We start from the raw sequence: 48,854 nt of genomic DNA, 5'->3' as shown, positions 1-48,854 counted from the left end.
CGCCAACGCCGACCGCATCACCATCACCGCGAAAACCGAACTGGTGATCCAGGGCGGCGGCAGCGCCACCACTTACAACGCCGGCGGCATCACCCACGCCACCAGCGGCCCGTACACCGCGCACGCGGCGAACTTCGCCTACACCGGGGCGAAAAGTCTCGCCGGGGTATTCCCGGAACCACCGAAACCGGGCAAGGGCAACCTGGAATTGTTCAACCAATACGCCGGGCGTCAGGGCATCAAAGAGGGCGATTACGAAGTCATCGACGCCCTGGGCAAAAGCATCAAGGGCAAGCTCGACGGCAAGGGTTTCGCCAGCGTCGCCGGCGCTGCACCGGGGCCGGCGCGTGTGCTGTTCGGCAAGGATCCGGCAGACACCTGGAGCGATGGCAGTTACATCGGCAAGCCGGAATGGCCGTTGAATCCACCGGGGGCCGAAGACGTGCCGAGTCAGGTGCAAGCCATGGTCGCGCAGGTCTTGCCGAGCAAGAGCTGGGAGATGTTGGAGAAAGGCAAGGACATGGCGCAAACAGGGATGAGCGCAGTGCAGTCCGCGCAAGGTGCGATGCAAGCAGCGCAGCAGGTGAAGGGTGTGGTGCAGGGCGGTGTGGCCGGATTGCCGAAATTGGCGAGTGCGGCGTTGCCGAGTGCGTCGGGGATTTTGGGGGCGGCGGGTAAGGCGGGCAAGTTGCCGAGCCTGCCTGCACCGAGTCTGCCAAAACCTTCCTTGAAAACCCCGGGCCTGTTGGCGGGTGAGATGCTGTCATGACGACTGAAGTAGCTGCTGTAAAACGTGAACCTCAGGTTGCCATCGTTCCACTGAATGCCATTGACGTTCAGGACGTCGCCAGCAGTGCGGCAACCTTTGATGCCTGGCTGCAATCGGCCAGCGGTGGTGTGGTCACCCTCGACCGGATCAAGAACGTCGCCGGCGCGTTGCCGGTTGTGGGCAACATCATGGCACTGGTCGATGCGTTGGGTGACATTGTCACTTTGTCGAATGCGCAGAAACGTGACCTGCTGGCGTGGGCCAGTCTCGGCATCAATCTGATCGGTGTACTGCCGTTGCCACCTGCGATGGCGGCTGCACGCATGACCCTGCGTCCGACGCTGTTTCTGGTGCGTCAGGAGATGAAAGCCAGCAGCAGGATGTTGCTCAGCACCTCGGTGATCGAAGTGCTGGTCGGCCACTTGAACGAGTCCATCATCGGCACCCTCGATGACTTCGTTGAACAGGCCAAAGGCAAGCTGCCGGGGATTTTGGCGGACGCTGGCAAGCTAGGTGAGGATGTCATCAACGAGATCGCCAAAGGTCTCGATACGGTGGCCAATGGCAAGCTGGATGCCAAGGGGGATGCGCAGGCTGCCGGTCAACAGATCAGTGCCGCCGGCGATCAGTTACTCAATGATCCACTTGCGGCGATTGGCAATATTTTCGGTGCCGCCTCCAGCGCCTACAAAGCGGCAGGCAAAGGATTGGCCAATAGCGCGGCGGATCATCTGCTGCCTGACGAGATCAAGCAAAGGGTTGCCAGCGAGACAGCGAAGCTGCGGGCGATGGGGCCGGAGTTACGTACACAATTGAGCAAATTGGACGATGAATCGGTCCAGAACTCGATTGGCTGGTTGCTGCTGATTTTATCCAGTGCGGTCACTCTTTGGCGTAAGCGCAATGCTCATGGGCAGAGCGCTGGAGTCAAGCCGGACCAGACCAGTCAAGCCAAGCCAAGCGGACGGCTTCGGAGGGCGGACTGGGCGCCGTAGGTCTCCAGGCTCCGGCCGCTCAAGCGGCTAATCCGAGAAAGAACGGCCCCTGTCCGGGCACCTGTCGTAGCATCAACTTTGCCCTGGGTTCGGAAAGCCTCCGCCACACCGATTTCAGCCTGCCCGGCCCCTTCCCGATCGAATGGACGCGCACTTACAACTCCCGCCTCGACGCCTACGATCAGAGTGAACTCGGCGCTCGCTGGATCAACGAATTCACCACACGTTTTGACTGCGTGGACGATGGCCTGACGTTCTACGGCGCTGACGGCCGCGACCACAGCTATCCACTGCCAAAAGTCGGCCTGTTCCACTACGACGCCATCGAAAACATCACCCTGGTCCGCAACAGCGAAGATCAGCTGTTGCTGTGCCGTGGTTTCGAGCGTAAGGAAACCTACGTCCGCCGTGGCCAGCGCTATGTGCTGAGCAACATTTCTCTGCGCAACGGCGCCGGAGTGATGCTGCATTACGAGCATCGTCACGGCGAACACTCGCGGCTCTCGGATCTGATCACCTATCAGGAAAACGACTTCACCAAAGTCCATTTGCACCTAGGCACGATGATCGACGATCTCGGTCGGTTTATCGGTCTTTGGGAAATCGTCGACGGCGAACCGTTGCGACAGCTTTGTGCGTACCAATACGATGCCTATGGCGACCTGATTCAGGCGCAGGACGAGAACGGTGCAGTCTGGTCGTATCAGTTCCAGCATCACCTGATCACCCGCTACACCGACCGCACCGGGCGCGGCATGAATCTGCAGTGGGACGGTTCAAGCGCCAAGGCCAAAGCCGTGCGCGAATGGGCCGACGACGGCAGCTTCGACACGCGTCTGGAATGGGACGAAAACATCCGTCTGACCTACGTCACCGATGCCCTTGGCAACGAGACCTGGCACTACTACGACATCCTTGGCTACACCTACCGTATTCGCTACGCCGACGAGCGTTCGGAATGGTTCTTCCGCGACGAGGCGAAGAACATCGTGCGCCGCGTCAATGCCGACGGCAGCACCGATCGCTACAGCTACGATGAACGCAGCAACCTGCTCGAACACATCCGCGCCGATCACACGGTGGTGCATTACGCCTACGATGATCAGGATCTGCTGATCAAGATCAGCGACGCCGAGGGCGGTCAGTGGCAGCGCGCCTATGACGACCAAGGCAACTTGGTCGAAGCGCTCGATCCACTGGGCAACAAAACCGAATACGCCTACAACAAATCCGGCCTGCCCACCGCGATCAAGGACGCCAACGGCAACGAAAAAACCCTCGACTACAACGACGCCGGGCAACTGGTCGAGTACGTCGATTGCTCGGGCAAAACCAGCGCGTGGGAATACAACGAACTGGGGCAGATGATCTGCTTCACCGACGCTGCCGGACACACCACCGAGTATGAATACAAGGCCGGCCAACTGGTGCTGATCAAGCACCCGGACAAGACCGAAGAGCGCTTTGAGCGCGACGCCGAAGGTCGTTTATTGGCGTACGCCGACGGTCTCGATCGTTGCACCACCTGGAGCTACAGCGCGGCCGGTTTGATCACCGAGCGTGTCGATGCCGCGGAACAAACACTGCGCTATCGTCGGGACCGTCTCGGACGGCTAACGGCCCTGGAAAACGAAAACGAACAACGCGCGCTCTTTCACTACGATCCGGTCGGACGTCTGCTGGAAGAACGCCGCTTTGACGGGCGCAGCACTCGTTATCAGTACGACCCACTGACCGGTCGCCTGGCCCAATCGATCAATGGCCAACGTGTCATCTCGTTGAGCTTCGACCCGATGGGCCGTTTGACCGAACGTCGCGCGACCTTGGGCGACCAGTCGCAAAGCGAAACCTTTGCCTACGATGGCAACGGCAACATGGTGCTGGCCGACAACGCCGACAGCCGCCTGCAATGGTTTTATGATCCGGCAGGAAATATTCTGCGTGAGCACCAACACTATCTGGGGTTGGACAGCCCGGTGGTCGCGGTCTGGCGGCACGAATACGACGTACTAAACCAGTGTATTGCCACGACCCGTCCAGACGGCCACCGTGTCAGTTGGTTGACTTACGGCAGTGGACACTTGCTAGGTCTACGACTGGACAATCATGAACTGGTTGGCTACGAGCGCGACGACATGCACCGCGAAATCGCCCGCCATCAAGGCAACCACCTGGTGCAAACCCAAAGCTGGGATCCGGTTGGTCGCTTGCAGGAGCAATTGCTGGGACGCAGCGACGACAAATCCATGCTGCTCAAACGCGAATACACCTACGACGCGGCCGGCCAACTGACTAACATCAACGACAGCCGCCGTGGCCCGCTCGCCTATCGCTACGATCCCGTTGGCCGACTGCTCAGCGCCGTGACGCGTCAAGGCGTGGAAACCTTTGCCTTCGACCCGGCCGGCAACCTGCTCGACGACAAGGCGACAGAAATTCGCCGACCACTGGATCAGACGCCACAGCGCAGCAAACTCGTCGATAACCTGCTGCGCGAATACACCGGCACCCACTACGACTACGACGAACGCGGCAACCAGATCCAGCGCTGGCACAACGGCCAACGCAGCGATCTACAGTGGGATTTGTTTGATCGACTGGTGCATTTCGAAGACCCGCGCCTGAGCGTGGATTTCGCCTACGATGCACTGGGACGCCGCCTGCACAAAAACTCGCGCGCGCACTACAAACAGCGTCCGGAAGCAGGCTCTCTCTGGAACAGAAACGAGCACGCGCGCAAACAGCGCGAACTCGGCTGCGGCTTCACCTTGTACGGTTGGGATGGCGACAACCTCGCTTGGGAAAGCAACCCGGCGCAAAGCGAAGGCGAGCCGGGTCGCACGGTTCATTATGTCTTCGAGCCAGACACCTTCGTCCCGATCGCTCAGGCTGTACGGCATGCGCCAATCGATCTGATCGGTTTGCCGGATTACAGCGGTGAATATAGCCTTGATGAAGATCCGGTGTGGAATCACAAGGTAACGGCATTACCGTTTGATGCGTTGGCGTGGTACCAGTGTGATCACCTCGGCACGCCGCAGGAGCTGACCGACTCCCAAGGCAACATGGCCTGGACCGCGCAGTACAAGGCGTGGGGGCAGATGACGGAGCAGCGCTCGGAGTGGGCGCGGCAGCATGGTGTGATGAACCCAATTCGGTTCCAGGGGCAGTATCACGATCATGAGACAGGGCTACATTACAATAGATATCGTTATTACGATCCTTCGGTCGGACGTTTTATAAATCAAGATCCGATCGGTCTCGCAGGGGGATTGAACGCCTACGAATATGCACCAAATCCGGTGCAATGGATCGACCCGTTAGGTCTAGCGCGTATTCCGAAGTCGGTGAAAACGAAGGTAGCTATCGAGAACAAGCAATTTCACGGAGTGGAATCATGTGAGAAGTGCTTGATCACAGTAGTTCCTGGTCAAAAGAGCCAGAGGGGTGTAACTCCGCCACCGAATGAACGACAATTCGATCATATTCAACCTGATTCATTGGGAGGCGCAAACGATGAGGGTAATACCCAGATTCTATGTCGCCGTTGTAATCGTGAAGCTTCTGATTCAATCAAGCCGGATTACAAAATAATCAACCGTCTAGGCGGCTCCCCACCTTGAGCGTATAAAGTATGAAAGATATTTTTCACAAGATTGTCTTTGAGTTAACGCCTGACGAGGATGATTATCCTCCTGTATCTGCTGAGTCGATTTGGGGTATCTATGCCGGTGATGGCACCTATACCTTAGACAATACTCCCTATTACGTTTATGGCGTGAGTAAGGGAGATTCCGTGCAGGTAAAGTCCAGTGGCGATGAGATGATAGCTGTGCGTGTCGCAAAACAGGGTGGCCATTCGACTGTCAGAGTTTTTGCCAGTGATACTGAAGAGAAAAGTAAAATAATCGCTGATCTTCATCAGTTCGGTGCCTCGTGCTCAGTTAGTCAGGAAATGTCGCTGTTTACAGTGGATATTCCCTCAGATTGTGATTTTTTCGCAATCGACAGATATTTGTCCAATATTGCTGATGGGGAAAATATTGCATATGAGGATGCTTGTCTGCAGCACTCAGATATTGAGTCATCTCGTCTAGGGGAGTGCCTGTCATTGGCTTCTTTACCACTACTAGCTCATTGATTGAGTAAGCCCTAAGGGGGGAGTGGAGACAGGCCGCGATCTGGAGTTTATTAATCGTAGTCTGTCCCTATTAATATCCTAACGATGTTACGCAGTCCTCATTGTTGGCTGTGCAGTCACATTGCCCTGTCTGCTCAAGAAAACAGGGTTGGCATGCATCGTCTTATTCAAAATGTATGGAAACCAAGCTAGGGATCTGATTAATGCAAAAGGCTGAAGCTGTTTATCCGGATCAGGCACAGACAAAAATCTGTAGCAAGTATGGAATGCCTGTGCAACCGCCCGAAGAGATGGTCGCGGTTGCTATTGATTCGCTTGGCCAGTCGCCGATATACGGCACAAGAGTGCAATTGCCCGAGGCCGGTAATATCAGTTGGTTCATCCACTGCGGTGAGTACTCGGCGGCGGATGATTTTTACAAGCCTGTCCATGTTCACCACCTAAGTGAAATGTTGCCTCATGTTGTGAATTATCTTTGTCTGCCCACTGGCGCAAAATTCATCATTGATACAGCCGGCTATGAAGACGTCTGGATGGCTGAGTAAGAAATATTGAAGCCGGTTCACCCCCGGTTTCGCATTTGATTGATCCCGTGGATCAATTGGAATATCAGCAGCTTGGTCAAAGGAGTGACAACATGAAAGACGCCATTCGCTTGGGCGACTCCACCACTCACGGTGGCAAGGTCCTCGAAGCTTTCTCCCAGACTGACCTCAACGGCAAGCCCATTGCCGGGGTCGGTCACAAAGTCAGTTGCCCGTTGTGCAAAGGAATATTCCCGATTGCCGAGGGCAGCAGCACTTACACCGTCGATGGCACGCCCATCGCGCTAGATGGCATGAAAACCGCCTGCGGCGCTGCGCTGATTGCCAGTGGCCCGAAAGGCGCGGTCGTCAGCTGAATGCTGCAATGCCGCTGATGGAGAGCCAGCGGCGTGGCGTTTGACCTGCACGGACAAACGCTTTCAATCACTTTCCTGAGAACGGACCTCTGACGGGTGAGAAACTGCAATGACCACTGAAACCGCTGTTGCGAAAAAACGTGAGCCGCAAGTAGCGGTCGTGCCGCTCAACACCATCGACATCAAAGACGTCGGGCGCGGGGCAGCGAAATTTGACGCCTGGCTGCAATCGATCAGCGGTGGCGTGGTCACCCTTGAACGCGTCAAGAACGTCGCTGGCGCGTTGCCGGTCGTGGGCAACATCATGGCCCTGGTGGATGCGCTCGGAGATATCGTCACGCTGGCCAAAAGCAAGCAGCGGCAAGTCCTCGACTGGGTCAGCCTGGGCATCAATCTGATCGGTGTGCTGCCGGCACCGCCGACCATGGCGTCGGCGCGCATGACCCTGCGTCCGACCTTGTCACTGGTCCGTCAGGAACTGCGCAACAGCGCAAAAATGTTGTTGGGTGACTCGCTGATAGAAGTCCTGATCGGACATTTGAATGCCACCATCGTCGGTACCATCGATGACTTCGTCGAACAGGCCAAACCCAAGCTGGCGAGCATTCTTGACGACGCAGGCGAGCTAGGTCAGAAAGCAGTAAACGAGATTGCCAAGGGCCTGGAAACCGTAGTCAACGGCAAGCTCGACGCAAAAGGCGACATGAAGGCCGCGAGTGCGAAGATGAGTGCGGCCAGTGGTCAATTACTGCACAACCCCAAGGCGGCCATTGGCAATATTTTCGGTGCCGCGTTCAGTGCCTACAAGGCTGCAGGAAAAGGTGTCGCCAACACCGCTGCGAAGAACCTGCTGCCCGACAGTGCCAAGGCATTGGTGTTGAGCAACACGTCAATGCTGCGCACCATGGGCACGGAACTGCGAACCCAGATGAAGAAACTGGGCGATCCCGGTGTCAAGCACTCCATCGGTTGGCTGCTGCAAATGCTCGCAGGTGCCGTGGTGACTTGGCGTAAGCGGCGTTCTCATGGTCAAGGCGCCAGTGTCAAACCCGGCACTACGTCCAAAGCTCAGCACAAGGCCGGTGAGGGCAGGCTGGAAGCCACCGCGCAACAAGCTCCAGCAACACACGCGCCCGCACCGAAGAAAAATTGCGCCTGTTCCACTACCGCTCACAGCATCAGTTTTGCGTTGGGTTCGGAGAGCTTCAGCCATACCGATTTCAGCCTGTCCGGGCCGTTCCCGATCGAGTGGACGCGTACCTATAATTCACGCCTTGGCGCCTACGATCAGAGCGAACTCGGTGCCCGCTGGATCAACGAGTTCAGCACACGGTTTGACTGCGTCGACGATGGCTTGACGTTCTACGACGTCGACGGCCGCAACCACAGCTATCCGTTGCCCGGAGTCGGACTGTTCCACTACGACGCCATCGAGAACATCACGCTGGTTCGTGCCAGTGAAGATCAACTATTGTTGTGCCGCGGTTTCGAACGCAAGGAAAGCTACGTGCGACGGGGCCAGCGCTATGTGCTGAGCAACATCTCGTTGCGTAGCGGCGCCGGAATCATGCTGCATTACGAGCATCGACTTGGCGAACAAGCGGTGCTCTCGGACCTGATCACCTATCAGGAAAACGACACCAGCAAGGTGCATCTGCACCTTGGCACGATGATCGATGATCACGGTCGGTTTATCGGCCTCTGGGAGATCGTTGATGGCGAGCCACTACGACAGCTTTGTGCTTACCATTACGATGCCTATGGCGATCTGATTCAGGCGCAGGACGAGAACGGCGCAGTCTGGTCGTATCAGTTCGAGCATCACCTGATCACCCGTTACACCGACCGCACCGGGCGCGGTATGAATCTGCAGTGGGATGGCCAGAGCGCCAAGGCCAAAGCCATCCGCGAATGGGCCGATGACGGCAGTTTCGACACGCGCCTGGAGTGGGACGAAAACATTCGTCTGACCTACGTCACCGATGCCCTCGGCAATGAGACGTGGCACTACTACGACATCCTTGGCTACACCTACCGCATTCGCTACCCGGATGAGCGCTCGGAGTGGTTCTTTCGCGATGAAGCAAAAAACGTGGTTCGCCATGTGAATGCCGACGGCAGTACCGATCGCTTCAGCTTTGACGAGCGCAGCAACTTGCTCGAGCACATTCGCGCCGATCACACGGTGATGCACTACGCCTACGACGATCAGGACATGCTGATCAAGATCAGCGATGCCGAGGGCGGTCAATGGCTGCGTGCCTATGACGACCAGGGCAACCTCGTTGAAAGTGTCGATCCACTGGGCAACAAGACCGAGTACGCCTACAGCAAGTCCGGTCAGCCCACGGTGATCAAGGATGCCAACGGCAACGAGAAGACCTTGGCCTACAACGACGCCGGCCAGTTGCTGGAATACGTTGATTGCTCCTGCAAGACCAGTGCCTGGGAATATAACGAACTGGGGCAAATTGTCTGCTTTACCGACGCCGCCGGGAACAGCACCGAGTACCAATACAAGGCTGGACACTTGGTGCTGATCAAGCACCCGGACAAGACCGAAGAGCGCTTTGAGCGCGATGCCGAAGGTCGATTGTTAACCCATGTCGATGGCCTGGATCGCTGCACCACATGGAGCTACAACGCGGCAGGGTTGATTGACGAACGCATTGATGCCAACGAAAAAGCTCTGCACTACCACTGGGATCGCCTCGGTCGTTTATTGGCCCTGGAAAACGAGAACGAACAACGGGCGCATTTTCACTACGATCCGGCAGGTCGCCTGCTGGACGAAACCGGCTTTGATGGCTGCATCACGAGCTATCAATACGATGCTGACACCGGTCGACTCGCCCAATCGATCAATGGCCAACGCGTCATCTCGCTGAGCTTCGACCCGATGGGCCGCTTGACTGAACGTCGCGCCACTCTGGGCGACCAGTCGCAAAGCGAGACCTTCGCCTACGATGGCAACGGCAACCTGGTGCTGGCCGACAACGCCGACAGCCGCCTGCAATGGTTCCACGACCCGGCCGGCAATCTGCTGCGCGAGCACCAGCATTACCTCGGCCTGGAAAAACCCACCGTCGCGATCTGGCAGCACGAGTACGACGTGCTCAACCAACGAGTTGCCACCGTGCGCCCCGACGGCCACCGCGTCAGCTGGTTGACTTACGGCAGCGGCCACCTGCTGGGCATGCGCTTGGATGAGCATGAACTGATCGGCTACGAGCGTGATGACCTGCACCGCGAAGTCGCCCGTCATCAAGGCAACCACCTGCTGCAAACCCAGAGCTGGGATCCGGCCGGCCGTTTGCAGGAACAGTTGCTGGGACGCAGCGACGACAAATCCACGCTGCTCAAACGCGAATACACATATGACGCTGCCGGCCAACTGACCGACATCAACGACAGCCGCCGCGGCCCGCTCGCCTATCGCTACGATCCGGTCGGCCGACTGCTCAGCGCCGCAACGCGTCAAGGCGTGGAAACCTTCGCCTTCGACCCGGCCGGCAACCTGCTCGACGACAAGGCAACAGAAATTCGCCGCCCGCTCGACCTGACACCACCACGCAGCAAACTGGTCGACAACCTGCTGCGCGAATACGCCGGCACGCATTACGACTACGACGAACGCGGCAACCAGATCCAGCGCTGGCACAACGGCCAACGCAGTGATCTGCAGTGGGATTTGTTTGATCGACTGGTGCATTTCGAAGACCCGCGCCTGAGCGTGGATTTCGCCTACGACGCACTGGGACGCCGCCTGCACAAAAACTCCCGCGCGCACTACAAACAGCGTCCAGAAGCAGGCTCTCTCTGGAACAGAAACGAACACGCGCGCAAACAGCGCGAACTCGGCTGCGGCTTTACCTTGTACGGTTGGGATGGCGACACCCTCGCCTTTGAAAGCAGCCCTGCACAAAGCGATGGTGAACCGGGTCGCACGGTTCACTACATCTTCGAACCGGGCTCCTTCGTCCCCGTCGCGCAAGCGGTGCGCCACGCTCCGATCAACCTGATAAACCAACCGCAATACACTGGTGAATACAGTCTCGATGAAGACCCATTGTGGAATCGCGAGGCTACGGCATTACCCTTTGATGCGTTGGCCTGGTATCAATGCGATCACCTGGGCACTCCGCAGGAATTGACGGACGCGCAAGGCGACATCGCCTGGACCGCGCAGTACAAGGCGTGGGGACAGGTCACAGAACAGCGCTCGGAATGGGCGCGGCAGCATGGCGTGATGAACCCGATACGGTTTCAGGGGCAGTATCACGATCATGAGACGGGGCTGCATTACAACCGGCATCGGTATTACGATCCGCGAACCGGACGTTTCATCAGTAAGGATCCAGTCAGCTATGCAGGTGGGTGGAACCTGTTTGCCTATGCTCCAAACCCTGTCGGATGGGTTGACCCTGAAGGCCTGACAGGCAAGACGCCAGCCAGTAGGCTTGCAGACAAGGCGCAGAAACTGCCAGCATCAAAACGTCCGAATACGGTGGCAGTGATAGTGACCAAAGACGGGCGAGTGGTCACAGGTCGAAACCAGGGTGGCGTTTCCAATCCTGAGGTCAATGAAGCACTTAAAGGTATCCCGCCCAATGAGTTTGATGCGCAATGTGCAGAGGTCAATGCAATCGCCAGGGCTAAAAATAAAGGCCTGGATCTGGACGGCGCTGAAATTTCAGTGGCCAATGTGAGGGGCAAAAGCAGCACCAGCGGTGTACATGGCACGGACAAACCGCCGTGCTCAGTGTGTAATCCCTTAGTGAAGAAGTTTAATTTGAATGTAGTCGGCGGCAGCGGCTGCGGAGGAAAGTAATGACGTCAGAGTTTTCACGTGAGCTCAAAACTCTCTCCCCGAGAAATTTACAACGCTATGCATCAAAGCTTTTAAGGGCTTATTGCGAAGCAAAGTCTATTCGACACGAGGCCATCGATGAATTGACGGCCCACCTGGATAGTTTTCCTGATGGCGGTGGCTTGGCTGACTGGGAGCAAAAGGGTGCGTTGTTGCCGCTCAATGGAAGAGGAGATGATATGCCGTCAGATCTTGAACAATCGATTCCCTCTCAAGATATTGACGATTTTCGTCATGTGGTGGATAGCGCAGTCGAGGTCGGAATTGTCGATATATATGGCGCTTCAACCGATTTGCCGGTCAAGTTCATAGAAAAAATTTCGTCGATTCTTCGCAAGAACAATATTGATCTCCCGCAACTGTAATTAAAGGGAGGGCAGTATCACTTCGCAGGGACACTTGAACTCCCGTTAACGCGCGAATGTGGCACGGTACTCAACTGCATTTTTTAAAGGAAAGATCAGGGGATGCGCCAGGGTTTGGCGAATGCCGGCCTGTAATCAACGCTGATCGCGAGCGTTGATCACGGCTTGAGCAACGCCAATGTCGCCATCGCCATTCGCGGGATTCCAGGCCCGCTCGGGCCGTGTCTCCACCGGCATGCGCACCTCTGCGGCCGGCTTCTCAAGCCAGCAACTGCGCAATCCATTCAACCTGGCACGTGATCTCTCGTACCTTCGCCTCGGGCACAGCCTGCTGCGCCCGGGCGAACTGGCTCAGGGTTTTCTGCTTTTCGCGCAGCTTGTGTTGCCACTTGGCCAGAAACTCCGGACTGCGTGCCTGCATCTGTAGCGGGCCGAAGTACAGTTCTTGATCGGTGTAGGCCACGGAGGCTGCGCGCTCGGCAACGATGATTTCATAGTGGAAGCGGTTCTCCCGCAGCAGTTCTTCGCTGAGGATCCGGTAACCGTTTTCCATCAGCCATTGGCGCAAGGGTTGTTCGCCGCCATTGGGTTGCAGGATCAGGCGCTCTTTGCCGCTCAAACGGGCTTTGCCGCTGTCGAGGATGTCGCGGATGGTCTCACCGCCCATGCCGCAGATCGTGATGGCGGTAATCCCGTCGTCAGGTTCGATGGCCGCCAGACCATCAGCCAGGCGCACACTGATGTGCTGCTGCAGATCATTCTCGCGCACGGTGCGTGCGGCCGCATGGAACGGCGTCGACGCGACTTCACCCGCCACGGCCGCTGCGATCAGGCCACGGCGCATCAGCGCCACCGGCAGATAGCCGTGATCCGAGCCGATATCGGCCAGCCGCGCGCCGGCCGGCACGTGTGCAGCCACGCGCTCAAGGCGCATGGACAATGTCTGTTCGTTCAACGGCAACCCCTTGATGGCAGGCAAAGGGGTGCGACTCTGGCGAGCAACGCCGGGCCTGTCAAATCCCGGCGACGGAATTCAATGGCCCATTGACCGCGCTGAACGGCCAATGGGCGCCGAGGCTTAGCCCGCCAACGTCGCGTTGTCGATCACGAAGCGATATTTCACGTCGCCCTTGAGCATGCGCTCGTAGGACTCGTTGATCTGGTCGGCGCGGATCAGTTCGATGTCGGAAACGATGCCGTGCTCGGCGCAGAAATCGAGCATTTCCTGAGTTTCCGCAATGCCGCCGATCATCGAACCGGCAATCGTGCGGCGCTTCATGATCAGGTTGAACACGTTCGGCGAAGGATGCGAGGTGGCCGGCGCACCGACCAGCGTCAAGGCGCCATCACGCTTGAGCAGCACCAGGAAAGCATCGAGATCGTGCGGCGCCGCGACGGTGTTGAGGATCAGGTCGAAACTCTTGGCGTGCGCGGCCATTTCTTCGGCATCGCGCGACACCACAACCTCATCGGCGCCCAGCGCCTTGGCTGCTTCACGCTTGGATTCAGAGGTGGTGAACGCAACAACGTGCGCGCCCAGAGCATGGGCCAGTTTAATGCCCATGTGACCGAGGCCACCGATGCCGACCACGCCGACTTTCTTGCCGGGGCCGGCGTTCCACTGACGCAGTGGCGAGTAGGTGGTGATGCCGGCACACAACAGTGGCGCGACGGCGGCCAGTTGCGCTTCGGGATGACGGATGCGCAGCACGTAGCGTTCATGCACGACGATGTTTTGCGAATAGCCACCCAGTGTCCAGCCCGGTGCATCCGGAGTCGGGAAGTTGTAGGTGCCGATCATGCCGTCGCAGTAGTTTTCCAGACCGCTTTCGCAGTCGTCGCAATGTTTGCAGCTGTCGACGATGCAACCGACGCCGACCAGATCACCGACCTTGTAGTCCGAAACATGGGCACCGACGGCCGACACGCGGCCGACGATTTCGTGCCCCGGTACACACGGGAATTGCGTGCCGGCCCATTCCGCGCGCACCTGGTGCAGGTCGGAATGGCAGATGCCACAGAAGGCGATATCGATCTGCACATCATGGGCGGCCGGCGCGCGGCGGTTGATCTGCATCGGCTCAAGGGGTTTGTCGCCAGCGTGGGCGCCGTAGGCTTGTACAAGCATGGAAACATCCTCAATCGGTTTGTCGTGGCGACATTCTTGCTGTTCTGCCGCACCGAGCAGTAGTGCATTCCTGTGCGATCCTTGCCTGATCCTGTGAGCGGTTGTGACATTGCGCGGACAGACGCTCGTGGTGTTTGCAGGTAATCTGCCGCTCTGACTAAAACAAAACAAAAGCGGAGTCATTGATGCAACCAATCCGTCTCGGTCTGGTGGGCTACGGCAAGATTGCCCAGGATCAACACGTCCCGGCAATCCTCGCCAATCCCGCCTTCCACTTGGTGTCCGTCGCCACCCAAGGCAAGCCCTGCGCGGGCGTTGAGAACTTCCAATCCTTGGGTGAGCTGCTGAAAAACGGCCCGCCGGTGGATGCAATTGCCTTCTGCACGCCGCCGCAAGGGCGCTTCGCGCTGGTGCAGCAAGCGTTGGCCGCCGGCAAACATGTGCTGGTGGAAAAGCCGCCGTGTGCCACGTTGGGTGAGGCATTGGCCTTGGTCGATCAGGCCGCAGAGCAGGGCGTCAGCGCGTTGTTTGCCTGGCATTCACGCTATGCGCCCGGGATCGAAGCCGCTCGCGACTGGCTCGCCTCGCGCACTTTGCAAAGCGTGCAGATCGACTGGAAAGAAGATGTACGCAAATGGCACCCCGGGCAGACCTGGATCTGGCAACCCGGCGGCCTCGGTGTGTTCGATCCGGGCATCAATGCCTTGTCGATCGTCACTCATTTGCTCAAGTTGCCACTGTTCGTCGAATCGGCTGAGCTGCGCGTACCGAACAACTGCCAGTCGCCGATTGCCGCGTCGATCAAAATGTCAGACGCCGGCCGCCTCGATGTGCGCGCGGAGTTTGATTTTGACCATGGCCATGATGAGCTGTGGAGTATCGAAGTTCGTTGTGCCGAGGGTGTTCTGCGTCTGGAAAACGGCGGGGCGTTGTTGAGCATTGACGGTGTGCGCCAGGCGGTGTCGGAGGAGGGTGAGTACGCAGCGGTGTATCGGCATTTTCAGCAGCTGATTGGCGACAAGGCCAGTGACTTGGATGTGCAGCCGTTGCGCTTGGTGGCAGACAGTTTTTTTGTGGGGAGTCGGGTGTTGGTTGAGGCGTTTTACGATTAGTGCGGTGGGCAACATATCCGGTCAATCGCTCTTTACTTGTTTTCCTTGCCGACGCTCTATTGAAGGCAGAACGGCGGGAACTGAAAAGCTCCCGCGGTCTGAATTTCTCTTCAGCGATTGGCTTCGGCCAGACCTGCCTCAATGAAACGTACTGAGCTCTCCATTGCCTGTTGACCTTCTGGCAGCATGGCAGAGTAGAAGTGCCAGGCGTGGAACATGGCAGGCCATACCTCGAGATTGACTCGGACACGGTTGTCCGCCAGGTGGGTGGCAAGCCGCATCGCGTCACTCAGCATCAATTCGTTCTCGCCAATCTGTACCAGAATAGGTGGGAGTCCAGTGACGTCCGCGAAAACTGGCGATGCCAGAGGATGGTTGGCGAGTGTCTCGCCAAGGAATGTTCTAGCAAGAATATCCAGAACAGGCTTGGAATTCAGCGGATCCAGGTCCTCGCGGTTGCTCATAGAGGCGCCGGTGTGTTCGAGGTTTGCCCAAGGCGAGATCGAAGAACCCACCGCAGGTAACGCAAGCCCTTTGGATTTGGCAGCCACCATCACGCTTACAACCATTGCGCCGCCAGCCGACTCGCCGGAAAACGCGATTTTTTCAGCCGGGATTTTCTGCTCAAGCAACCACTCGTAGGCGCGCAGTGTGTCGTCGATGGAGGCGGGGAATTTGTGCTCCGGGGCCAGGCGGTAGTCAGGCATGTATACACGAGCACCCAGCATCTTCGCGTAGTTGCCACCTATGCCGTGGTAGCCATCTGGACGGCCGACAATGTACGCGCCGCCATGGATGTACATCACAACTGCGTCGGTCTTGACTTCATCGGGTGTCACCAGGGTCCCTGGAACACCGCCCATGTCGACTGCTTCGAACCTGACGCCGGTGGGCGCTGGATTTTGCGCGAGCATTCTTGCGTAGGAGTCGCGGATATCGCTCATTTTCGTGGTGGTATCAATTCCTTTCAGCACAGGTACCAAATCGCTCAGGCTGTTGGCCCAGGTTTGAACGGCTGCTTTTACTTTCGTATTCATAGTGATCTCGCTTGAAGGAGGGCATTGGATTGGCTAATTGAGATACTATTCTCTTGATTGGGGAATAGGGTTCCCCATAGCAAGTGCCGTGGCGCCCGAACGTTGAGCGAGTGAGAAAGTATGGAAATTCATAACCTGAACGATATCGCGGCTTTCGTGGGGTCGGTAAATGCCGGAAGCTTTACCGCAGCTGCCAAGCAATTAGGTCTCACTCGTTCGGCAGTGGGTAAATCGATTGTCAGGCTGGAAGCCAGATTGCAAGTGCGGTTACTCAACCGCACAACCCGCAGTCTGAGCCTGACGGACGACGGGCAGGTACTCTACGAGCGCTGTGTTGGCATCCTTCAAGATCTTGACGATGTCGAGGATGCACTGGCGTTTCGTCGCTCGACACCCAGTGGGCGATTGCGTATGAGTTTGCCGGTCGCGCTGGGTAGGCTTCACGTTCTCCCCCACATCGAATGCTGTCTGAAGGACTGGCCTTCGCTAAGTGTCGACGTTACGTTTTCCGACCGACTGGTAGACCTCATTGATGAGGGGTTTGACCTGGCCATGCGTATTGGCCCGCCCAAAGAGGATTCTCGATTGCTGACACGCACCGTGGCGTACCAGCAGATGATCACCTGTGCTTCACCCCAATATCTGGCTGAGCATCCACGGCCGCAAACGCCCGAAGAACTGTCCACGCACGAATGTCTGCATTTCGTCAGCGGGGGACGATTACTTCCATGGAATTTTCGAGTAGACGGCCAAGCGGTTGCCTTCACTCAAGGTGGGCGGCTACAGATGGACAGCGCGGAAGCGCTGCACGAGTGCGCGATGGCGGGCTTGGGTATTGCGACACTGCCGTCGTACGTGGTGAGCCACCAACTACGCAGCGGTAAGCTTATTCAACTGCTCGAGGAATATGCTGAGGCAGCAGAACCCATCCGTATCATCTATCCCAGCAAGCGACACCTTTCTCCCAAGATCCGACTGTTCATCGATAAGCTCCTGGACGCGTGGTCGCCTTGCCCTCCGTGGGAACAATGTCCGGTTGATGATATTGGCGCTTTATGAAAAGGGCGGCTTATGCTCCCGGCGGAGCGGATAGTTGCAATGTCGTCAGGAGCGCTGAAAGAAGCATTGCAACCGATCACTCGGGTGCAGACGCTAAACTGCATCTGCACCCGCCGTTCAGAAACGATCGAGTCTGAAGCGTTCATCTGCCGTCAGATCTATAGCCTGATGCGTCGTTGCCGGCCGAGCCATACGCACCACCATCTCCGCCGTCACCGCCGCTTGCGTCAGCCCCAGATGCTGATGCCCAAAAGCGAGCAACACCTTACCTCCACAGACCCGATCAATCACCGGCAACGAATCCGGCAACGACGGTCGGAAACCCATCCACGGCGTCGCCGCTTCAGCACTCAGATCCTTGCGAAACAGACCCTGGCTCAACCGATGCAACTGCCACGCGCGTTCCATGCTCGGCGGTTTTTCCAGACCGGCGAACTCGACGGTGCCGGCCAGACGCAACCCTTTGGCCATCGGCGTCATGATGAACTTGCGTTCCAGCGAGGTCACGGGGAAGGGCAGTCGGTCGTGTTCCTGAGGCAGCATCAGGTGGTAACCGCGCTCGGTGTCCAGCGGTACTTTTTTGCCGGTGAGGGCGGCGGTGAGTTTCGCCGAATGTGCGCCACAGGCGATCAGCACGCGGCTGGCAGTCAGACCGCCATTGCCGGTGGTCAGCGTCACCCCGTGCTCTTGCACATAGCCACCCTGAACCTGCTGCTGTACGAAGCTCACGCCGCTGGCCTTGGCCGCTTCGACCAATTCACACACCACGCGATACGGGTCCATGAAGTGCCCTGTGCGTGGGAAGAACAAGCCGCCCTGAATCTGTTCGCTGAGTTGCGGCGCGGTTTCGCGTATGGCGCCGGACTGCCAGTAATCGACCGGCACCTGCTGCTGATGCAGGCGAGCCTGTAATGCCTGGATTGCCTGACGCGATTCGTGGCGTTCGAACACTAACAGCGAGCCATCGACCTTGAGCAGGTCAGGCCGCTGGATGTCGGCGAGCAAGCGCTGCCACGCATCAAGACTGCTTTCATTGAGCGCGCGCAAGCCTGCCACGGTGTTCTGAAAAGGCGCCGGGCGCAGATTCAGCAACAACCGAGTGAACCATGGCAAGGCGCGCGGCAGGTATTGCCAGTCCAGCCGCAACGGCCCCATCGGGTCCATCAACATGGCGGGCAGGCGCTTGAGGATGGACGCGTCGGCAATCGGAAACACCTGTTCGGTCGCCAGATGTCCGGCATTGCCGAACGAGGCGCCGTGGCCGGGTGGCTGCTGATCGATCACCACCACGCGCAATCCCTGGCGAGCCAGACGCAGTGCACAGGCGACGCCGATGATGCCGGCGCCGACCACAGCGATGTCGTGGGAAACGTTATTCGTCATGGCGCTGCGCTTCCCTTTGCCCATCGAGCAGACGGCGCAATTGCAGCGGATTACCTTGTTTCAATGCGTCAGGTAACAAGCTGTCGGGGAAGTCCTGATAGCACACCGGGCGCAGGAAACGCAGGATCGCCGCCGTACCGACGGATGTCGTGCGCGCGTCCGAGGTGGCCGGGAACGGCCCGCCATGCACCATTGCGTCACACACTTCGACCCCGGTTGGCCAGCCGTTGACCAGCAAGCGGCCGGCCTTGCGCTCCAGCGTCGGCAGCAAAGCACGCGCCTGTTGCAGGTCTTGGTCATCCAGATGCAATGTCGCGGTCAACTGACCCTCCAGATGCTCGGTCACCTGGCGGATTTCAGCTTCACTTTCGCATTGCACGATCAGCGCAGCTGCACCGAAGGCTTCGGCTTGCAGGCGGTGATCGGTAAGAAAGTCGGCGGTCTCGGTCACGAAAACACGGGCCTGACATTGGTTCGGGCCGTTGCCGCTCTGACCAGCACCCGCGATGTTCGCCCTGGCATTCTCGGCCAGCGCATTCACGGCCGATTCGTAAGCGCTGAAGATGTTCGGTGTCAGCATCGTCTGCGCCGGACTGCGTTGAATGATCTCGGCGGTTGCGGCGATAAACTTGTCCAGCGCCGGTCCTTTCAAGGCGATGACTAAACCCGGATTGGTGCAGAACTGGCCCGCACCCAGTGTCAGCGAGGCCACAAACCCTTCAGCCAACGCCTGCGTGCGATTGTCCAGCGCCGCCGGAAACAGCAGCACCGGATTGATCGAACTCATTTCCGCGTACACCGGAATCGGTTCGGGTCTGGCCTGCGCCGCTTGAATCAGCGCTAGGCCACCGCTGCGCGAACCGGTAAAACCCACCGCTTTGATCCGTGGATCTGTGACCAGTGCGATGCCCACTTCGCGGCCGGAACCGTACAGCAACGAGAACACGCCTTCCGGCAAACCACAGTTTTTTACCGCCCGAGCAACCGCGCGACCGATCAGTTCGCTGGTGCCGGGATGCGCGCTGTGCGCCTTGACGATCACCGGGCAACCGGCGGCCAATGCTGACGCGGTGTCACCGCCCGCCACCGAAAATGCCAGCGGAAAATTGCTCGCACCAAACACCGCGACCGGCCCCAGCGCGATCTGACGCTGACGCAGATCCGCGCGTGGCAACGGCTGGCGTTGCGGTTGTGCGCTGTCGACGCGTACATCCAGCCATTCACCGGCGCGGACCGTGCGGGCGAACATTCTTAATTGTTGGCAAGTGCGCCCGCGTTCACCTAGCAGGCGCGCACGCGGCAGGCCGGTTTCGGCGTGGGCGCGGTCGATCAGTTCATCGCCTAGGCCTTCGATTTCCATGGCAATGCTTTCGAGACATTCAGCGCGAACATTCAGCGCCGTCTCGCGATAAACATCGAACGCTGCCCAGGCCAGCGCACAGGCCTGTTCGACATGCTCGGCCGATCCACCGGCATACGCGGGCTCCAGCGTTTCATTGGTAGCCGGATTGATCCCGCGAATGGCGGCGCGATGGCCAGCAACCGTTTGCTGTCCGATCAGCATGTGGCCCGTCAGAGTCATGGTGTCTTCCTGATAAAGAGGGAAATGCCTGCCGCGTAGCGCAACGCATCGCGGCAGGTGAGGCTTGCGGTGTCAGGCGAAGTTCTGTTCCGCCGACCAGTTCTCGTACCAGTGACGGAACAGCGAATACTGTTTCTCGGCATAACGCCGCTGCGAATCGCTCAACGCATCGGTTTCGTTGAAGTGCAGGGTGTATTCCTTGTCGCCGTTGAGCACCATCAGGTGCTTGTAGTACAGCACCAGATCGCAGCCTTCATCGAACGACGACAGCACCGCCAGCGCCGATTCCAGCTCTCGCGCCTGACGACGGGCCTTGGCATCACCCTTGGCCGCCTGCTTGCTCAGCGCCACCAGTTGCAGCACCTCGCGGGGCAGGGCGTTGCCGATACCGGTGATCGCACCGGTGGCGTTGCAGTTGACGAAACCGTGCACCACTTGCGTGTCGACACCGACCATCAGGGTCACGTCATCGTCTTTGCTGGTGATGTTTTCGGCGGCGTAACGCAAGTCGGCACCACCACCGAATTCCTTGAAGCCGATCAGGTTCGGGTACTCGCGACGCAGTTCGAAGAACAGGTCGGCACGGGTGGCGAAGCCGTAGTAAGGGCTGTTGTAGATCACTGCCGGCAGGTTTGGCGCGGCTTGCAGAATCGCGGCGAAATGGGCCTTTTGCGCAGTGACCGAAGCGCCACGGGACAGCACGCGGGGGATTACCATCAGACCCTGCGCGCCGACTTTTGCCGCGTGGGCCGCGTGGGAAACCGCTTCACGAGAGTTGACTGCGCCGGTTCCGACAATGGTTGGAATCCCCGCGGCGACCAGACGCGCCACGCCTTCCTGACGTTCGGCTTCGGTCAGCAGCGGCCAGTCACCCATCGAGCCGCAATAGACTACGGCGCTCATGCCGATATCGATCAGCTCGCGACCTTTGGCCACCAGCGCATCGAAGTCCGGTTTGCGTTGGGCGGTGCACGGGGTCATCAGGGCCGGCATGCAACCGGTGAAGATGTTGTCGCTCATTGTTTTAACTCCTTGGCACATCATTCAATTTGAGGTGAAAAGTCAGCGCGGTGGCTCAGATGCCCCACGCGAACGGGTCGGCTTCGTCGATCAGCAAGGTGCTGTCGGCGGTCATGTAGGCGCGGCCAGTGATGAACGGGCGAATGCGTTCGCCGTCCCATTCGAAGCGACCTTCGAACTGGCTGCCGGTGATGCTCGCCTGCACCCACGTGGCCCCGGCTTGCAGTTTGTCGTCGGCCGCAAGGCAGGCGAGTTTGGCGCTGGTGCCGGTGCCACACGGTGAGCGGTCGTAGGCTTTGCCGGGGCAAATGACGAAGTTGCGGCTGTCGGCTTCGTTGTCATCGGCGAACAGTTCGATGTGATCGATGACGGCACCGTCCTCGCCGTAAATGCCTTGGTCTTCGAGGGCTTTGAGCATGGCCCAGGTGTACGCCGTGAGGTGTTCGACGTTGTCCATGGTCAGCGTCTGGCCGTGCTCGGAAACGAGGAAAAACCAGTTGCCGCCGTAGGCGATGTCGCCAAATACTCGCCCGAATCCCGGCACATCCACTGGCACCTGTTTGCGATGTCGATAGGCGGGTACGTTGCCCAAGGTGACGGTTCCGTCGTCATGCAGCGTGGCGCTGACCGGGCCGACTGGCGTGTCGATCTTGTGTACGCCCGGTTCGATTCGCCCCAGGTAATGCAACGAGTTGATCAGGCCGATGGTGCCGTGGCCGCACATGCCCAGATACCCGGCGTTGTTGAAGAAAATCACCCCACAGGTCGCGTCCGGCGAGACCGGCTCGCAATACAGCGCGCCGACCAGTACATCGTTGCCACGCGGCTCCAGCAGGCAGGCGCGGCGCCATTGATCATGCTCAGTGCGCAGGGCGTCTCGTTTTTCGGCGATGCTGTTGCCGGGCAGATCAGGGAAGCCGTTCATCACCAGACGCGTGGGTTCACCGCCGGTGTGGGAATCAATGACGTGTAGTTGTTTCATGAATAGATCCCGTTGGATGATTTCAGTAGGCGCCGGCAGGGCGCGCAGACACGCTCGAGGCCGGGGCGGCGACTTCGCTTTCTTCGTCGTCCTCTTCCAGACGCAGCAGGTGCGCCGGTACGCCGGTCGCCGCTCCCCAGTAGTAAATGCCAGTGGCACAGGCTGCGACGACGAGGGTGTCGTACGGATGGGCGAGGATGCCGAGACCGCCGAAGGTGCCGAGTTTCGACAACACGATGGTCACCGCATAGAAGGCGATCAGCCACGCCGAGGAACGCACTTGGCTGGCCAGATTGAGGTGAGCGGTCGGCACGAAGCGGCCGCACAGCAGATACACAACGAACATCAGGATTTGCAGACCGAGCAGCCACGACACGGTGTTCCAGCCCGACCAGTAGACGATGAGCGCGGCGATGATGAACGACACCGGCCCGAGCAGACCCATGCACTTGACCCGGAACGGGCGCGGCATATTCGGCGCGTTGCGGCGCAGCGCGGCCACGGTCACAGGGGCTACGGCGTAGCTCAACACCAGCGCAGCGGAAACCACGTTGATCAGCGCCTCCCACGACGGGAACGGCAGGGTCCAGAACACCGACAGGGCGAAGGTCAGCCACAGCGCCGGACGCGGAATCCCGGACTTCTCATCGATATGCGTGAAGACCTTGAAGAAGGTGCCGGTCTGCGCCCAGCCATAGATCACGCGCGGGGTGGCGTTCATGTAGATGTTGCCGCAGCCGCTCGGCGAGATCACCGCATCGGCGACCACCAGATAGGCCAGCCAGCCCACGCCCAATGCCAGGGCGATGTCGCGGTAAGGCAGGGAAAACTCCTTGCTGATACCGGCCCAGCCATTGGCGAGCATTTCGGTCGGGATGCTGCCGAGAAAGGCCATTTGCAGCAGCACATAAATCAACGTCGACAGCAGCACCGAGAGGATCAGTGCGATGGGAATTGTGCGCTGCGGATTCTTCACTTCACTGGCCACCGAGATGATCGGTGTCAGCCCCAGATACGCGAAAATCACGCCACCCGCCGACACCGCCATTTCGATACCGGACAAGCCGAACGGGGCGAATCCTTGCACGTGGAAGTTGGCCGGCTTGAAGAAAGTGAACAGCACACCAATCACCAACAGCGGCACGATGAACTTGAACACGCTGACCAGATTGTTGGCCTTGGCGAAGGTCTTTACGCTGCGGTAATTGAGCAGGAAAAACACGCACAGAAGGCCGAACTGCACCATCCAGCCGAGAATCGTCGGGTCGCCGCTGCCAGCCTTGGTCAGCTCTGGAAACCACGCTGCTGCGTATTGGCGTGAGGCAACCACTTCGATCGCCACCAGACTGGAAAACGCGATCAGGGTGATGAAGCCCATCAGGTAGCCGAGCAGCGGCCCGTGGGAGTAAACCGGATAGCGCACAACGCCGCCGGCACGCGGTAATGCCGCGCCCAGCTCGCAATAGACGATGCCCAGCAACAACACGGCAAAACCACCCAGCAGCCAGGAGAAAATCCCCGCCGGCCCGGCAATCGCGGACACATGACTGGCCGCGAACAACCAGCCGGAACCGAAGATCGCCCCGAGCCCGATAAATGTGAGGTCGATCAGTGAAAGCTGTTTTTTGAACTTGCCTTGGCCTGACATGGCATCGCCTTCTTGTGAGTTATTGGATAGGCAGTTGTGTCACTGGGACGGCCAGACTTTGAACTCATCGATGGTGTGGCGATTGATGTTTTGCGGTGGCTTCGATGACGAAATCAGCACAATCGCACTGGCGAAACGTGGCCCTCGACAGGTCTTTAACGATGCTGCAATCTGCACGCGAAGGCCGCATGGCAGGCGCTTTGTCCATCCACGTTACGAGGGGATTGTTTGATGCAGCAGGCGTTTTCGATCCTGGCTCAAGGCATTGATGGGCATCGCCCGCAGACACTTGAGGAACTCTTGGCCGGCGCCGCGCTGTTGTTGCCGATGCTCGATGTGATCCCCAACGCGGCGATTTTCATCAAGGATGTGCAGGCCCGTTACGTGCTCGCCAACCGCACGTTGGTGCAACGCTGCGGCTTGAAGGATCTGCGTCCGTTGCTTGGCAAAACCAGTGCGCAGGTGTTCCCGGCGCAACTCGGGCCGGGCTACACCGAGCAGGATCGCAAGGTGCTGGAAGAAGGCTTTGTACTGGAGGACCAACTGGAGCTGCATCTGTACGGCAGTCGCGAACCGGGTTGGTGCCTGACGCACAAGCAGCCGCTGTACAACCGTGACGGGGTGATCATTGGTCTGGCGGGGATTTCGGTGGACCTGCAATCGGCCAGTGAAACCCATCCGGCGTTCGAGCGGCTGGCGGCTGTCGATGAGCATATTCGCGCGCATTTCAATCGTCGGGTCACCCTCAGTGAACTGACCCGAATCGCCGGCATTTCAGTCGCGCAACTGGAGCGTTACTGCAAACGGGTGTTCCACCTGACGCCACGGCAGATGATCCAGAAAGTACGCCTCGAACACGCGCACCGCTTGCTGCACACCGACCTGCCGATTACCGATGTGGCGCTGCAATGCGGCTACACCGATCACAGCGCCTTCACCCGCCAGTTCAAGGCGTCGACCGGTTTTACGCCGCGCGAGTATCGGCAGGCCACTTCCCCCTGATGAAGTGGAGTTACGCCAAGACTGTCAGCCATGCCGAGAGCAGCAACAACAACGCCAGTGCCGTGTTCATCCGCTTGAACGCCCTGGGCGACCCCATCAATCGCGCGCTGCCCACACCCAGCAACGCCCACAACGTCATACATGGCAACGACACCAACAGAAACGCCAGCGACAACACCAGCAGCCGCAGGGTCTTGTCACCACCGCCGACAAACACGCTGACCACGGCCATGGCCATCATCCACACCTTGGGATTGACCAGTTGCAGCATGGCGGCGCCCAGTACGCTGAAACCTTCTTCCTGCGTATCCGTCGGGTCCAGCGACGGCGGCGCACTGCGAAAGATCTGCCACGCCAGCCCGCTCAACCAGAGTACACCGCCCCAGGCCATGGCTTGTTGCACGCGCGGATAGCGCAGCAAGGTTTCGCCGGCACCGAGGCCGACCACCAGCACAATCAGTGCCGCCGCCGCGCAAGAGCCAAAAATGATCGGCAACGTGGCGAGCAGGCCTTGGCGCGAACTGTGGCTCAACACCAGAATATTGGTCGGCCCCGGCGTGATCGAGGCAACGAAAGCAAACAGCAGAAAGGGCAGTAATGACGCCATGATCCGGATTTCCTGAAAATGAAAACAGGCATCCATGATCACCAGTCCGCTTTCGTCAGTCTGGAAGGTTTGAGCAACGCTTGCGGTAGTCGGCGGGGGTGAGTTGGTAGGCTCGGCGGAACCAGCGACCGAGATGACTCTGGTCGGCAAAACCAAGCACGCTGGCGACCTGCGCCGGCGTTTCACCCCGGGCCAGCAACTGCCGCGCCCTGGCCAGGCGCAACTGGATCAGGTACGCGTGCGGCGCCAGACCAAAAGCAGACTTGAAGGCGCGGCTGAGCCGAAAACGGTCTACCCCGCAGACCTGCGCGAGATCATCGAGACCGATATCTTCATAGGTATGCGCGTGCAGATAATCCCGCGCCAGTTGCGCCACCAATGGCAGGCGCGGATCGAAAACCTGGCGCTTGCGCCAGTCGAGATGGCGCGTGAGCGAGCTCAGCAACCCGTCGACGGCGGTCTGCCGGACGATCCGCAGATCGCCATCATGCAGTGCATGGAAGGCTTGACTGATCGCCGTGGCCAGACGCGGGTCCTGACTCAGCGTGTCGGCAAAACCTGGCTGGCTGTCGGCCGGTGCGTCTTCGAACAGCGCATGCAGTTCACGCTCCAGCCAGTGTGGATCGAGGTAGAGCATCGAATAGGTAAACCCTTCCTCGGTCGGCGCTTGCCCATCGTGGATTTCCCCCGGCTCCAGCAGGAACACGTTGCCCGGCGTACTGCGATGGCGTACGCGGCGGCAATTGAATTGCTGCACACCTTGTTCGGTAACGCCGACGAGGAAACTGTCATGCCAGTGCGGATCGTAGGCATGGCCCTCAAAGTGAGCGCGAATCGATTCAATCCCGGTGTCGACATCCTGGGACAGCTCGATCCAGTTGCGTTTATCCACGAAGGCTCCAGAGTTCGCCATTGAAAGGTGCGGCCCCATAAAATACCGCGCAATGCTCGTCGACGTTTAGAAGATTTGTGCAGGTGAGGGGACTAGACTCAGCAGGTTACGACCCCTTTGCCGGCAGGTGGAATGCGATGATTAACCGATGCTCGCTCTGGGGCGTGCTCACCTTGATCGGCCTAAGCCTGGCGCTGACCGCAGGCTGCTCCAGCCGAAAACACTATCCACCGTCGAGTGTGGGCGATGCCTGCTACGCGAAAGCCTTGCCGTCGGTCGGCGAGGGCGGTTTGGCCTGGGGCTCCAGTCTGAACATGGCCCGACAGAAGTCGATGAACAACTGTATTCGTTATGCCGGTCGCTCCGGGGGGACGCCGGATACCTGTCAGGTGGTGTTGGCAAAGTGCCGATAGCTTTCTGTTGACATGGTTGCTTTTGGCAAATATATAGTTGCCTTAAGCAATTAACTGAGCGTTTGCCATGTCCAGCATCGATCTCCTTGAGCAAGCCGACGTCGTGCGCGGCTTCAATCGCTTCTACACCCATCAGATCGGCGTACTGCAGGAGCATCTGCTGCAAAGCGACTACTCGCTGACCGAGTTGCGCATTTTGTATGAGCTGGCCTCGCGCGGTGACCTGACCAGCGCGGATCTGCGCCAGATGCTCGGCCTCGACGCCGGTTATATGAGCCGCATCATCAGCGGTTTCGAGAAGCGCGGGCTGATCCAGAAAGTCCCGTCGTCCACGGATGCCCGCGCTGCGCAATTGCACTTAACCGATCTGGGCCGGGAAATCCTGATTCCGCTGGAAAAGGCCTCTCGCGAGCAAATCGTCGCCATGCTCGAGCGTCTGCCCGAGCCGCAGCAGAAGCAACTGATCGGCGCCATGACGCTGATCCAGAACCTGTTGGAAGGCAGCAAGGACTCGACTTACCTGTTACGCGATCCGCAGCCCGGCGACATGGGCACGGTGATGCAACAGCAAGCCGCGCTGTATAGCCGCGAATACGGCTGGAATTCAGAGTTCGAAACACTGGTGGCCGAGGTGGTCGCCAAGTACCTGCGTGATTACGACCCGACGAGCGAGCGCTGCTGGATTGCGGAAAAGGACGGCAAGGTCATCGGCTCCGTGTTCATCGTCCGCCAGGATGAAACAACCGCCAAACTGCGCATGCTCTACGTCGACGCCAGCGCGCGGGGCTTGGGCATTGGCAGTCGTCTGGTCGAGGAGTGCCTGCGTTTCGCCCGCCAGGTTGGCTACCAGAAAATGACCTTGTGGACGACCAGTAACCTGACCGCTGCGCGCAAGATTTATCAGCAGGCCGGGTTTGAGTTGGTGGAGGAGGAGGCGGTTCACAGCTTTGGCAAGGATCTGCTGAGTCAGACGTGGGCACGGGTGTTGTGATCTGATTTTCATCGGCGGATGCAGTGAAAAGGCAGGCGAAAAAAAACCGCCTTTGCGGGGCGGTTCTTTTGTAAACCTTGGTTTGCGACCGAGGTTTGTTGCTTCACTAGCTGCTTTAACGTTCTCTCATGGTAAGAGCCTTTGTGCCCCCTTGCAAGGTTAAAGTTCGTATGAAACTGGTTGTTTGCGCTATTTCATTTCCAGAAAAAGCTGGCAGAAATAATGGTTAACAAATCAGAAAATTACTTTTCCTGAAAGCCTCTGAATGAAGGTTATGATGCGGGCGCTCACTTGTTCGAGCAGCGGTGAGGCCAGGCTGGTGACTAAACGGTTTCATGCCCTTTGACACGGTTTTGCACCCGTGCCGGAATGATGTTTCGGGGGGATTTCAACCGGCCGCCTCACTAGCTGCTTTAACGTGCAGGCTGAAGGCAAGCATGATCCGGTAAGTTTGCTGGAGGTTTGGCCCCCAGCCCTGGAGGCCAAAACGTATGAAGCTTTTGCTGCGTACGCTGAGCCTTGTATGGAGATTGTTTAAAGCCTTTCGCTTTTACGAGTTCCTGCGAGACCACTTTGACGACCTGAAGTAACGGCCGTTGAGGTGGGAGAAGCCCGTTTCAGTTTCGACTGAAACGGGCTTTTTTTGTTTTATAAAACTGTCACAAATAGGATTTTTTGTTTCGGGTTTTTTTGGCGTGTAGGGCATTTCTTCGGCAAGTGTAGGCGTTGGACAAACCACTCCGTAATCCGCAAAAAATGTTCGATTATCGAGTACACAAACCTTCGTCCAATTGCCCACCCCAACACTCCGGCGTACTGTGAGTGGTGATGCCTGAAACCCCGTGAAACCAAAATAACGACAACAATGAGCAATGCCCCATGGACAGCCATCTGCTGAGCGATCGCAGCAGCGTGTTCCGTCACGCTGACCCTTATGCCGTCTCCGACTACGTCAATCAGCACGTCGGTCAGCACTTCATCGGCCTGTCCAGAACCACCCACCCACAAGCCAGCCTCAACCACCGCAAACTGGCCGACCTCGATCTGGCCCGCATCAGCTATGGCGGCAGCGTACGCGTGACATCGGTGGCCCTGGAGACCGTTTACCATCTGCAAGTGCTGCTGCAAGGCAATTGCCTGTGGCGCGGGCACAAGCGCGAACAGCATCTGGTGCCCGGCGAGTTGCTGTTGATCAACCCGGATGATCCGGTTGATCTGACGTACTCGGAAGACTGCGAGAAATTCATCCTCAAGGTGCCGGTCAGCGTGCTCGAATCAGTGTGCGACGAGCAGCGTTGGCAGCGTCCGGCAAGCGGTGTCCGTTTCCTGCGCAATCACTATCGGCTGGATGAGCTGGAAGGCTTCACCAACCTGCTGGCGATGATCTGTCAGGAAGCCGAGGCCAGCGACCCGTTGCTGCGGGTGCAGGAGCATTACGCGCAGATCATCGGTAGCAAACTGATCTCGCTGATGAACACCAATGTCAGCCGTCAGTGCCTGAGCGCACCGAATGTCAGCTTCGAGCGCATTCTCGATTACATCGAACGCAACCTTAAACTGGATTTGCCCGCCGAACGTCTGGCCGCACAGGCGAGCATGAGCCCGCGTTCGCTGTACAGCTTGTTCGAGCGCCAGCTCAGCATCACGCCGATGCAATACATCCGCCAGCGCAAGCTGGAACGTATCCATGCCTGCCTCAGCGATCCGAGCTGCCCGGTACGTAATCTCACCGAACTGGCCCTGGACTACGGCTTCCTGCACCTCGGCCGTTTCTCCGAAAGCTATCGCCAACAGTTCGGCGAACTGCCATCGCAGACCTTCAAACGCCGCCACTGACACTCCGCACTAAACCCTCTGCGAAACACGCCGAATCATCTGCCGCGCCGTCCTGCACAAAACGGATAGCGATCTGCAGGATTCGGCTATTGCCCCGTGCATCGCCTCCCTAATCTGACCTGGCCTGAACAATAACAATGGAGGCCCCGGCCATGTCCCTGGGAATCGACTACCTCAATGCCATGCTTGAAGAAGACAAGGAGAAGGGCGCCTACCGCTGCAAGCGGGAGATGTTCACTGATCCGCGTCTGTTTGAACTGGAGATGGCGCACATCTTCGAAGGCAACTGGATTTACCTCGCCCACGAAAGCCAACTGCCCAACAACAACGATTTTCTGACCACCACCATGGGGCGCCAGCCGATCTTCATCGCGCGCAACAAGGACGGTGTGCTCAACGCTTTTCTCAACGCCTGCAGCCATCGCGGCGCCATGCTTTGCCGGCACAAGTCCGGCAATCGCTCCGGCTACACCTGCCCGTTTCACGGTTGGACGTTCAACAACAGCGGCAAACTGCTCAAGGTCAAAGACCCGAGCGAAGCCGGTTACCCGCAAGGCTTCAACTGCGAAGGCTCCCATGACCTGACCAAAGTTGCGCGTTTCGAGTCCTATCGCGGCTTTCTGTTCGGCAGCCTCAATGCTGATGTGAAACCCCTCGCTGAGCACTTGGGCGAATCGGCAAAAATCATCGACATGATCGTCGACCAGTCGCCAGAAGGCCTGGAAGTGTTGCGCGGTTCCAGCGCTTACATTTACGAAGGCAACTGGAAACTCACCGCCGAAAACGGTGCTGACGGCTATCACGTCAGCTCGGTGCACTGGAACTACGCCGCCACCCAGAACCAGCGCCAACAGCGCGAAGCGGGTGAAGCGATCAAGACCATGAGCGCCGGCAGCTGGGCGAAGAAGGGCGGCGGTTTTTACTCCTTCGACCACGGCCATCTGCTGCTCTGGACCCGTTGGGCCAACCCCGAAGACCGTCCCGCTTATGAGCGTCGCGACGAACTGGCCCGGGATTTCGGCCAGGCCCGTGCCGACTGGATGATCGAAAACTCGCGCAACCTGTGCCTGTACCCGAACGTGTATCTGATGGATCAGTTCAGTTCACAGATCCGCATCGCCCGGCCGATCTCGGTCGACAAGACCGAAATCACCATTTACTGCATCGCCCCCAAAGGCGAGAGCGCTGAGGCGCGGGCAAAACGCATTCGCCAGTACGAGGATTTTTTCAACGTCAGCGGCATGGCCACGCCGGATGATCTGGAAGAGTTCCGCTCGTGCCAGACCGGTTATGGCGCTGGCCGTGGCTGGAACGACATGTCCCGAGGCGCGACGCATTGGGTTGAAGGAGCCGACGCAGCGGCCGAAGAAATCGATCTCAAACCGTTGCTCTCCGGTATGCGCACCGAGGACGAAGGCCTGTTTGTGCTGCAACACAAGTACTGGCAGGAAACCATGCTCAAGGCCGCTGCCACCGAGCCACAACTGATCCCCGTGGAGGCCGTGTGATGAGCAACCTCTACGACAGCGTGCGCGACTTTCTCTACCGCGAGGCGCGTTATCTCGATGACGGTCAGTGGGATCAATGGCTGGAGCTGTACGCCGCTGACGCGACCTTCTGGATGCCGGCCTGGGACGACAACGACACGCTCACCGAAGACCCGCAAAGCGAAATCTCGCTGATCTGGTACGGCAACCGTGGCGGTCTCGAAGACCGCATCTTCCGGATCAAGACCGAGCGCTCCAGCGCGACCATTCCCGACACCCGCACCTCACACAACCTGAGCAACATCGAGATCGTCGAGCACAGCGAAGGGCAATGCCAAGTGCGTTTCAACTGGCACACCTTGAGCTTTCGCTATCAGGTCACCGACAGCTACTTCGGCAGCAGTTTCTACACCCTCGATCTGTGTGGCGAACAGCCGCTGATCAAGGCCAAGAAAGTCGTGCTGAAAAACGATTACGTCCGTCAGGTCATCGACATCTACCACATCTAGTCGACACGGCGAGGTGCACCATGAGTTTCCAGATTGCGCTTAATTTTGAAGACGGCGTCACCCGTTTCATCGAGGCTGGCGGCCATGAAACTGTGGCCGACGCGGCGTATCGGCAAGGCATCAACATCCCGCTGGACTGCCGTGACGGCGCCTGCGGCACCTGCAAGTGTTTCGCCGAAGCCGGGCGTTACGACATGGGTGACAACTTCATCGAAGACGCCTTGAGCGACGACGAGCTTGCGCAAGGCTATGTGCTGACCTGCCAGATGCGCGCTGAAAGCGATTGTGTGGTGCGAGTGCCGGCCGGCTCGCAGCTATGCAAGACCGAACAAGCGAACTTCCAGGCATCGATCAGCGCTGTCCGGCAGTTGTCCGAAAGCACCATCGCGCTGTCGATCAAGGGCGAGGCGTTGAGCAAACTGGCGTTTCTGCCGGGCCAGTACGTCAATCTGCAAGTGCCCGGCAGCGAGCAGACCCGCGCTTATTCCTTCAGCTCATTGCAGAAGGACGGTGAAGTCAGTTTCCTGATTCGCAACGTGCCCGGTGGCCTGATGAGCAGCTTTCTCACCGGCCTGGCCAAGGCCGGCGACAGCATGAACCTGGCCGGGCCGCTGGGCAGCTTTTACCTGCGCGAAATCAAGCGTCCGCTCTTGTTGCTGGCAGGCGGCACAGGCCTGGCACCGTTCACCGCGATGCTGGAGAGAATCGCCGAGCAGGGCAGTGATCATCCCGTGCATTTGATCTACGGCGTGACCAACGATTTCGACCTGGTCGAAATCGATCGTCTAGAAGCCTTCGCCGCCCGCATTCCCAACTTCAGTTTCGGCGCCTGCGTGGCCAATCCGCAGAGCGCGCACCCGCTCAAGGGCTACGTCACCCAGCACATCGAGCCGCGCCATCTCAATGAGGGCGACGTCGACGTGTACCTCTGCGGCCCGCCGCCGATGGTCGAAGCGGTCAGCCAATACATCCGCGAGCAGGGCATCACCCCGGCGAACTTCTACTACGAAAAATTCGCCGCAGCGGCTGCCTGAAACCCTTCTTTCGAGGTTGTCATGAACAACAGATTCTCCAACAAGGTCGCGCTGGTCACCGGCGCGGCGCAGGGTATCGGCCGCCGCGTCTGCGAACGCCTGTTGAACGAAGGCGCACAAGTCGTCGCCGTCGATCGCTCTGAACTGGTTCACGAACTGCAAGGCGAGGGCGTTCTCGCGTTGACCGCCGACCTTGAGCAATACGCCGATTGCGCGCGGGTCATGGCTGAAGCCATCAACACCTTCGGCCGTCTCGACATCCTGATCAACAACGTCGGCGGCACGATCTGGGCCAAGCCGTTCGAGCACTACGAAGTCGAACAGATTGAAGCGGAAGTGCGCCGCTCGCTGTTTCCGACCCTGTGGTGCTGCCACGCGGCGCTGCCGTACATGCTCAAGCAAGGGCGCGGCGCCATCGTCAACGTTTCATCGATTGCTACCCGCAGCGTCAATCGGGTGCCGTACGGCGCGGCCAAGGGTGGCATCAACGCACTCACAGCATGTCTGGCCTTCGAAAACGCAGAGCGCGGCATTCGCGTCAACGCTACCGCACCGGGTGGCACCGAAGCACCGCCCCGGCGCATCCCGCGCAATGCCGCCGAACCGTCGGCGCAGGAGCAGGCCTGGTATCAGGAAATCGTCGCGCAAACCCTCGACAGCAGCCTGATGAAACGCTACGGCAGCCTCGACGAACAGGTTGGCGCGATCCTCTTTCTGGCTTCCGATGACGCCTCGTACGTCACCGGCGTGACTTTGCCGGTCGGTGGCGGCGACCTCGGTTGATTACTTTTCAAGGGACATTGAAATGCAGCGAATTCTGATTGAAAACCTGACGACCATCATCGTCGACCTGCCGACCATTCGCCCGCACAAACTGGCGATGCACACGATGCAGAAGCAGACTCTGGTGATTCTGCGACTGCGCTGCAGCGATGGTATTGAAGGCATCGGCGAAGCCACCACCATCGGCGGTCTCGCTTATGGATACGAAAGCCCGGAAAGCATCAAAGCCAATATCGACGCACATCTGGCCCCGGCGCTGGTGGGTTTGGACGCCAACAACATCAACGCGGCGATGCAGCGGCTCGACAAGATCGCCAAGGGCAATACTTTCGCCAAGTCCGGCATCGAAAGTGCACTGCTCGATGCGCAAGGCAAGCGCCTCGGTCTGCCGGTCAGCGAGCTGCTCGGCGGCCGCGTGCGTGACAGCCTTGAAGTGGCCTGGACCTTGGCCAGCGGCGACACCGCCCGCGACATCGCCGAAGCCGAGCAGATGCTCGAAGCACGTCGCCATCGCATCTTCAAATTGAAGATCGGCGCCAACCCGCTAGAGCAGGACATCAAGCACGTGGTGGCGATCAAAAAAGCCTTGGGCGAACGCGCCAGTGTGCGGGTTGACGTTAACCAGTATTGGGATGAATCCCAGGCGATTCGCGGCTGTCAGGTACTGGGTGATAACGGTATCGACCTGATTGAACAGCCGATTTCGCGGGTCAACCGCTCCGGGCAGATTCGCCTGAACCAGCGCAGCCCGGCACCGATCATGGCCGATGAATCGATCGAAAGCGTCGAGGATGCTTTCAGTCTCGCCGCTGACGGCGCTGCCAGTGTATTCGCCCTGAAAATCGCCAAGAACGGTGGCCCGCGTGCCGTGTTGCGCACCGCACAAATCGCCGAGGCAGCGGGCATCGCGCTGTACGGCGGCACCATGCTTGAAGGCTCCGTCGGCACGCTGGCCTCGGCGCACGCCTTCCTCACACTCAAGCAACTGACCTGGGACACCGAACTGTTCGGCCCGTTGTTGCTGACCGAAGACATCGTCACCGAAACGCCGCAGTACCGCGATTTTCACCTGCACATCCCGCGAACTCCAGGCCTGGGCCTGACGCTGGACGAAGAGCGTCTGGCGCGTTTTCGTCGCCACTGAATCAGGAGAACCAGCATGCTGTTCCACGTAAAAATGACCGTGAAATTGCCCGTCGACATGGACCCGTCATTGGCCACCCGGCTCAAGTCTGACGAGAAGGAACTGGCCCAACGGCTGCAACGCGAAGGCATATGGCGGCACCTGTGGCGCATCGCCGGGCACTACGCCAATTACAGCGTGTTCGATGTGCCGAGCGTCGAGACGCTGCACGACACGCTGATGCGCTTGCCGCTGTTTCCCTACATGGACATCGAGGTCGACGGCCTGTGCCGGCATCCGTCGTCGATCCATTCCGATGATCGCTAATTCTGAGCTCGCCGCATTTCCCTTGTGGGAGCGAGCTTGCTCGCGAAAGCGGTGAGCCAGTCGCCATAGATGCTGAATGACACAACGCATTCGCGAGCAAGCTCGCTCCCACAGGGGAAGTGCGCTGAGTAAGAGAACTGCGCCGAAAAACAACAAGATGAGGTAACCACCATGACCGTGAAAATTGCCCACACCGCCGAGCTGCAAGCCTTCTTCAAAGAAGCCGCCGGTTTCGCCAACGACGAGGGTAATTCCCGTCTTAAAACCATCGTCCTGCGCATCTTGCAAGACAGCGCGAAAATCATCGAAGACCTCGAAATCAGCGAGGACGAGTTCTGGAAAGCGGTCGACTACCTCAACCGTTTGGGCGCGCGTTCCGAAGCCGGACTGCTGGTCGCCGGCCTTGGCATGGAGCACTTCCTCGACCTGTTGCAGGACGCCAAGGATGCACAGATCGGCTTGACCGGCGGCACGCCACGCACCATCGAAGGCCCGCTGTACGTTGCCGGCGCGCCCCTGTGCGAAGGTGAATGCCGAATGGATGACGGCAGCGAAGAGGGCGTCGCCACCGTCATGCACCTTGAAGGCCAGGTATTCGATCTTCACGGCCAACCATTGGCCGGTGCTACCGTTGACCTGTGGCACGCCAACACCAAGGGCACCTATTCGTTTTTCGACTCGAGCCAGTCCGAGTACAACCTGCGTCGACGCATCATTACCGACGCCGACGGCCGCTACCGCGCTCGCAGCATCGTGCCGTCCGGCTATGGCTGCGACCCGCAGGGGCCGACCCAGGAATGCCTGAACCAGCTCGGGCGCCATGGCCAGCGTCCGGCACATGTGCACTTTTTCATCAGCGCGCCGGGGCATCGGCACCTGACGACGCAGATCAATCTGTCGGGTGATCAATACCTGTGGGATGACTTCGCCTATGCGACCCGTGAAGGCTTGGTCGGGGAGGTGGTGTTCCGTGAGGACGCAGCGTTGGGGCGTTATGCCGAACTGAAGTTCGACTTCCAGTTGCAACCGGCGCCGGAGGCCAGTGCCGAACAACGCAGTCAGCGGCCGCGTGCGTTGCAGGACGCTTGATACCGAGTCGTCTGGTTCCCTCACCCTAACCCTCTCCCAGAGGGAGAGGGGACTGACCGGGGGGATCTTGAGTGCTACGCCGACCTGAACGATATTTGCCGAATCCAACCCGGTTGTTCAGGTCGATGTATACCGCAAGACAACTCGGTCAGCTCCCTCCGGGAGAGTGTTGGGAGGGTACTGACCGAGGCGATATTTAGTGCTACGCCGACCTGAACAGTTTGTGCCGAATCCATAATCGACTCGGTCGTTCAGGTCGATGTATCGCGATATACACCTCGGTCGACTCCCTCTCCCTCCGGGAGAGGGCTGGGGTGAGGGGAAATCAGGCCTAAGGTAATGCGAAAAAGATATTGGCTCAGCGTTTTTAAGATCGTTTAGTTTTGTCTCAACGACGAATCAAAACGCATCAAACCGATAGACCCCCGATTGCCATGACGGCACACGCTGAATCGATCACAGGTTCTTCAGGTTTGATTCACACGGGAGTGAATCATGCCGCATACCCTCGACATCACCGCATTACCGACGCTGGACCTGTCGCAGTTCGAAGGCACAGCGCAACAGCGCTACGAATTTCTTGAAGACCTGCGCCACGCCGCCCGCGACGTTGGCTTCTTTTACCTGACCGGCCACGGTATCGACAGCGACTTGCTCAAGCAGGTGCAGACCCACGCCCGCCAGTTTTTCGCCTTGCCCGACAGCGAGAAAACCGCCGTCGGCATGATCAATTCACCGCACTTTCGCGGTTACAACCGTGCCGCTTCGGAGATCACCCGTGGCCAGCCCGATCTGCGTGAGCAGTTCGATCTGGGCGCCGAGCGTGAGGCGTTGCCATTGACGGCGGACAGCCCGTTCTGGGCGCGGCTGCAAGGTCCCAACCAATGGCCGGCGGCACTGCCGGAACTGAAACCTTTGCTGCTGGAATGGCAGGAGGCGATGACGCGGATGTCGTTGCGCCTGCTGCGCGCGTTCGCTCAGGCGTTGTCGCTGCGCGCCGATGCGTTCGATCAACTCTACGGCGACAAGCCCAACGAACATATCAAGTTGATGCGTTATCCCGGCCAGTCCAGCGAGTCGAGCCATCAAGGCGTCGGCGCACACAAGGATTCCGGGTTCCTCAGCTTCCTCCTGCAAGACCAACAGGCCGGACTGCAAGTCGAAATCGAAGACGGCCGCTGGATCGACGCGTTGCCGCGTGAAAACACCCTGGTGGTGAACATCGGCGAACTGCTCGAACTGGCCAGCAACGGTTATCTGCGGGCCACGGTGCATCGCGTAGTTTCACCTCCGGCGGGTAGCGAACGCCTGTCCATCGCCTTCTTCCTCGGTGCGCAACTCGACGCCGTGGTGCCGTTGTATCCGCTGCCCACCGCACTGTTGCGCGAGGCGCGCGGGCCGGCGAGTGATCCGCTCAATCCGCTGTTTCGCGATGTCGGCTGGAACTACCTCAAGGGTCGTTTGCGCTCGCATCCCGATGTCGCGCAACGCTTCTACGCCGATGCGTTGCTGCCACCACCGCCCGTTCGTAAATCCGCCTGACTCATCACTCGCTCAAGGACTCCGCACATGATCAAGAAAGCAGGTTTGACCCTGGCCGTGCTCGGCGCGCTGGTAACGTCGTTCGGTGCGCAGGCGTTGGAGCCATTGCGCGTCGCCGCTGACCCGGTGCCCCACGCGCAGATTCTGGCGTACATCCAGAAAATCGATCCGCAGCTGAATCTCAAAGTCATCGAGATCCCCAACGGCGTGAACTCCAACGAACTGTTGGTGCATGGTGACGTCGACGCCAATTACTTTCAGCACCTGCCGTACCTGAAATCCCAGGAAAAGGCTCTCGGCGAAAAACTCGCGGTGGCGGCCACGGTGCATATCGAACCCTTGGGCATCTACTCGCATCGCCATAAAAGCTTCGCCGATGTACCGGTAAAAGGCACCGTCGCCGTGCCCAATAACGTGACCAACCTGAGCCGCGCGCTGTACCTGTTGCAGGACAACGGCCTGATCAAACTCAAACCCGGCTTCAACGATCCGGCGGCTGATCAGGCAACGCCCAAGGACATCGCCGAGAACCCGAAACAGCTGAAGATCCTGGAAATCGAATCACCGCAGATTCCGCGCTCGCTGGACGACGTCGATCTGGCCGTGATCAACGGCAACTATGCGCTCGACGCAGGTTTGGTGCCGGCCAAGGATGCCTTGGGTCTGGAGAAAGCCGAGCACAATCCTTACGCCAATATTCTGGTGACCACGCCCAAGCTGGAACACGACCCGCGTATCGCGCAACTGGCCAAGGACCTGACGTCGCCCGAGGTCGCCAAATACATCACCGATAACTTCGCCGGTTCAGTGATTCCGGTGGCGGGCAGCAAGCCATGATCGCCGTCGAGCAGTTGAGCAAGACTTACCCGTCGGCCGCGCAGCCGGCACTCGATCAGGTCTCGCTGAGCATTCCCGACGGCGCGGTCTTCGGGATTCTCGGGCGCAGCGGGGCGGGCAAGTCGACGCTGCTGCGCTGCCTCAATCTGCTCGAACGACCGGACAGCGGCCGAATCCTGATCGACGGTGTAGATCTGCTGACGCTGCCCAACAGTGACTTGCGCAAACAACGCCAGCGCATCGGCATGATCTTCCAGGGCTTCAACCTGCTGCATTCGCGCACGGTATTCGACAACATTGCGGTGCCGCTGGAGATCGCGAATGTCGGCAAACCGTGGCGCCATGTGCGGGTGCGCGAACTGTTGGAGCTGGTCGGCTTGAGTGACAAGGCGCAGGCCTTTCCCTCGCAATTGTCCGGCGGCCAGAAACAGCGCGTCGGCATCGCCCGCGCCCTCGCCGCAGAGCCGGCGTACCTGCTTTCGGACGAGGCCACCAGTGCGCTCGACCCGGAAACCACCGAATCGATCCTCGAACTGCTGCGCGACATCAATCGGCAACTGGGCGTGACCATCGTACTGATCACCCATGAACTGGAGGTGGTCAAGTCGATCTGCGATCACGCCGCGTTCATGGCCAACGGACGTCTGGTCGAAGCCGGGCCGGTGCCACGGCTGCTGGCCGATGCGCAATCCCAGCTGGGCGCTTCGCTGCGGCCGACCTGCGGCTTGCAACTGGGTCACGCTGAGCCGGGCCTGAGTTTTCTCAAGCAATACGGCGTACGGGCGGCGCACTCATGAACCGCACGGTCAATTGGGGTGAAATCCTGCAACTGCTGTTCAACGCCACCGGTGAAACCCTGTACATGGTCTTGCTCGCGGGGCTGTTCACGCTGCTGATCGGCTTACCGCTGGGCGTGTTGCTGTTCATCAGTCGTCGCGACGGGCTGTTGCCGTTGCCACGCTTGAATGCCGCGCTGGGTAGTGTGGTCAACCTCGGCCGTTCACTGCCATTCGTGGTGATGCTGATCGCCCTGATTCCGCTGACACGGCTGCTGGTCGGCACAACGCTGGGCAGCACCGCCGCCGTGGTGCCAATCACCATCGGCGCATTTCCGTTCTTCGCGCGCATCGTTGAAAACGCCTTGGATGAAGTCGACAAGGGTCGCATCGAAGCGATCCTCGCCATGGGCGGCGACATCGGCCATGTGATCTTCAAAGTGTTGTTGCCCGAAGCGCTGCCGGCGTTGCTGGCCGGGATCACCTTGACGCTGGTGATGCTGATCGGTTTTTCCTCGATGGCAGGGGTGATCGGCGGTGGCGGGCTCGGTGATCTGGCGATCCGTTACGGCTATCAGCGATTCAACAATGAAGTGATGGTGGCCACGGTGGTGGTGTTGGTGATCCTCGTTCAGGGCGTGCAAAGCCTGGGCGATCGGTTGGTTCGTTCGCTGGCGCATCGCCGCTAAGGAATTGTATGAGTGTGCCGGTCGCTGTCGTCCGCGAGCCGCTGATTCGTGTACGTCAGTTGAGCAAAATATTTGGCGCGAGTCGGGCACTGGACCGGGTCAGCCTGGAGATTTATCCCGCCGAAGTGGTGGCGCTGCTCGGTGCCAATGGCGCGGGCAAGTCGACCCTGGTGAAGATCTTGGCGGGCAGCCAGACTGCCGACGCTGGCGAGATCCGGCTGGAGGGCGCGCCACGCCATTTCAGCTCGCCGCTGTCGGCGCGTCGCTTCGGTATTGTCGCGGTACACCAGCAGATCAACGAGGGCATCGCACCGGGTTTGAGCGTCGCGGAAAACCTCCTGCTCGATGAACTGTGCAAGCCAGACGCAGACTTCTGGCTCAATCGCCAACGCCTGCTGGAGCGCGCCGCAAGCATTGCCGCCGGGCTGGGTTTGACCTTGCCGCTGGAGCAGCCAATCGAGCATCTCGGGCAGGCCGAACGGCAGTTGGTGGTGCTCGCCCGGGCCTTGGCGTTGCAACCGCGCCTGCTGATTCTCGATGAGCCGACGGCCGCGCTCTCCGATGCCGAGGCGCAGCGTTTGTTTGGCTTGATCGACACCTTGCGCAGTCGCGGCGTGGCGATTCTGTACATCTCCCATCGACTCTCCGACCTGCAAAGGGTGGCAGATCGCGCCATCGTCCTGCGCGATGGCCAGTTCGCGGGCGAGTTCACGGCGCGGCAATTACCCGAAGCGGTGAGCGCCATGCTCGGGCAGGCGCTGGCCGAGCATGTTTATCAGCCGTGCGTGGCCGGGCGCGAAGTGTTGAAACTCAACGCCATGCAAATTCTGCCGCGATCCGCCGCGTTCGATCTGAGCCTGCACGAGAACGAAGTGGTGGTTCTCACCGGGCTGTTGGGCGCCGGCAAAAGTGAAATCGCCGAGGTGCTGTTCGGCTTGCGTAAAGCGGCCTCGGGCAGCGTGCAACTGGATGGCACTGACTGGCGGGCGGACTCTCCGCGCCAAGCCATTCAAAGCGGAATTTTCTTCGCGGCCGAAGATCGCGCCAGTCAGTCGCTGGTACCTGATTTCTCTTTGCGTCGCACCCTGACGTTGCCGTTTCTTGAACGCTTTACCCGTGGCGGTTTCATCCGCAACCGCGCCGAAGCGGTAGCGGTCGAGGCACAAGTGGCGGCGCTGGGGATCAAGACTGCCGGTATCGATGTGCCGATGACTGCGTTGTCGGGCGGCAATCAACAGAAAGTCGTGCTTGGCCGCTGGCTGCTCGGCGAAGGGCGGGTATTGATCCTTGATGAACCGTTTCAAGGCGTCGACGTGCGCGCCCGCCGCGATATCGGCCAACTGCTGCGTGACAGCGCCAAGGACCGTGCAACGCTGGTGATTTGCGCCGACGTCGATGAAGCCCTGGAAATTGCCGACCGCATTCTGCTGGTGCGCGATCACGCGGTGGTCGCCGAGTACCCGCGTGCCGGCCTCAATCGTGTTGATCTGGTCGCCGCACTGGCTGGCAGCGACGTGACCGAACATTCCCCTCAAGCCACGCCAAGGAGCAGAGCGAGTGCCTGATTCAAGTTCACTGTTATCGACCGAACCGGCACGCGCCGAACGTCTGCTGCACGTATTGATCCGCTACGGCCTGCTGTGGCTGCTGGCGCTGATCGTGGTGTTTTTCAGTGTGGCCGAGCCGGCATTTCTGCGCGTCGGCAACCTGTTCAGCATCCTGCAATCGGTGTCGATTGTCGCGCTGCTGGCGCTGGGTGTGACGCTGACCATGGCCGTCGGCGGCCTCGATCTGTCGATTGGCGCGGTGGCGGCGATGAGCCTGATGATCGCCAGTTACGTGATGGTCGTGCTCGGTTGGGGCGCGGTGCCGGCGGTGTTGATCAGTCTCGCGGGTGGGGCGCTGGTCGGCCTGCTCAACGGCTGGCTGATCGTCAAATTACGGGTGCCGGACATTCTCGCGACGCTGGGCAGCATGTTTCTGGTGATTGGCGTGCAGCTAATACCCACTGGCGGGCGCTCGATTGCGGTGGGCATGACCTTGCCCAGCGGTGAGGAAACCGAAGGTACGTTCAGTGCCGCGTTTCTGGCGCTGGGGCGTGGGCGGTTGTGGGAGGTGGTACCGATTCCGGTGTTGATCACGGCGGTGGTAGCGGTAGCGGTGTGGTTGTTTCTCGAACGCACGCGCATTGGTCGTTTGTTCTATGCCATTGGCGGCAACGAGCAAGCGGCGCGCTTGGCCGGTGCGCCGGTGCAGCGCTTCAAGTTATTGGCTTACGTGCTCTCGGCGTTGCTCGCATCGCTTGGCGGATTGTTGCTCGCAGCGCGCCTGGGTCGCGGCGACGTCAGTTCGGGCAACGGTCTGGTGCTGGATGCCCTCGGCGCGGCGCTGATCGGTTTTGCCGTACTCGGCGCGAAGAAGCCCAACGCCTTCGGCACCTTGGTTGGCGCGCTGCTGGTGGCGGCGTTGCTCAACGGTCTGACCATGCTCAACGCGCCATATTACGCGCAGGATTTCGTCAAGGGACTGGTGCTGGTACTGGCCCTGATGTTCACGTTCGGCCTCGCGCATCGGGCGCGTTGAGCCGCTTTATGCAAGGAAGTTGTATGCACGGTTCAATCACTCAGTTCGCCCGTCATTGCCTCGCCGGTGCGTTATTTTCGGCGATGGCACTGAGCGCTCAGGCCAAAGCCTTGCCCGGCGCGCCGGCGCCGTTCGATAAAGGTCAGGTGCAGATCGCATTGGTCGGTTATTTGTTCTCTGGGGACTTCCCCGAGGCGTACTTGCGTGGCGTGGAAAAACAGACCGAAGCGCTGGGGGCCAACCTGCGGGTATTCGATGCCCGACAGCAGGCGGCGAGTCAGGGCGAGATGATCGAGCAGGCGATCGATCTCGGCGTCGATGGCATCATCGTTCAGCTCGGCCTGGCCGAAACCCTGAAAGCGCCGATTGACCGGGCCATCGCCAAGGGCATCAAGGTCGTCGCTTTTGACGTCGATCTGAACACCCCGCAAGTGACCCAGGTCGAGCAGGATCACCATGCGCTGGCGCGTCTGGCGCTGGATCAGGCCATCAAGGACAACGGCACGCAGTTCGATGCCGGCTACGTGTACATCAGCGGTTTTACGCCGATGGAGCGCCGCGACGAGATCTGGAGTCAGGTCAAGAAAGCCAATCCGGGGATCGTCGAGAAGGCACGCTTTGGCACGCTGAATCCGCCGATTGCCAACTCGGTGGCGGATCAGGCCAGCGCCGTGCTTCGAGCCAATCCAGGCATCAGCGTGATCTTTGCACCGTTCGATGAGTTCGCCAAAGGTGCGAAAATTGCCGTCGATGAGGCAGGGCTGACCAGCAAGGTGAAGATATACAGCGCCGATATTTCCACCGCCGATATTCAGATCATGAAAGAGCCGGACAGCGCCTGGGCGGCGACGGCGGCGGTCAATCCGCAAGTGGCCGGGGCAATCAGTGTGCGCAGTCTGGCGATGTTGATTGCCGGGGACAATCCGGGGCATCAGGTGCTGGTGCCGCCGACGCTGATCACCCGTCAGCAGTTGCTGGATCTGGACGTGAAAAACGTTCGAGATCTGGCGCAGAAGCTTCCGAGCTTTGGTGATACCGCGAATGTCGCACGCGCGCCGTGGATTCCGGTGGCTAACTAGAACATTTGCCACGACATCGCCCATGTGGGAGCGAGCTTGCTCGCGAAGAGGCCCGTTCAGTCGATATCTCTGTTGACTGACCCATCGCTTTCGCGAGCAAGCTCGCTCCCACAGGGGTAACGCGTAGTTGCGCAAACTGAGGGAGTTCTGGAGCTTACATGCACAACAAAGCTGACCGCCTACGCAAAAGCCGTTCCCCGAAAACCGATCCGGCGCTTGGTAAACGACTGCCCCCAGGCCAGGTGCTGACGGAGCGTTTTCCAATCCTCCACGAAGGCGAAGTACCGGAATATGCCCTCGCCAACTGGTCGCTGCGCCTGTTCGGCACACTCGCACGGCCAATCGAATTACGTTACGCCGATCTGCAGGCGCTGCCGCAACGACAACTGCGCTGTGACATCCATTGCGTGACGCGCTGGTCGAAGTTCGATACCGAGTGGAGCGGGGTGCATCTGCAGGATCTGTTGCAGGCGTTCGATATCCAACCGACGTCGGAGTTCGTCATGGCCCACGCCGACCACGATTACCAAACCAACTTGCGACTTGATGATCTGTTGCACCCCGACAGTCTGTTGGCCACCCATTACGCCGGCCAGCCGTTGACCGCGCAACATGGCTGGCCGCTACGGCTGGTGGTGGCGGGGCGGTATTTCTGGAAGAGCGCGAAGTGGCTGCGCGGGATTGAGTTTGTTGAACAGGAACAGCCGGGTTTCTGGGAGCAGAACGGCTTTCATCTGCACGCCGATCCGTTTGCCGAACAGCGATTCAGTGGTGATGAACTGGATATTGCCGAGGATGCCTGGCTGGAAAGAGAGTTCGACTAAGTCTCCAGAACGCAGCCTGTTCAAACATTGGAATACGATCAACCTGTGGGAGCGAGCTTGCTCGCGAAGGGGCCTTTTCAGTGACCTATTCGTTGACTGATCTACCGCATTCGCGAGCAAGCTCGCTCCCACAGGGGGATGTGTTTGCATAGCTATTTAGTTGTTGATTAGTTGGTTCTGGTGTTGGCTCAGCAACACTTCTGTTGAACTAATAACACTCCTTTAGAGCGATCTAACCTAAGCGTTATTGGTTCTTTTGCGATCGACGGCAGCTCGTCTAGCATCGGCTTTCAAGGGGAAACGTCTCACGCTGGGGAAACTGCAACTCACCGTAAAAAAGCCTTCACTGCCTTCCAGAAATCCAAAACTACAGCAGACATTGCCGCGCATTGCTTGCCGAACTTTATTGTCGGCAGCGGCCGGGTATTAACTGCGATTCAAGGAGCTGTTATATGCATTACCGTTCCCGTTCATTACTGGCGGCTGCCGTTGTGTCCGCTATCTGGCAACTTCCGGCCAACGCAGAAGAAACTTCCGCCAGCGCCGACAGCGAATCGCGACTTGGCACTGTACTGGTTACCGGTACCCGCGGCACTTCACGCACGGTGCTTGACTCGCCGGTGCCGGTCGACGTACTCACCGCCGAAGACCTCAAATCCGCCGGCGCCGCTGATGGCGAGTTGGGCGCGGCGTTGCAGACGTTGCTGCCATCCTTCAGCCTGCCACGCCAATCCAACTCCGGCGGCGCCGACCATGTGCGCGCGGCGCAACTGCGCGGCATGAGCCCGGATCAGGTGCTGGTGCTGGTCAATGGCAAGCGTCGCCATACGTCAGCGGTGGTCAACGACTCGTCGAAGATCGGGCGCGGTACCGCACCGGTCGACTTCAACTCGATCCCGCTCAGCGCGATCAAACGCATCGAAGTGCTACGCGATGGCGCCGGCGCGCAGTACGGCTCCGACGCGATTGCCGGGGTGATCAACATCATCCTCGACGACGCCCCAGAGGGCGGCGAAGTGTCGACCAGTTATGGCGCTTATCACACTCATCAGGACGCCATCGGCAAGACCACCACCGACGGCCAGAACAGCGTGACCACCGCGAAGATCGGCACGCGTTTGGGCGAGGAGGGCGGGTTTATCCGTGGCGGCACCGAATACAAGGATCGCAACCCGACCAACCGCGCCGGTTTCGACGGTTTTGCCGACAGCCCTGGCCAGCGCAACTATGTGATGGGCGACGGCGTCGCGCGCGACGTCAATCTCTGGTTCAACAGCGAACTGCCGCTGACCGGCGGCAAAGCTTACAGTTTCGGCACCTACAACCAGCGCCACACCACCGGCGCCGAGTTCTATCGCTACCCGTATGAACAGCCGCAGTTCTACCCCAACGGCTACTTGCCGCAATCGCTCGGCGACAACAAGGACATCTCCGCCACCGCCGGTTTCAAAGGCCTGCTCGGAGACGAGTGGGATTTCGACAGCAGCATCACCCACGGTCGCAACCGTTTCGAGGGCTCGACCCGGCGCACGCTGAACGTCAGCCTCGGCGAAGACTCACCCACGAAGTTCGACACCGGCGATTACGAGCTGCGCCAGACCACCACCAACCTCGACTTCAGCCGTGAACTGCGTCTTGGCGAGCGCTCCTTTGTATTGGCGGTTGGCGGCGAATACCGCTACGAAAACTACCTGACCTATGCCGGTGACGAGGCCTCCTACATCGGCTCCGGAGCCGACGGCGCCAACGGCCTGCGGCCAAGCGAAGAATCGGATCTGGATCGCAATGTGTTCGGCACTTACGCCGAGTTGTCCGGCGATCTCACCGACCGCTTCTTTGTCGACGCCGCTACCCGCTGGGAGCATTACGACGATGCCGGCAGCAAACTCACCGGCAAACTCAGCGGTCGCTACAAGCTCACCGAGCAATGGGCCTTGCGCGGTGCGGTCTCGAACAACTTCCGCGCACCGTCGCTGGCCCAAAGCGGCTTCCAGAACACCACCAGCAACTTCGGCGACGGCGGCACCCTGACCGACATCCGTGTGCTCTCGGTCAACGATCCGATCGCCCGTGCGCTGGGTGCCGAGAAGCTTGATCCGGAAACCTCGAAGAACTTCAGCCTCGGCCTGACCTTTCAATTGAATGAACGCTTCGATGCCTCGCTGGACGTGTTCCGCATCGACGTCAAGGATCGCATCACCCTGTCGCAACGCATCGGCAGCGATGCCCTGGAAAACTACATCAACGACAACTTCGGCGTCGCCGGTGTGCACGACGTCAACTTCTTCACCAACGCTGCCGACACCAGCACCCACGGCGCCGAACTGGTGCTCAACTATCACCAGCCGTTCTACGAAGGGCAACTGGGCCTGACCACCGCGTACACCTACAACCACACCAAAGTCACCAGCACCAAAGGCACACCGTCGCAACTGACAGCGTTGGGCATCGGCAACGACGCGCTCGTTGGTGTCGAAGAAACCAACACCCTGACCGATGCCGCGCCGAAAGATCGCTTCATCTTTTCCGCCAACTGGGCCAGCGAACACTGGGGCTTGCTCGGACGCTTGACGCGCCAGGGCGAGACCACCCGGGTGTTCGATTTCGGCGACTCGCAGCCCGAGCAAACCTACGGCGCGGTGTGGCAACTCGACGCCGAAGTGGCCTACAAATTCACCCCGAAATTCAACATTGCCGTGGGCGGCAACAACCTCACCGACAACTACCCGGAACGTTCCGGTTCGGCGATCAACTACGGCGGCAACCTGCCGTACGACGTACTGTCGCCAATCGGCACCAACGGCGCCTATTACTACGCCCGCGCCACCTATGGTTTCTAACGCGGGACCGGGGCGGCATCTGCCGGTGTTTCAGGCGTTGCTGATCACGCTGGGCATGGTGATCACCACCGACATCCTGAAAACCGCGCCGACCGTGGCCCTCAATGTCGGGCCGGAGCATTTCTACCTGGTGTGGGTGCTGGGCGGCGTCGCCTCAATGATCGGAGCGCTGTGTTTTGCCGAGATGGCCACGGCGTTTCCGCATCCGGGCGGCGACTATCACTTTCTGCGTACCGCGTATGGCGAGCGCATGGGATTCCTGTTCGCCTGGTCGCGGTTTTCGGTGATGCACACCGGGTGGATAGCGTTGTCGGCGTTCATGTTTGCCGATTATGTCGATGCGGTGGTGCCGCTGGGTCAGTACGGTTCGGGGCTGTTTGCCGGGGCGGTGATAGCCGCGTTGGTGCTGCTTAATCTGACGGGCAAACACATTGGTTTTATCACCCAGACCTTGTTGGTGGGGTTGTTGGCGCTGGGCTTTTTGAGCATTGCCAGTGCCGGCGTTTTTTTGGCCTGGCAAGGTATCGAAGCGCCTGCGCCGGGTCTCTCGCCCGTCGCGGAAAACACCGGTATGACCGGGTTTTCGGCGGCGATGATTTTCGTCTTTCTGGCGTTCGGCGGCTGGAGCGATGCGGCGACATTATCGGCGGAAGTGCGTGATGGCCGGCGGGGGATTTTCATTGCCATGCTCGGTGCGCTGAGCGTATTGATGGCGATCTATCTGGCGCTGAACTGGGCGTTCGTTGTGGGCCTCGGATTTTCGGGACTGGCCGCCAGCAATGCCCCGGCAGTGGAGTTATTGAGCCGCGCATTCGGTGCACCGGGTGTCCTGCTGATTTTGCTGATGGTTGGCATCGCCGCGATCGCGACCATCAATTCGACCCTGTTGGTCGGCGCCCGCACCACTTACGCGGCTGCGCGTGATGTGCCGCAACTGCGCAGTTTCGGCGCTTGGGACGATCGGCATGGCGTGCCGCGCAAAGCGTTGCTGGCGGAAGGCGCAGTGGCGTTGTTGCTGGTGCTGTTCGGCAGTTTTACCCAAAGCGGCTTCAACACCATGGTCGAGTACCTGACCCCGGTTTATTGGCTGTTTCTGAGTTTGAGCAGCGTGGCGCTGATCATTCTGCGACGGCGTTTTCCTGAGGTGCCGAGGCCGGTGAAGGTGCCGTTGTATCCGCTGTTACCGCTGCTGTTTTTCGGGTTGTGCCTGTACATGCTGTATTCCAGCGTGACGGTGGTGGGGTTTGGGGCGTTTTTGGGGATTGCGGTGTTGCTGGTTGGTGCCGTGCTATTGGCCGGGTTGAGCCGTTTAAAAGCGAACCCTCACCCCAGCCCTCTCCCGGAGGGAGAGGGGGCCGACCGAGGTGTCTTGCGTGATACATCGACCTGAAAGAACGAGTCGATTATGGATTCAGAGAAGCAAATACAGGTCGGCGTACGTCTCCAATATCCCCGGATCGGTTCCCTCTCCCTCGGGGAGAGGGCTAGGGTTGATCTGGCTTAATGATTCTGGACACCCCTAAAGGGCGTTAATCTACGCCCAACGACGAGGTGTGATTTGACCAGACGATATTTTTCGACAGATTTCAAACGGGATGC

The 48,854-nt window shown here is 59.3% G+C and carries 41 protein-coding genes and 1 pseudogene; 32 read left to right on the top strand and 10 right to left on the bottom strand.

Annotated elements, in window-relative coordinates; all coding sequences use genetic code 11:
• The 9 genes and pseudogenes from GTU76_RS29190 to GTU76_RS29160 form a co-directional block, all read left to right on the top strand.
• A partial coding sequence (locus GTU76_RS29190) for a DUF2345 domain-containing protein (protein WP_180700211.1) occupies positions 1-769 on the top strand: 769 nt, incomplete at its 5' end.
• Positions 766-1,764 carry a hypothetical protein gene (locus GTU76_RS30185; protein WP_246376174.1) on the top strand — a complete coding sequence of 333 codons (999 nt, stop codon included), beginning with the start codon at positions 766-768 and terminating at the stop codon, positions 1,762-1,764. The genes GTU76_RS29190 and GTU76_RS30185, both read left to right, overlap by 4 nt.
• Positions 1,752-1,991, top strand: a pseudogene (locus GTU76_RS30460) (DUF6531 domain-containing protein); the annotation flags it as partial. The gene GTU76_RS30185 and the pseudogene GTU76_RS30460, both read left to right, overlap by 13 nt.
• Before the next feature lie 9 nt (positions 1,992-2,000).
• Entirely contained in the window at positions 2,001-5,387 is a 3,387-nt protein-coding gene (locus GTU76_RS29185) for an RHS repeat-associated core domain-containing protein (protein WP_343057672.1), read from the top strand.
• Between the two features lie 11 nt (positions 5,388-5,398).
• A complete protein-coding gene (locus tag GTU76_RS29180) occupies positions 5,399-5,905 on the top strand; it encodes a DUF4265 domain-containing protein (protein WP_016987535.1) in 507 nt (168 codons plus the stop codon).
• Positions 5,906-6,108: 203 nt separating this feature from the next.
• Positions 6,109-6,450: an immunity protein Imm33 domain-containing protein gene (locus GTU76_RS29175; protein ID WP_016987534.1), complete on the top strand. Its 342-nt coding sequence runs from the start codon at positions 6,109-6,111 to the stop codon at positions 6,448-6,450.
• A 92-nt stretch (positions 6,451-6,542) separates the two neighbouring features.
• Positions 6,543-6,806, top strand: coding sequence for a PAAR domain-containing protein (locus GTU76_RS29170; protein ID WP_007918680.1), 264 nt, complete (start codon positions 6,543-6,545; stop codon positions 6,804-6,806).
• Between the two features lie 109 nt (positions 6,807-6,915).
• Positions 6,916-11,637 (top strand): RHS repeat-associated core domain-containing protein, encoded by a 4,722-nt coding sequence (locus GTU76_RS29165; RefSeq protein ID WP_180700210.1) that lies wholly within the window; start codon positions 6,916-6,918, stop codon positions 11,635-11,637.
• Positions 11,637-12,041, top strand: coding sequence for a hypothetical protein (locus tag GTU76_RS29160; protein WP_016987702.1), 405 nt, complete (start codon positions 11,637-11,639; stop codon positions 12,039-12,041). Before GTU76_RS29165 ends, GTU76_RS29160 begins: the two co-directional genes overlap by 1 nt.
• Positions 12,042-12,300: 259 nt before the next feature.
• Here GTU76_RS29160 and GTU76_RS29155 read toward each other — a convergent pair whose 3' ends face one another.
• Together GTU76_RS29155 and GTU76_RS29150 are read right to left on the bottom strand one after the other, a co-directional pair.
• Positions 12,301-12,996, bottom strand: a complete 696-nt coding sequence (locus GTU76_RS29155) for a tRNA (adenine(22)-N(1))-methyltransferase (RefSeq protein WP_281368156.1) — start codon at positions 12,994-12,996, stop codon at positions 12,301-12,303.
• A 123-nt stretch (positions 12,997-13,119) separates the two neighbouring features.
• Positions 13,120-14,169, bottom strand: coding sequence for an NAD(P)-dependent alcohol dehydrogenase (locus GTU76_RS29150; RefSeq protein WP_175554067.1), 1,050 nt, complete (start codon positions 14,167-14,169; stop codon positions 13,120-13,122).
• A 185-nt stretch (positions 14,170-14,354) separates the two neighbouring features.
• Here GTU76_RS29150 and GTU76_RS29145 point away from each other — a divergent pair, with 185 nt between their 5' ends.
• A complete protein-coding gene (locus GTU76_RS29145; RefSeq protein WP_180700208.1) occupies positions 14,355-15,281 on the top strand; it encodes a Gfo/Idh/MocA family protein in 927 nt (308 codons plus the stop codon).
• Positions 15,282-15,391: 110 nt separating this feature from the next.
• On the opposite strand, the gene GTU76_RS29140 is transcribed toward GTU76_RS29145, so the two are convergent.
• The gene (locus GTU76_RS29140; RefSeq protein ID WP_180700207.1) at positions 15,392-16,318 is read right to left on the bottom strand and encodes an alpha/beta hydrolase; all 927 of its coding nucleotides are present in this window, start codon (positions 16,316-16,318) and stop codon (positions 15,392-15,394) included.
• A gap of 120 nt (positions 16,319-16,438) precedes the next feature.
• Here GTU76_RS29140 and GTU76_RS29135 point away from each other — a divergent pair, with 120 nt between their 5' ends.
• Positions 16,439-17,377, top strand: coding sequence for a LysR family transcriptional regulator (locus tag GTU76_RS29135; protein ID WP_016987707.1), 939 nt, complete (start codon positions 16,439-16,441; stop codon positions 17,375-17,377).
• Between the two features lie 117 nt (positions 17,378-17,494).
• Here the strand turns inward: GTU76_RS29135 and GTU76_RS29130 are convergent, their stop codons facing one another.
• From GTU76_RS29130 to GTU76_RS29110, 5 genes are all read right to left on the bottom strand, one after another.
• Positions 17,495-18,760, bottom strand: a complete 1,266-nt coding sequence (locus tag GTU76_RS29130) for an NAD(P)/FAD-dependent oxidoreductase (protein ID WP_180700206.1) — start codon at positions 18,758-18,760, stop codon at positions 17,495-17,497.
• On the bottom strand, positions 18,750-20,342 hold the full coding sequence (locus GTU76_RS29125) for an aldehyde dehydrogenase (NADP(+)) (RefSeq protein ID WP_180700205.1): 1,593 nt from the start codon (positions 20,340-20,342) through the stop codon (positions 18,750-18,752). Before GTU76_RS29125 ends, GTU76_RS29130 begins: the two co-directional genes overlap by 11 nt.
• Before the next feature lie 72 nt (positions 20,343-20,414).
• Entirely contained in the window at positions 20,415-21,362 is a 948-nt protein-coding gene (locus tag GTU76_RS29120; RefSeq protein WP_007916052.1) for a dihydrodipicolinate synthase family protein, read from the bottom strand.
• A gap of 55 nt (positions 21,363-21,417) precedes the next feature.
• Positions 21,418-22,344: a 4-hydroxyproline epimerase gene (locus tag GTU76_RS29115; protein WP_180700204.1), complete on the bottom strand. Its 927-nt coding sequence runs from the start codon at positions 22,342-22,344 to the stop codon at positions 21,418-21,420.
• Positions 22,345-22,366: 22 nt separating this feature from the next.
• Positions 22,367-23,992 (bottom strand): APC family permease, encoded by a 1,626-nt coding sequence (locus tag GTU76_RS29110; protein ID WP_175554075.1) that lies wholly within the window; start codon positions 23,990-23,992, stop codon positions 22,367-22,369.
• A 231-nt stretch (positions 23,993-24,223) separates the two neighbouring features.
• On the opposite strand from GTU76_RS29110, the gene GTU76_RS29105 reads away from it, so the two are divergent.
• Complete coding sequence (locus GTU76_RS29105; RefSeq protein WP_016987712.1) at positions 24,224-24,994, top strand: AraC family transcriptional regulator; 771 nt, start codon at positions 24,224-24,226, stop codon at positions 24,992-24,994.
• Positions 24,995-25,004: 10 nt separating this feature from the next.
• Here the strand turns inward: GTU76_RS29105 and GTU76_RS29100 are convergent, their stop codons facing one another.
• Together GTU76_RS29100 and GTU76_RS29095 are read right to left on the bottom strand one after the other, a co-directional pair.
• Positions 25,005-25,601 (bottom strand): LysE family translocator, encoded by a 597-nt coding sequence (locus tag GTU76_RS29100; RefSeq protein ID WP_180700203.1) that lies wholly within the window; start codon positions 25,599-25,601, stop codon positions 25,005-25,007.
• A 55-nt stretch (positions 25,602-25,656) separates the two neighbouring features.
• Complete coding sequence (locus tag GTU76_RS29095) at positions 25,657-26,493, bottom strand: AraC family ligand binding domain-containing protein (RefSeq protein ID WP_180700202.1); 837 nt, start codon at positions 26,491-26,493, stop codon at positions 25,657-25,659.
• Positions 26,494-26,630: 137 nt separating this feature from the next.
• On the opposite strand from GTU76_RS29095, the gene GTU76_RS29090 reads away from it, so the two are divergent.
• The 20 genes from GTU76_RS29090 (at position 26,631) to GTU76_RS28995 (ending at position 48,645) form a co-directional block, all read left to right on the top strand.
• Positions 26,631-26,906, top strand: a complete 276-nt coding sequence (locus GTU76_RS29090; RefSeq protein WP_180700201.1) for a hypothetical protein — start codon at positions 26,631-26,633, stop codon at positions 26,904-26,906.
• A gap of 67 nt (positions 26,907-26,973) precedes the next feature.
• Entirely contained in the window at positions 26,974-27,897 is a 924-nt protein-coding gene (locus GTU76_RS29085) for a bifunctional helix-turn-helix transcriptional regulator/GNAT family N-acetyltransferase (RefSeq protein ID WP_180700200.1), read from the top strand.
• Between the two features lie 879 nt (positions 27,898-28,776).
• Positions 28,777-29,733 carry an AraC family transcriptional regulator gene (locus tag GTU76_RS29080; protein WP_180700199.1) on the top strand — a complete coding sequence of 319 codons (957 nt, stop codon included), beginning with the start codon at positions 28,777-28,779 and terminating at the stop codon, positions 29,731-29,733.
• A gap of 152 nt (positions 29,734-29,885) precedes the next feature.
• Positions 29,886-31,241 (top strand): benzoate 1,2-dioxygenase large subunit, encoded by a 1,356-nt coding sequence (benA, locus tag GTU76_RS29075; RefSeq protein ID WP_180700198.1) that lies wholly within the window; start codon positions 29,886-29,888, stop codon positions 31,239-31,241.
• Positions 31,241-31,729, top strand: a complete 489-nt coding sequence (gene benB / locus GTU76_RS29070; protein ID WP_180700197.1) for a benzoate 1,2-dioxygenase small subunit — start codon at positions 31,241-31,243, stop codon at positions 31,727-31,729. The genes benA and benB overlap by 1 nt, the downstream gene beginning before the upstream one ends.
• 20 nt (positions 31,730-31,749) lie before the next feature.
• Positions 31,750-32,763: a benzoate 1,2-dioxygenase electron transfer component BenC gene (gene benC / locus GTU76_RS29065; RefSeq protein WP_180700196.1), complete on the top strand. Its 1,014-nt coding sequence runs from the start codon at positions 31,750-31,752 to the stop codon at positions 32,761-32,763.
• A 21-nt stretch (positions 32,764-32,784) separates the two neighbouring features.
• Positions 32,785-33,546: a 1,6-dihydroxycyclohexa-2,4-diene-1-carboxylate dehydrogenase gene (locus GTU76_RS29060; protein ID WP_180700195.1), complete on the top strand. Its 762-nt coding sequence runs from the start codon at positions 32,785-32,787 to the stop codon at positions 33,544-33,546.
• 22 nt (positions 33,547-33,568) lie between these two features.
• Entirely contained in the window at positions 33,569-34,690 is a 1,122-nt protein-coding gene (locus GTU76_RS29055; protein WP_180700194.1) for a muconate cycloisomerase family protein, read from the top strand.
• 15 nt (positions 34,691-34,705) lie between these two features.
• A complete protein-coding gene (gene catC / locus GTU76_RS29050; RefSeq protein ID WP_016987724.1) occupies positions 34,706-34,996 on the top strand; it encodes a muconolactone Delta-isomerase in 291 nt (96 codons plus the stop codon).
• Between the two features lie 171 nt (positions 34,997-35,167).
• On the top strand, positions 35,168-36,085 hold the full coding sequence (gene catA, locus GTU76_RS29045; protein WP_180700193.1) for a catechol 1,2-dioxygenase: 918 nt from the start codon (positions 35,168-35,170) through the stop codon (positions 36,083-36,085).
• 495 nt (positions 36,086-36,580) lie between these two features.
• Entirely contained in the window at positions 36,581-37,627 is a 1,047-nt protein-coding gene (locus GTU76_RS29040; protein ID WP_180700192.1) for an isopenicillin N synthase family dioxygenase, read from the top strand.
• A gap of 27 nt (positions 37,628-37,654) precedes the next feature.
• Positions 37,655-38,464: a MetQ/NlpA family ABC transporter substrate-binding protein gene (locus GTU76_RS29035; protein WP_175554085.1), complete on the top strand. Its 810-nt coding sequence runs from the start codon at positions 37,655-37,657 to the stop codon at positions 38,462-38,464.
• A complete protein-coding gene (locus GTU76_RS29030) occupies positions 38,461-39,261 on the top strand; it encodes a methionine ABC transporter ATP-binding protein (RefSeq protein WP_016987728.1) in 801 nt (266 codons plus the stop codon). Before GTU76_RS29035 ends, GTU76_RS29030 begins: the two co-directional genes overlap by 4 nt.
• Positions 39,258-39,929: a methionine ABC transporter permease gene (locus tag GTU76_RS29025; RefSeq protein WP_016987729.1), complete on the top strand. Its 672-nt coding sequence runs from the start codon at positions 39,258-39,260 to the stop codon at positions 39,927-39,929. Before GTU76_RS29030 ends, GTU76_RS29025 begins: the two co-directional genes overlap by 4 nt.
• An 8-nt stretch (positions 39,930-39,937) precedes the next feature.
• On the top strand, positions 39,938-41,494 hold the full coding sequence (locus tag GTU76_RS29020; protein ID WP_180700191.1) for a sugar ABC transporter ATP-binding protein: 1,557 nt from the start codon (positions 39,938-39,940) through the stop codon (positions 41,492-41,494).
• Complete coding sequence (locus GTU76_RS29015) at positions 41,487-42,512, top strand: ABC transporter permease (protein ID WP_150750967.1); 1,026 nt, start codon at positions 41,487-41,489, stop codon at positions 42,510-42,512. Before GTU76_RS29020 ends, GTU76_RS29015 begins: the two co-directional genes overlap by 8 nt.
• A gap of 23 nt (positions 42,513-42,535) precedes the next feature.
• Complete coding sequence (locus GTU76_RS29010; RefSeq protein ID WP_180700190.1) at positions 42,536-43,591, top strand: substrate-binding domain-containing protein; 1,056 nt, start codon at positions 42,536-42,538, stop codon at positions 43,589-43,591.
• Positions 43,592-43,749: 158 nt separating this feature from the next.
• The gene (locus GTU76_RS29005) at positions 43,750-44,415 is read left to right on the top strand and encodes a sulfite oxidase-like oxidoreductase (protein ID WP_180700189.1); all 666 of its coding nucleotides are present in this window, start codon (positions 43,750-43,752) and stop codon (positions 44,413-44,415) included.
• Between the two features lie 452 nt (positions 44,416-44,867).
• On the top strand, positions 44,868-47,255 hold the full coding sequence (locus tag GTU76_RS29000) for a TonB-dependent receptor plug domain-containing protein (protein ID WP_180700188.1): 2,388 nt from the start codon (positions 44,868-44,870) through the stop codon (positions 47,253-47,255).
• On the top strand, positions 47,245-48,645 hold the full coding sequence (locus GTU76_RS28995) for an APC family permease (RefSeq protein WP_180700187.1): 1,401 nt from the start codon (positions 47,245-47,247) through the stop codon (positions 48,643-48,645). Before GTU76_RS29000 ends, GTU76_RS28995 begins: the two co-directional genes overlap by 11 nt.
• Positions 48,646-48,854 lie beyond the last annotated feature (209 nt).

Origin of the sequence: Pseudomonas crudilactis (assembly GCF_013433315.1) — a bacterium.
Classification (GTDB): domain Bacteria; phylum Pseudomonadota; class Gammaproteobacteria; order Pseudomonadales; family Pseudomonadaceae; genus Aquipseudomonas; species Aquipseudomonas crudilactis.
This window is presented reverse-complemented; position numbering and strand designations above follow the sequence as displayed.

Coding starts and splice junctions, on each gene's coding strand:
- GTU76_RS29135 (WP_016987707.1), top strand. CDS start 16,439: ATGGAAATTCATAACCTGAACGATATCGCGGCTTTCGTGGGGTCGGTA.
- GTU76_RS28995 (WP_180700187.1), top strand. CDS start 47,245: ATGGTTTCTAACGCGGGACCGGGGCGGCATCTGCCGGTGTTTCAGGCG.
- GTU76_RS29085 (WP_180700200.1), top strand. CDS start 26,974: ATGTCCAGCATCGATCTCCTTGAGCAAGCCGACGTCGTGCGCGGCTTC.
- catA (WP_180700193.1), top strand. CDS start 35,168: ATGACCGTGAAAATTGCCCACACCGCCGAGCTGCAAGCCTTCTTCAAA.
- GTU76_RS29100 (WP_180700203.1), bottom strand. CDS start 25,601: ATGGCGTCATTACTGCCCTTTCTGCTGTTTGCTTTCGTTGCCTCGATC.
- GTU76_RS29125 (WP_180700205.1), bottom strand. CDS start 20,342: ATGACTCTGACGGGCCACATGCTGATCGGACAGCAAACGGTTGCTGGC.
- GTU76_RS29175 (WP_016987534.1), top strand. CDS start 6,109: ATGCAAAAGGCTGAAGCTGTTTATCCGGATCAGGCACAGACAAAAATC.
- GTU76_RS29150 (WP_175554067.1), bottom strand. CDS start 14,169: ATGCTTGTACAAGCCTACGGCGCCCACGCTGGCGACAAACCCCTTGAG.
- benB (WP_180700197.1), top strand. CDS start 31,241: ATGAGCAACCTCTACGACAGCGTGCGCGACTTTCTCTACCGCGAGGCG.
- GTU76_RS29090 (WP_180700201.1), top strand. CDS start 26,631: ATGATTAACCGATGCTCGCTCTGGGGCGTGCTCACCTTGATCGGCCTA.
- GTU76_RS29170 (WP_007918680.1), top strand. CDS start 6,543: ATGAAAGACGCCATTCGCTTGGGCGACTCCACCACTCACGGTGGCAAG.
- benC (WP_180700196.1), top strand. CDS start 31,750: ATGAGTTTCCAGATTGCGCTTAATTTTGAAGACGGCGTCACCCGTTTC.
- benA (WP_180700198.1), top strand. CDS start 29,886: ATGTCCCTGGGAATCGACTACCTCAATGCCATGCTTGAAGAAGACAAG.
- GTU76_RS29145 (WP_180700208.1), top strand. CDS start 14,355: ATGCAACCAATCCGTCTCGGTCTGGTGGGCTACGGCAAGATTGCCCAG.
- GTU76_RS29180 (WP_016987535.1), top strand. CDS start 5,399: ATGAAAGATATTTTTCACAAGATTGTCTTTGAGTTAACGCCTGACGAG.
- GTU76_RS29040 (WP_180700192.1), top strand. CDS start 36,581: ATGCCGCATACCCTCGACATCACCGCATTACCGACGCTGGACCTGTCG.
- GTU76_RS29130 (WP_180700206.1), bottom strand. CDS start 18,760: ATGACGAATAACGTTTCCCACGACATCGCTGTGGTCGGCGCCGGCATC.
- GTU76_RS30185 (WP_246376174.1), top strand. CDS start 766: ATGACGACTGAAGTAGCTGCTGTAAAACGTGAACCTCAGGTTGCCATC.
- GTU76_RS29030 (WP_016987728.1), top strand. CDS start 38,461: ATGATCGCCGTCGAGCAGTTGAGCAAGACTTACCCGTCGGCCGCGCAG.
- GTU76_RS29005 (WP_180700189.1), top strand. CDS start 43,750: ATGCACAACAAAGCTGACCGCCTACGCAAAAGCCGTTCCCCGAAAACC.
- GTU76_RS29110 (WP_175554075.1), bottom strand. CDS start 23,992: ATGTCAGGCCAAGGCAAGTTCAAAAAACAGCTTTCACTGATCGACCTC.
- GTU76_RS29105 (WP_016987712.1), top strand. CDS start 24,224: ATGCAGCAGGCGTTTTCGATCCTGGCTCAAGGCATTGATGGGCATCGC.
- GTU76_RS29115 (WP_180700204.1), bottom strand. CDS start 22,344: ATGAAACAACTACACGTCATTGATTCCCACACCGGCGGTGAACCCACG.
- GTU76_RS29165 (WP_180700210.1), top strand. CDS start 6,916: ATGACCACTGAAACCGCTGTTGCGAAAAAACGTGAGCCGCAAGTAGCG.
- GTU76_RS29035 (WP_175554085.1), top strand. CDS start 37,655: ATGATCAAGAAAGCAGGTTTGACCCTGGCCGTGCTCGGCGCGCTGGTA.
- GTU76_RS29000 (WP_180700188.1), top strand. CDS start 44,868: ATGCATTACCGTTCCCGTTCATTACTGGCGGCTGCCGTTGTGTCCGCT.
- GTU76_RS29010 (WP_180700190.1), top strand. CDS start 42,536: ATGCACGGTTCAATCACTCAGTTCGCCCGTCATTGCCTCGCCGGTGCG.
- GTU76_RS29120 (WP_007916052.1), bottom strand. CDS start 21,362: ATGAGCGACAACATCTTCACCGGTTGCATGCCGGCCCTGATGACCCCG.
- GTU76_RS29160 (WP_016987702.1), top strand. CDS start 11,637: ATGACGTCAGAGTTTTCACGTGAGCTCAAAACTCTCTCCCCGAGAAAT.
- GTU76_RS29055 (WP_180700194.1), top strand. CDS start 33,569: ATGCAGCGAATTCTGATTGAAAACCTGACGACCATCATCGTCGACCTG.
- GTU76_RS29060 (WP_180700195.1), top strand. CDS start 32,785: ATGAACAACAGATTCTCCAACAAGGTCGCGCTGGTCACCGGCGCGGCG.
- GTU76_RS29025 (WP_016987729.1), top strand. CDS start 39,258: ATGAACCGCACGGTCAATTGGGGTGAAATCCTGCAACTGCTGTTCAAC.
- catC (WP_016987724.1), top strand. CDS start 34,706: ATGCTGTTCCACGTAAAAATGACCGTGAAATTGCCCGTCGACATGGAC.
- GTU76_RS29140 (WP_180700207.1), bottom strand. CDS start 16,318: ATGAATACGAAAGTAAAAGCAGCCGTTCAAACCTGGGCCAACAGCCTG.
- GTU76_RS29020 (WP_180700191.1), top strand. CDS start 39,938: ATGAGTGTGCCGGTCGCTGTCGTCCGCGAGCCGCTGATTCGTGTACGT.
- GTU76_RS29080 (WP_180700199.1), top strand. CDS start 28,777: ATGGACAGCCATCTGCTGAGCGATCGCAGCAGCGTGTTCCGTCACGCT.